This is a genomic window from Agrobacterium tumefaciens (assembly GCF_013337285.1).
Lineage (GTDB): Bacteria > Pseudomonadota > Alphaproteobacteria > Rhizobiales > Rhizobiaceae > Agrobacterium > Agrobacterium burrii.
On record NZ_SUPW01000003.1, the window covers coordinates 343,455 to 401,125 of the forward strand.

Here is a 57,671-nt window from a genome sequence, read left to right on the forward strand (position 1 = left end):
CATGATCGAGCCGCCGCGCGGCGAGGCGGAATTCGAAAATGTCGATTTTGTCTATCCGCTAGCGGCGGGACGCCCAACCCTCTCCGGCCTTTCCTTCAAGGTTGGCGCTGGCGAAACGGTCGCCATTGTCGGCCCGTCAGGCGCGGGCAAGAGCACGGTGTTTTCGCTGTTGATGCGGTTTTACGATCCGCAACAGGGCCGCATCACGGTCGATGGCGCTGATATTCGCGATGTCAGCCTCACCGATCTGCGCGCACACCTGTCCATCGTTCCGCAGGATGTGGCGATCTTTGCCTCCTCCATTCACGATAATATCGCCTTCGGCCGGCCGGAGGCGACCCGCGAAGAGGTCCGCACCGCCGCAATCGCTGCTCAGGCAGACAGCTTCATCGAGCGTCTCACCGATGGTTACGATACGCAGGTGGGCGAGCGCGGTGTAACGCTGTCCGGCGGACAGCGCCAGCGCATCGCCATTGCCCGCGCCATTCTGCGCGACGCACCGATCCTGCTTCTCGACGAAGCGACCTCGGCACTGGATGCGGAAAGCGAAACGCTGGTGCAAAAGGCGCTCGACGAGCTGATGAACACCCGCACCACCATCGTCATCGCCCACCGCCTCGCCACGGTTCTGAAGGCAGACCGTATTCTGGTGATGGATGACGGCCGCATCATCGAAGAAGGCACGCACCAGAGCCTCATTCGCCAGAACGGCCTCTACGCAAGGCTCGCCCGGCTGCAATTTCAGACCGGACCGGACGAGCTGCGCGCCCAGGCGTGAGTCATTTAGCCAGCACGCTGCGCCCCGCAACGCGGCCTGAAAACAGGCAGCCACCAAGAAATGTGCCTTCAAGCGCGTTATAGCCATGCATGCCGCCGCCGCCAAAACCGGCCACTTCGCCAGCGGCATAAAGGCCCGGCACCGGCTCACCGGCAGCATCCAGCACCCGCGCCTCAAGGTCGGTATGCAGGCCGCCGAGCGTCTTGCGTGTCAGCACATGCAGGCGCACCGCGATCAACGGCCCCATTGCCGGATCGAGCAAGCGGTGTGGTTTTGCCGTCCGCATCAGCTTGTCGCCGAGATAACGGCGCGCGCCATGGATCGCGGTTACCTGCGCATCTTTGCTGAAACCATTGACGATTTCCCGGTCACGCGCTTCAATCTGCCGGCGGATGTGATCGATATCCAGCCGCTCGTCGCCGCTGATGGCGTTCATCGCCGCCACAAGCTCCTCCAGCGTGTCGCGGACAGCGAAATCCTCACCGTGTTCCATGAAGGCCCGTACCGGCCCGGGTGGTTCCTTGCCCAGCCTTTTGAGCAGCAGCCGCACATTCTTGCCCGTCAGATCCGGATTTTGCTCGGAGCCGGAAAGAGCGAATTCCTTCTTGATGATCGCCTTGGTCAGAATGAACCAGCTATGACCGCTGCCACGCTCGCCCAGCATTTTAAGCGTGCCGAGCGTATCGAAGCCCGGCATGGCGGGGGCGGCAAGACGGTTTCCATCCGCATCGCACCAGAAGGAAGAGGGGCCGGGCAGGATGCGGATACCATGGCCCGGCCAGATCGGATCGTGGTTCTTCACGCCTTCCGTGTAATGCCACATGTGATCAGGGTTGATGACAGCTCCGCCCGCTGCCTCGGTAATGGCGATCATGCGGCCGTCTACATGTGCGGGCACGCCGCAGACCATATCTGCCGGAGGTTTGCCCAGCCTCTCCACCGGCCAGTTGCGGCGCACCAGCTCCTGATTGCCGCCAATGCCACCGGAACTGACGATGGTCGCCGCGGCTGAAATTGTGAAATCACCCTCAACCTCACGGCTGCTCTGTTGCCCACGCGCCACCGGGTCCGTTGCAAGGACCGCACCGGAAACGCCAGTCACCCGACCATCGGTGATATCCAGATGATCAACGCGATGGCGGAAGCGAAAGGTGAGCCGACCGCTTGCCGCCATGGCGTTTGCCTTTTCGATGAAAGGCGCCAGCACGCCGGGGCCGGTTCCCCAAGTGACATGAAACCGCGGAACGGAATTGCCGTGCCCATCAGCCAGCGCTCCGCCGCGTTCGGCCCAGCCGACCACGGGAAACCAGCGCATGCCGAGGCGATGCAGCCATTCACGTTTCTCTCCGGCAGCAAAATTCAGATAGGCTTCCGCCCAGCGGCGCGGCCAATAGTCCTCGGGACGGTCGAAACCAGCTGAACCGAACCAGTCCTGCCTTGCAAGATCGAGATTGTCGCGCACCCGCATCCGGCGCTGCTCAGGACTATCGACAAAAAACAGTCCACCCAGCGACCAGAAGGCTTGCCCGCCAAGGTTCTGCTCGCCCTCCTGATCCACGACACAGACGGTCAGTCCTCGTTCGGCCGCTTCGGTCGCCGCCACCAGTCCGGCAAGCCCCGCACCAACAACGATCACATCATATCGCTCCATCAACCCCTCCCAGATATGACGGAATTACCTTTACGCGAACGTGAATTCACTTCCACCGGAAGGCAACCACCATGATGCGGCGGCGACGTCAGCGTTCGGTCAGCTTGAGTTCAATACGGCGGTTCTGCTGGCGTGCTTCCGGCGTATCGCCCTCGGCAATCGGCTGAAACTCGCCAAACCCGGCAGCAACCAGCCGGTTTGCCGGCACGCCCCTGGAGATCAGGAATTTCACCACCGAGGTCGCGCGGGCCGAGGATAGTTCCCAGTTGTCGCGGAAACGGCCGGAACCGGAAAGCTGAACATTGTCCGTATGGCCATCCACACGCAGGACCCAGTTGATTTCCGCCGGGATTTCCTTGGCGAGATCGATCAGCGCGGCCGCCAGTTTCTCCATTTCCGCCTGCCCGGCCGGATTGAGGTCATTGCCGCCGGAAGGAAACAGCACTTCGGACTGGAAAACGAAACGGTCACCAACGATGCGGATGTTTTCGCGATCCGAGAGGATTTCGCGCAGCCGACCGAAGAAATCCGAACGATAACGGTTCAGTTCCTGCACCCGCTGCGCCAGCGCGACATTGAGGCGACGGCCGAGATCGGCGATCTTGACCTGAGAGGAAGTGTCCTTGGCTTCCGACGCCTGCAGGGCGGCCTCCACCGAGGCGATCTGCGCCCGCAGCGCCGCAATCTGCTGGTTGAGCAATTCGATTTGCGCGGACGCCCGCGAATTCGCCTGCTTCTGGTCATCCAGTTCGCCGGTCAGGCTGCCGATCCGGGCATTGGCGTTGGCGTTGTTGCCCGATCCCGCATCGAGAAGCGCCTGCAGCCGAGACCGTTCGTTTTCCGATGATGCGAGCGTCGATTGCAGGCTTGCCAGCGCATCCTCAATATCCTGCTTGTTGCCCTTTTCCATGGCCAGAAGTTCGGTCAATTCGGCAATCTGGCTGTTGAGGCGCGTCAGCACTTCGTCCTTGCCGGTAATTTCCCGCGACAGGACGAATTGCGCCAGCACGAAGACCGTCAACAGAAACATGATGGCCATGAGCAGCGTCGACAGCGCATCGACGAAACCCGGCCAATAATCCACACCCCTGTCGCGGCGGCGATTGCGCGCAAGCGCCATGGCTACTCGCTCCCGTTATCGTGCCGGGTGCGTCCGGAGGGTTTTGTCTCGCTGTCGATCCGCGTCGACAGCCGGTCGAGCGTGCGGCGGAGTGATTTCGATTCTTCCTGTTGCGCCTCGATCCAGTCGCGCAGCATCTGTTGTTCGCTGCGCATATTCTTGACGAGACCCTGAATGCCTTCGGCAAGACTGGTCATGGCCGCAAGCGAGCGTTCGGTGCTGACCATGGTGCCGGGCTCCGCCTTGAATTCCCTCGGCCCATCGACCGTCGTATCCGTGACGGAAGACAGCCAGTTTTCAAGCTGCGTGTAAAAGCGGTTCTGAGCGCGGCCGGCCTGAAGATCGAGAAAGCCGAGGATCAGCGAGCCTGAAAGACCAAGAAGCGACGAGGAAAACGCCGTTCCCATGCCCGCCAGCGGCGCAGTGAGGCCGGCCTTGAGCGAACCAAGAATATCGTTGCTGTCGCCGGCGCTCGGGTCGAGCGACTGGATGACATTGCTGATGGCGCCGATGGTGCCGATCAGGCCCCAGAAGGTGCCTAGCAGACCGAGAAACACCAGAAGGCCGACGAGATAACGCGATGTGTCACGTGACTCGTCGAGACGTGTCCCTATGGAATCGAGGATGGTCCGCTGCGTGACGCCGGAAAGCCGGACTTCGCCGCCCTTGCCGATCAGCGTGCTCATGGGGGCGAGCAGTTTTGGCGCACGGCCAGCCTTTTCAACGCTGCCGGCGGCGCGGAAGGCATTAAACCAGCGCACTTCTGAACGCAGGCTCATGGTCTGGGTAAACACCAGAATGATGCCGATGGCCAAAACGCCGAGAATGAAACCGTTGAGACCGGGATTGGTCATGAAGGCGGTATGCGCCTGCCGGTAAAGAATAGCCGCCAGAAAACCGACGAGGATCAGGAACAGAACCATCGTCCACAGAAACGGTGTGGGGCTGGACAGCTTGTAGCTGAATTGCCGCGTGGTCACCGGTTTCTCGACGCCGAGATCAAGTAACTCCGAATCCGCCATAACGTTCGCATTCCCTTCGGTCATGTATCTAGCGGAAGCTATTTGAAAATTGCGACGATTTGAAGCGAAAAGCCGGTCTTTCGTCACAGGCATTTTACAAAACCGGGAGGGAACCATGCCCAGAAAAACAAAAACGCCCGGCAAGGGTTTGCCGGGCGCCTGAAACTTGCATTAAACGGCAGGTTTTCTGCCGAAATCGATCAGCGGCCCGGGATCGGGCGATTGGCGACTTCCACCAGCGCCTTGTGGATATATTCGTTTCCGGCAGCGACACTGCCGGTGCCAAAGATGTCCGCACCACCCTTGACGTCGGACGTGAAGCCGCCAGCTTCGCGAATCAGCACCAGACCGGCCGCCACGTCCCACGGAGAAAGTTCCGCTTCCCAGAAACCGTCGAGACGACCTGCGGCAACATAGGCAAGGTCAAGCGCTGCAGCGCCCATGCGGCGGATGCCGGCAGCCTCGCCCATGACGTGGCGAAGCTCGACCAGGAACTTGCCGTGATTGCCGCGGCCAAGATGCGGAACGCCGCAGCCGATGACGCAGTCAGTCAGTGCTTTGCGCGCAGCAACACGAATGCGGCGATCATTGAGGAACGCGCCGCCGCCACGCTCGGCTGTGTAGAGTTCATCGGTGGCCGGATTGAAGATTACGCCGGCGACGACTTCACCATTGCGCTCCAGCGCGATGGAAACGGCGAAATGGGGAATGCCGTGCAGGAAATTGGTCGTGCCATCAAGCGGATCGACGATCCAGCGATGCGCGCCATCCGTGCCCTTTTCCTCGCCGCCTTCTTCGCCCAGAAAATCGTAGGTCGGGCGGGCTTTCATGAGTTCGTCGCGCACGATCTTTTCGGCTTTCAGATCCGCCTGCGAGACGAAATCACTCGGTCCCTTGACCGAAACCTGAAGGTTCTGCACTTCACCGAAGTCACGCGACAAAGACTTACCCGCCTTGATGGCGGCCTGAACCATGACATTGAGAAGGGCTGAACGGGCCATCGAATTTGTTTCCTGGAAAGCTTGCGAACCGCCCGAAAGCGCATCGGGCAGGCACGTCATTATTTTCTTGAATTGAAAGTTTGCGGTTCAAGACCACAAAACGCGCGGAAATTCAAGGCAAAAAGCCCGGCAGTGCCAGCTGGCACCGCAAGACCGGGTCTGCATCACATCGGGCGGAAACGATTTGCGGCATCAATCGCCTTTTTCTGCTGCTCGTCGGTGATGCCGAGATAGAAATCCTCCAACCTTGGATCCTTCAACCCGGCGCGGCGGGAAAGCACATACCATTTGGCCGCTTCCACCGGATCTGGCCGGGTGCCGAGCGCCTGAATGTAAAGATGTGCGACCTTGTTCTGCGCAATGACATTGCCGCGCTGCGCCGCGCCATAAAGCCAGCGGAAGCCTTCATCCAGATTACGTTCACCGCCAAAGCCATTCACCAGCCAGATGCCCAGATCGACCTGCGCGGTATCATAGCCCGCCTTTGCGGCGCGCATCAGCCAGTCCCGCGCCTTGGCCTTCTTCTCAGCCGGCACATCCTTGACCGACCAGTAGATCTGCGACACCGCATATTGCGCGTCGGCAATGCCCTGCTCGGCGGATTTTTCGTAGAATGGCATCGCCATCAGCAGACCCTTGGCACCGGGATTTTCCGAAACCAGTATCTGTCCCCAGTTGAACTGGGCGGACGCATTGCCGGCTTCCGCTGCGCGCCGCATGAAATCGTCGGCCTTCGCCTTGTCGCGGGTGACGAATTTGCCTTCCATCAGGATCAGGGCGAATTTGAACATGGCGACGGGATCGCCACCCTGCGCCGCCTGCTGATACCAGAAGGCCGAGGTCTTTTCATCGCGGGCGATGCCAAGGCCGCGCGACATCATTTCGGCCACCAGCGTCTGGGCCGACGCATCGCCGTTCTGCGCCCGGTTCAGCGCCTTGTCGAGCGCCTGCACATATTCGCCGCGCTGGAAATGGCCATAGGCCTCATCCACCCTGCCCTTGAATTCCTTCTCCGGCGGCAGGGCCGGCAGGTCCGCGCCCATGCGCTGATAAACATTGACGCCCTGCGACGGCTGCAAATCCTTCTGTTCCTCGGATTGCACCCTACCCTGACGGGAAGGCTGGGCCTCATCTTCCAGCTGGCGGGAGAGCGCATTGCTTTCGCTCTGCGGTCCGGACTGGGCAAAGGCGACGCCTGCCGGCGCGCCGAAAACAAGCGCCAGCAGCGAAACGGAAAGGCAGAAAGGAACCGAGCGCATGAACATCGCCTGTATCAACCGCCAAACCGTGGCGCTTTTTCGTCAAGCAAAGCGTTGATTTCAGAAACGGCCTGAGCGGCGCCGGCGGGATTGTCGAAAACGCCGCTGCGCATCGCCACAAATTCCACGCCGGTTTCGGAAACGGCGACCACCGAAGACGGATCCGTGCCGCCCATGACGATGGCCGGGATTTCGATCATCGACGCCCACCACTCGCCGAGCGCCAGATTTTTGGGATGCGCCTCCGGCTTGATGTCGCCTTCGAGTTTGCCAAAGAAGACATAGTCCGGATTGGACTCACCCATCTCCAGCGCCTTGTGGCGGTCATCGGCATTGCCGCCGCCGACGATCAGTTTCGGCGTAAAGTTTTCCACAGCCTCTGCAAGCGCCTCGGCATTACCAATAACATGCAGGCCATCCGCCTTCACCCGGCTGGCGACGCGGCTGTCGCCGGCGACAAGGGCGGCCGCACCGGCCGCCTGAACGATCGGCACGATCAGTTCGGCCCATTTCTGGAAAGACGCGTCATCCAGACCGTATTGCGGAATGATGACGGAAGCCACATCGCCGCCCTTTAGCGCGCCTTCCACTTCTGTCGCCTGCTTTCGCGCATCGTCCGATTGCGGAAGGATCAGAACAAGGCGGCAACGGTCTTCAACTATGGTCATCGGTTCGTCCATTTCAGGCAGAAGACACTTCTGGAGCGATCTGCACTCGTTTTGATATGATAAATCCGATAAACCGGACCGGCGAAAGGATCAACCATCCATCCATGCTGACCGATTTTCATTTTTTTCTCGTCGCCATTCCCGCAGTCGTGCTTGTCGGCCTTTCCAAGGGCGGATTGGGCGGTGCGCTGGCACTGATGGGTGTGCCGCTGATGGCGCTTGCGATCCCGCCCGTACAGGCGGCGGCGATCTTCCTGCCGATCCTGATCGTCATGGATCTCGTGGCTCTTTGGGCGTGGCGGCACCATAATCATCGTCAAACGCTCCTCATCATGCTGCCGGGCGCAATCGCCGGCATCACTCTCGGTTGGGCCACCTCGAGCTTCATATCAGCGGACGCCATGCGCCTTGTCGTCGCCTCGGTGACCATCCTCTTCGTCTTGCGTTATTTTTACGAGAGCTTCAAAAGCCGAAGGGGACAGGCAATCCCGGCCAAACCGCAACGACCGGCGGCGGCAACGCTCTGGTCCAGCCTGTCGGGTTATGCGAGTTTCGTGGCCCATGCGGGCGGCCCGCCCTTCCAGATTTACGTCCTGCCGCTGAAGCTCGACCCCAAAACCTATACCGGCATGAGCGTGCGTTTCTTCGCCATCATGAATGCGATCAAGCTCATCCCCTATTTCGCGCTGGGGGCGCTGGACGCCACCAACCTCAAGACATCGGCGAGCCTGCTACCTGTGGCGATGCTGGCGACACTCGCCGGCGCCAAAGTGGTGAAATATATGAAGCCGGCCGTGTTTTATCCGCTCATGTATGCCATGGCGCTTGTCGCCGCATCAAAGCTGCTATGGGACGGGCTGCCGCTTTAGTCTTCGGCAGCCAATAAAAAGCCCCGGCTGCACCACAGGTGCTGCCGGGGCCGAAAGAGATCAAACCGTCAGTCCTTCATTTCATCGACGGCTGCGGTTCGGCATTATTCAATTTAATGCCTGGTGGAGGCTCTGAGCCTCTGCAATTCATCCTTCAGGCGCAGTTTTCGACGTTTGAGGTCGGCAATCTCCGTATCGTCCGAAGACGGGGAAGAAAGAATACTTTCGAGCTGCTCCTCCAGAGCGCCGTGTTTCTTTTCGAGCGATGCAATATGAGCCTGAATGGTCATGCGGCACGTCCTTCCTTTTTTAAACCTACCTCCAGCTCTCCATCGCTGGAGTTTCAGGTTTGCGACGACAATGTGACATGGATTAACTGTATTGTCGAAGGCGAAATGAAGGCAATAAGTGGGCAATTTGGTCGCAAGGGATAACTTCCCGTTACCGCGATTTGATGATAGAGGCTCGTGAACGATGACATACGCGCCGGAGGCTATCCGGCTGGCATAAAATGGGGATGACAAGATGCCCGATCAGGACCAGGCGGACATCAGGCTCACGCTGGCGCGGCTGCGCCAGGAGCATGAGGACTACGACGCGGCGATCAACGCGATGATCCAGACCAGCTGCGATGCGCTGCGGATACAGCGCATGAAAAAGAAGAAGCTGGCCGTCAAGGACAAGATGACCCAGATCGAAGATCAGGTCATTCCCGATATCATCGCCTGAGCGGAGAAGCCAAGTGACAACAGAAACACCCCCCGTCGCCATCATCATGGGCAGCCAGTCAGACTGGGAGACCATGAAGAACGCCGCCGACACGCTGGACGCACTGGATGTGGAATATGAAGCCCGCATCATTTCCGCCCACCGCACGCCGGACAGGCTTTATGATTTCGCCAATGGAGCCAAAGACGAAGGTTTCAAGGTCATCATAGCAGGTGCCGGCGGTGCCGCCCATCTACCGGGCATGACGGCCGCGATGACACCTCTGCCCGTCTTCGGCGTTCCGGTACAGTCCAAGACCATGTCCGGACAGGACAGCCTCTACTCCATAGTGCAGATGCCGGCCGGTATTCCCGTCGGCACGCTTGCCATCGGCAAGGCCGGCGCCATCAATGCCGCACTTCTGGCGGCTGCGGTTCTGGCGCTTGGTGACGACGATCTGGCCGACCGGCTGGATGCATGGCGCGCGCGCCAGTCGGCAGCCGTCGCCGAATATCCCATGGACAGCGCCCAGTGATGGCGAAGATGAATGATCTGACCATCGGCATCATCGGTGGCGGGCAGCTTGGCCGCATGCTGGCGATGGCGGCGGCGCGCCTCAACCACCGTACCATCGTGCTGGAGCCGCAGGCTGATTGTCCGGCCGCGCAGGTCTGCAACGATCAGATCGTTGCAGATTATGACGATGAACGCGCCCTTGCGGAACTTGCCCGTCGCTGCGATGTCGTAACTTATGAATTCGAGAATGTACCTGTCGCGGCAGCCGAAACGCTCGCCGCCTCCGTTCCCGTCTATCCGCCACCGCAGGCGCTCAACGCCTCGCAGGACCGGCTGACCGAAAAACGCTTCCTCAATGGTTGCGGCATTCCGACGGCCGATTTTCGCGCCGTGGATAGCCAGGAAGAACTGGAGGCCGCCCTGGTAGCTTTCGGCGGCAAGGGCGTGCTGAAAACCCGCCGCATGGGCTATGACGGCAAAGGCCAGCGCCTTTTCCGCGGCGACGAGGACAGCACGGGTGCTTTCGAGGCGCTCGGCGGTGTACCCCTGATCCTCGAAAGTTTCGTCGCCTTCGAGCGGGAAATATCGATCATCGCCGCCCGCTTCAGGGACGGCACCGTCGTCTGCTACGATCCGGCTGAAAATATTCATTTGAACGGCATTCTGCATACATCAACCGTGCCGGCAGCGCTCGCCGAAGCGGTTGCGGCAGTTGCCGTCCGGTCTGCGGAGAAGCTTCTGGCGGCGCTCGATTATGTCGGCGTCATCGGCATCGAATTCTTCGTGCTCCCCGATGGCTCTCTGGTTGCCAATGAAATGGCCCCACGCGTGCACAATACCGGGCACTGGACGGAAGCCGCCTGCGTGATCTCGCAATTCGAACAGCATATACGCGCCGTGTCCGGCCTCGCTCCCGGCAACACGGAGCGCCATTCGGATTGCGTCATGACCAATCTCATCGGTGACGACATCGATGATGTTCCGGCATGGCTGTCGAAAAAAGACTGTCTCGTGCACCTCTACGGCAAGACGGAAGCACGGCCCGGCCGCAAGATGGGCCATGTGACCGAGCTTTTGCACACGGGAAAAGCCTCAGTCTTTTAGGGCAAAGACACCGGCAAGTGTTGACAGGCAGGGCTCAAACGGGTATCTGCCTGCCAACCGAAAAGAGCGCGCCCCGTTGCGCGCTTTTGATTGTTTGAATAAGCACGGTAAATGCCGTGCAAAACTGCGGACCAGTAAAATGAAAATCAAGAATTCGCTTAAAGCGCTTAAGGCCCGTCATCGCGATAACCGCCTGGTTCGCCGCAAGGGCCGCGTCTACATCATCAACAAGCAGAACCCGCGCTTCAAGGCTCGTCAGGGCTGATTGACTGCGACTGCGGTTCGCGATCAATGTCGCGGATCACTTTGTTGACAGAGCAAAACTTTGCATTTGATATTGGGCGCAGGCGGGTTAATCTTTAGCCCATGCGCCCAAATCGTTTTTGCATGTCCATCATAGTCGCTCAGGGTCTCCTGTTATCAGGAATGGCTTCCGTTGCTCATGCGGCGGATGGGCAAACCCCTGCGGTGGCGGAAGTTGCGCCTTCACCGGCCGGAACCATCGACACGCTTTTTGCGTCGCTAAAAAAAGAGCGAAATGCGGTCAAGGCGCGCAGCATCGCCAACCAGATTGCGTCCGAATGGAACGATTCCGGCAGCGCGACAATCAATCTCCTGATGCAATGGGCAGGCGAAGCCTCCGACGAAAAGCGCAACGCCGCCGCTTATGATTTTCTCGACCAGATCATTCTACTCGATCCGGACTATGTGCAGGCGCCCTATCGCCGTGCCATGGTACACTTTGCCGATGGCGACACCCGCAAGGCGATGGCGGATATCAATCTGACGCTGGAAAAGGAGCCGCGCTATTTTCCAGCGCTGGCAAGCCTCGCCAATATCCTCGAAGCCTCCGGTCGCGAGGAACTCGCGCTAAAGGCATGGGAGCGCTATCTGGCGGTCTATCCGGCAGACAAGGATGCCCGCAAACAGGCTATCGATCTTTCGGAGAAGCTGGCTGGCACACGCGGGTGAATCTGCGGGACCAAACAAAAATCGCCGCAAAAGCGGCGATTTTTTATTGAGCGATCGGTAACCGATCATTCCATACCAAGCGCCGCCATATAGGTCTGCAGGATGGTTTCTTCCTCGATACGCTCGTTGGCGTCCTTCTTGCGAAGGCGGATGATGGTGCGGATCGCCTTGGTATCGTAGCCACGACCCTTCGCCTCGCCCATGACATCCTTGATATCACCCTGAATGGCGGCTTTTTCTTCTTCGAGACGCTCGACGCGCTCGATGAACTGACGCAGTTCGGCGGCGGCGACGGTTTCGGTGGTGCTGGTTTCGTCCATCATATCATCCTTCGTAGTGGCGGCTCTTTTTGCGTGAGCCCTGTTCATTGTATCCGGGCTAAAACTTTCGCCGGTCGCCGCCAGCCGGACGGCAGAAATTCAGGCCTGTGAACTGCCCATTGCCGGGCCTCACGTCAAGTCGTTTCCGTCGATCGGGGGTTATTCCTTCGGTCTGTTCTGCTCAAAGGCGACTTTCTGGGCGTCGCTCGCCTCCGCTTGATATTTTTCCTTCCAGTCGTCATAGGGCATGCCATAGACAATTTCGCGGGATTGCTCCTTGCTGAGCGCGACGCCCGCTTCCTCTGCCGCTTCGCGGTACCAGTTGGAAAGGCAATTGCGACAGAAGCCCGCCAGATTCATCATATCGATGTTCTGCACATCGTGGCGCTCGCGAAGATGCTGCACCAGACGGCGAAAGGCGGCAGCCTCGAACTCGATCTGGTGTTTGTCGTTCTCTTTCGTCATGGGGCAACTCCAGGCTCAATAGGGGCCGGTGCGAGAGGCGAACAGCTGATATTCATGCAAAACCGGATCGTCGTTCATTGCGGCGAAAATGGGAGCGAGACGGTTCGACCAGGCCGCAATCCCCTCCTTATCCGCGATCAGATCCTGCCGAACCTCCAGAAGCGCATGCGGTATGCCCTTCATCATGCAGTGGCGGAACATGGTATCGCCCTTCAACGCCCCGTCATAGGGTTCGTTATCGCCGACGAGAATGTCGCCGGTCGCGCGCAGATGCGCCAGAAGCGGATCGACTGCGCGATTATCCGTGTCCCACAGAACCGCCGCATGCCAGGGCCGCGGCGTTTCCTTCCAGAACGGGGTGTAAGAATGCAGCGACAAGACGAGGGGGGCTTCTTCCGATGCTTCCGCAACGCCTTTCAGCACACGGTCCACGGCATTGTGATAAGGCCTATGAAAAACCTCGATGCGCCTTTGCCATTCCTCATCCGAAATCGGGTGATTGCCGGGAATGATCGCCCCGTCCGAAATCTTCATGATGAGAGTGGGATCATCCTCGCCGCGATTCGGATCGATCAGCAGCCGCGAAAACCGTCCGAGCACCGCCGGCACGCCAAGACGGGCGGCGAGCGACCGTGTCAACGCTTCTATGCCGATATCAAATGCGATATGGCGATGAAAAGCGGTTTGCGGAAGGCCAAGTTTGCCGTAGTGTGCCGGCAGAAGGTTCATCGCGTGGTCTGCCAGAAGGACCATGCCTTTGTCATATTCGCCTTCTATGATTTCATAAGGTATGAAGTCGTTCATCGATGATTTTCTGGGGCAGGATTGAGGAGAAAAGCTTGATGGCATGGCTTGAGGCCGGGCGCAAGTTTCGGCGCAGGAACAGCCATCTACCTTACCGCACTCACGATCCCACGAACAATATAATCGATTAAACTCGCGTTGACTTTCTTGGGCGGCCACGCCAAGAAGTGTGTTCATTATAACCATGGAATCCGGATGGAAGCCGTGACTCAGTCATCTCTCGCTCGTCCTCGCCACTTTCGGCATCTTGCCCGTCTTTTTTCCGCAGCGGCATTGTTTATGACCCCGTTTGTGTTCGTGGAAACCGCACATGCGGATTTTCGCGTCTGCAACAGCACGCAAAATCTCGTGGGGGTCGCAATCGGCTATCGTGGACAGGAGGGCTGGGTCAGTGAAGGCTGGTGGCAGGTCCCCTCCTCCACCTGCGCAACGCTGATCGAGGGTGAGCTGCAGTCGCGTTATTATTATCTTTATGCCGAAGACGCCGCCCATGGCGGCCGCTGGACCGGTGACGTCAACATGTGCGTGGCGGAAAACGAGTTCAAGATCGGCGGCGTAGACGATTGTTATGCCCGCAGCTTCCAGAGAATGGGTTTCAAGGAATATGACACGGGCAGACAGGGCAGCTGGATGGTCCAGCTTTCCGATACGCCAGGCACACAGGGAAATCAAAACTGATGAAGCGTAACCGCAAAGTCAAAATTCTTGCAACTCTCGGCCCCGCCTCCTCGGATGAGGCGATGATCGAAAAGCTGCATCTGGCTGGCGCCGATCTTTTCCGGATCAACATGAGTCACGCAAGCCACGACGTGATGCGCACGCTGATTGAGCGTATCCGCTCGGTCGAGAGCCGCAACGGCCGTCCCATCGGCATTCTGGCCGACCTGCAGGGTCCCAAGCTGCGCGTCGGAAAGTTTGCCGAAACCAAGGTCGATCTGGTTCCGGGCCAGACCTTCACGCTGGACAATAACGACACACCCGGCGACAACACCCGCGTTTTCCTGCCGCATCCTGAAATCCTCGAAGCGGTCAAGCCCGGCCATCGCCTGCTGATCGATGACGGCAAGCTGCATCTGCGCGCTGAAAAGAGCGACGGCAAAAGCATCGTCACCACGGTTGTTTCCGGCACCAAGATTTCAGACCGCAAGGGCATAAGCCTGCCCGACACCCTGCTCGGCGTCGGCGTTTTGACCGACAAGGACCGTGTCGACCTTGATGCCGTTCTCGCCACCAACGAAGTGGACTGGGTCGCCCTTTCCTTCGTCCAGCGTCCGGAAGACCTGGCCGAAGTGCGCAAGATCGCGCGCGGCCGCGTTGGCCTGATGTCCAAGATCGAAAAGCCGCAGGCCGTCGAGCGTATCGAGGAAATCATCGAGCTTTCCGACGCCTTGATGGTCGCGCGCGGCGATCTGGGTGTCGAAATGCCGCTGGAAGCGGTTCCGGGCATCCAGAAGCAGCTGACGCGCGCCTGCCGTCGCGCCGGCAAGCCGGTCGTGGTCGCCACGCAGATGCTGGAATCGATGATCACCGCGCCCGTCCCGACGCGCGCTGAAGTGTCCGACGTCGCCACCGCCGTGTTCGAAGGCGCTGATGCCATCATGCTTTCGGCTGAATCGGCCTCCGGCGATTATCCGATCGAAGCCGTCTCCACCATGGCGTCCATCGCCAGCACCGTGGAACAGGATCCCTATTATTCCAACATCATCTACGCGCAGCGCCCGCAGCCGGAAGCCACAGGCGCCGACGCCATTTCGCTCGCCGCCCGCCAGATCGCCGAAACGCTGCAACTGTCGGCGATCGTCACCTATACCTCGTCCGGCACGACGGGTCTGCGTGCGGCACGCGAACGGCCGCAGGTTCCGATCATTGCGCTTTCGCCAATCATCCAGACCGCACGCCGCCTGTCGGTTGTCTGGGGTCTGCACTGCGTCGTGACGGGCGATGCCAGCGATCTCGACGACATGGTGAACCGCGCTTGTCGCATCGTCGTTTCCGAAGGTTTCGGCAAGCCGGGCGACCGCATCATCATCTCTGCCGGCGTGCCGCTCGGAACCCCCGGCGCGACCAACATGGTGCGCATCGCCTATATCGGCTCGGACGGCCAAAGCGGCGTCTGATAGAGGAATATCCAAGGTATAAAAAAACCCGCCGGCAACGGCGGGTTTTTTGTTGGCCTTGTGGCCGATTACAAAAGCAGGGGCTCAGTGCATCTTCACCGGTGTGCTGAAGCGGCTGGACTCGATTGCCGCCGCGCCCGGCTTGAAGCTTGCCGAGGTGGCCGAAGCCGACATGTCGTGGCTGAGCATGCGGTTGGCGACAACACGCGGCGCCTTTACCGAGCGTCCGGTCGTACCCTTGTTCTGGTTGAGCGCCCAGTCAGAGATCGAATCCTGCGTCAGGCGACCACCACCGACCATGGCCTGATGGGAAACGGCCGCATCCTGCCTGCTCGGACGCGAGCCTTTGGTTGGCAAACCAGCAGTAAGGCCACCATTGACGGCGGGCTTCAGATCAAAGGCGTCACCGAAACCTTCCTGTGGAGCGGCCTTTGCGGTTTCAGCAGGCGCGACCGTAACCTTGTGGTTGACGGCGGCCGGGAATTGCGCGGCCGTCGGCATGGCAGCGGACTGAACCTGTGAACGGGCGGCCTGGCCGCTCTGTTCAAGCGCCGCAACCACCGTCGGCGAAAGCGTATCCTGCTGCGCCTCGGCGAGATCGTCTTCGCCTTCCTGATCAGCATTGGCGGCAGCGAGAAGAGCTTCAGCCACGGCCGGGCGATTGGCGGGAACCGGAATGGAGGCAAGCTCACCGGTCGCCGCAGGGGTCGCACCATCGGCGGAAGCCGTCAGAACTGATCCTTCCGCATCGCCTCTCATGCCACGCGGCCCGAGAAGTGTGGGTACTGGCACGGAGACTTCAGCCAGATCGGCAAATTGCTGGCGTTCGGCCGGAGCAGATGCCGGGGTCGGCGTCGTTGCAGCCTGCAAGGCGTCCTGTGCGGCATTACGGGCTGGAGAATAAAGTGCCGTCGCCAAGCCGGTATTAGCCGGCGGCTGGTTGCCGAAAGCTGGACGAGCCGTCGGCAGCGGCGCATCGTTCACGCCCGGAAGAGCTTGGGCGGAAGCCACCGCAATCGTCGGTTCTGGCTCAGGCGCTGCTTGCTGCTGCGGAGCAGCCGGCCGTGCGACCGCCGGGCGTTCTGCGGGCTCCGGCGCTGCGATGCTATCGGGATCTTCATCCTCATCACCACCACCGCCAAACAGCGCCTGCAACAGCGTCTTGCGCTTGCCACCGCCACCAGAGGAAGCGGGACCGGAACCGGCGCTGGACGCAACCTGAACGGAGGAGGAGCTGACGCGCTTCTTGTAATCCGCCAGCGCCTGCTCATAACCGGGAAGCGGCTTGCCATCGGACGGAACGTGCAGCGTATTGCCTTTCGGGAAAATACGCACGAGTTCCTGGCGGCTCATGCGTGGCCAGGCGCGAACGCCGCCGACATCCATGTGCACGAAGGGAGAACCGGAACTCGGATAAAAGCCGACGCCGCCGATCTGCATCTGCATGCCTACTTCACGCAGGGTGGCAAGCTTCACACCGGGAATGTAAAAATCCATGGCCTTGCCGAGCATGTGCTGGCTTTTTTCCGCGACACCCTTGGTGCGCGAACGCAAGAGGCCGTTGGTCTCCGGCGAACGGAAGGCCGAGACGACATTGATATAATCGGTCGCGCCGCTGCGGCGATAAACTTCCCAGACAAGATCGAAAAGGCGCGGGTCCATGCGCGTGGGCTGGTTGCGACGCCAGTCACGCAGGAAGCGGTTCAGCTCCTGCAGGCCCTTCTGGTCGTATTTTCCATTGCGCTTAAAGGTGATGACCGCCTTCTCGCGTGTATGGATATAATACAGTTTGAGGCTGCGCGTTTCGGCGGCGGCTTCCGTCGCCGAAACACCTACGAAAGGCATGGCGGCGAGCATCAGGCAGGCAAAGGTGACAGCGCGTGCCGACAGCTTCGTGCATATATCCTTGATCAAGCCGCGCGCAATCTTTGTCGAAAGCGCGTTATTCCGATGCAGATATGGCAATTCGATCCCCGCCTGGAAGACAATTTCTGTCACATTGCCTCAAATGAACGTCAAATACGGTGACACGATGGCAAAATTGCCACACAGATGCAACCTTCCTCTATATAGTGAATCAGCCACTAACAAGAGGTTTATAGACGGTAAGCGGATATCCTTGCTCAGAAGTTAACGAATTTCACGATCTGCCGGGCAATGCGCCATTTGCGACTTCATGCGGCATCTCGAAGCGGATCGTCGGGATCAATGCCGTAATCCTTCAGTTTTCGATAAAGCGTCGAACGGCCAATGCCGAGTTTCCTGGCGACCTGGCTCATCTGCCCGCGATAGAAACGCAGCGCGAAGCGGATAAGCTCCTCTTCGATCTCGGCCAGCTTTCGAATATTGCCCGCCTCATCCATGCTCGAGATCAGATTTCCGCCCCGGTAGATGGTGGTGGAAACATCCGATGCTTCTTCCACAACAGCGTGGCTTTCGGCGAGCGGCGGCGGCGAATAGGCAGCCAGCTTCAGCGACGATCCGGACGGCGAGCGGATGGAATCGCCCGCATCGTCCATCGCTGCGAATTCCGGCAGCTGCAACGCGATCTGCGGAAAATCGGTATCCGCCAGGTCCTCGCCCTGCGACAGCACAACGGCGCGGAAGACCGCGTTTTCAAGCTGACGAATATTGCCCGGCCAGTCATAGGCCGTCAGAAGCGCAAGCGCGCTGGCATCAAGGCCGACGGGATTGGGCAATTTCTGTTCGGCCGAAAAACGCTCGGCAAAAACCCGCGCCAGATGCGGGATGTCTTCTTTACGGCGACGCAGCGCCGGGATGGTGATCGGGAAAACGTTGAGGCGGTAATAAAGGTCTTCGCGGAAACGGCCTTCCTTCACCTCTTCGATCAGGTTCTTGTTGGTGGCGGAAATCAGCCGGACATTGACCTTCTGCACCCGTGCGGAGCCGACGGTTTCGATTTCGCCCTGCTGAACCGCGCGCAACAGCTTGACCTGCACGTCCAGCGGCAGGTCGCCGATTTCATCGAGGAACAGCGTGCCGCCATCCGCTTCCATGAATTTACCGATGTGTTTTTCCGTAGCACCGGTAAAAGCGCCCTTCTCGTGGCCGAAGAGGATGCTTTCCACCAGATTATGCGGGATGGCGCCGCAATTGACGGTGATGAACGGCTTGTTCGCCCTGTCGCCGGCCGACTGGATAGCGCGAGCAACCATTTCCTTGCCGACACCGGATTCGCCTTCCAGCACCACGGGAATGCTGGACTGGGCGGCGCGCTGCGCCAGCTCTATGACCCTCAGCATTGCCGGGCTGGCGGAAACGATATCGGTAAAATTCACTGCATTGCTCCGTCCACGCCTGCCCGTGCGGGCCTTTGCCTCTCTCCTGTCCAGCTTGAGGGCATTGGAGATGGCCGCGCCGATCCTTTCCGGCGAAACCGGCTTGACGACGAAATCGAAAGCGCCGGCGCGCATGGCCTGCACGACGGTATCGATGCCGCCCTGCCCCGTCTGAACGATGACGGGAACATCGGTGCCGAGTTCACCAACGGCTTTCAGAAAAGAAAGACCGTCCATTTCCGGCATCATGAGGTCGAGGACGATAACATTGATCTCGCCGCTATATTGCTTGAGCAGCTCCAGCCCCGCCCTGCCGTTTTCGGCAAGCAAGGCCAGATGCCCATAACGTTCCACCGCATTTTTGAGCAGGCGGCGCTGGACGGGATCATCGTCTATCACGAGAACATGCGCGGTCATTTTTGGCTCCGGTTTCCGGTTTATGGACCTGCGTCATGCGGTCCCTTGTGGCGCACTCTGGCACGGGAGACTTGAACATCCAGTTTTGAGATTTGCTTGCATTTTATCCATTGCTGCGGGAAACAAAGGCTCCATATGCTTCGCAAGCATAATCAGAAGGACGCGTTCGATGACCCTCAATCGCCTCACCCCGCCGCCCGTATTCTCCCTTGCCGAAACCTCCGGTCCCGTGCTTGGCGACCTGCCCGGCTGGAAGCTCGCGGATCTCTACCCATCGGGTGATTCACCGGAATATAAGGGCGACATCGAAAAGGCGGCGGCAATGGCGACCGCTTTTGAAGGCAAGTGGAAGGGCAAGCTTGAGGCAGCTGCAAAGGTCACCGGCGACAAGGGCGTTGGCGCAGCGCTGAAGGAATATGAGGCGCTGGACGATCTTATCGGCCGCATCGGCTCCTTTGCCGGGCTGACCTATTTTTCTGACACCTCGAACCCGGCGAACGGCAAATTATACGGAGATGCACAGGCGAAGTTGACGGATATTTCCGCACATCTCCTGTTCTTCACGCTTGAACTCAACCGCATCGACGATGCGACGATGGACGCATGCATGGTGAACGACGCCGCAGCGGGACACTACCGGCCTTGGCTGGTGGATTTGCGCAAGGACAAGCCGCATCAGCTTGACGACCAGCTGGAGCAGCTGTTCCTCGAAAAATCGATGACAAGTGCCTCAGCCTTCAACCGCCTGTTCGACGAAACGATGGCCGATCTGCGTTTCGACATTGACGGCGCGAGCCTTCCGCTGGAAGTGACGCTCAACATGCTGCAGGAGCCGGAGCCAGAAACCCGGAAAAAGGCGGCGGAAGCATTGAGCGCCACCTTCAAGGATAATCTGCGGGTCTTCACCCTCATCACCAACACGCTTGCCAAGGACAAGGACATTTCCGACCGCTGGCGCAAGTTCGAGGACATTGCCGATAGCCGCCATCTGGCCAACCGCGTCGAGCGTGAAGTGGTCGATGCATTGGCCGCCGCCGTAAAGAAGGCTTACCCGCGCCTTTCGCATCGCTATTACGCCATGAAGGCAAAGTGGCTCGGCATGGAGCAGATGAATTACTGGGACCGCAACGCGCCGCTTCCCGATACATCGAACACGATCATTCCATGGGATGAGGCGAAGGACACGGTGCTTTCCGCCTATGGCAATTTCGCCCCGGAAATGGCCGATATCGCCCGCCGTTTCTTCGACGAAGAATGGATCGACGCCCCGGCCCGGCCAGGCAAGGCGCCGGGCGCATTCGCGCATCCGACCGTGCCTTCGGCCCACCCTTACGTGCTCGTCAACTATCTCGGCAAACCGCGCGACGTGATGACGCTTGCCCATGAGCTTGGCCATGGCGTGCATCAGGTACTGGCCGGTCAGCAGGGCGCCTTGATGTGCGCAACACCGCTGACGCTTGCCGAAACCGCCTCCGTTTTCGGTGAAATGCTGACCTTCCGCAAATTGCTCGACGACACGAAAGACATCCGCGAACGCAAGGCCATGCTCGCCCGCAAGGTCGAGGACATGATCAACACGGTCGTGCGCCAGATCGCTTTCTACGAATTCGAGCGCAAGCTGCACACCGCCCGCAAGGACGGTGAACTGACTTCCGACCAGATCGGCGAATTGTGGCTGTCCATTCAGGCCGAAAGCCTCGGACCGGCGATCCGCATTTCCGAGGGCTACGAGACATGGTGGACCTATATCCCCCATTTCATCCATTCGCCCTTCTACGTCTATGCCTATGCCTTCGGCGATTGCCTGGTGAACTCGCTTTATGCGGTTTACCAGAAGGCCGAGACGGGCTTTCAGGAGAAATATTTCGAGCTTCTGAAAGCCGGCGGCACCAAACACCATTCGGAGCTTCTAAAACCCTTCGGCCTTGATGCCACCGATCCCTCCTTCTGGGACAAGGGGCTTTCGATGATCGAAGGGCTGATCGACGAGCTGGAAGCGCTGGACAATAAACAGGCTTAACCTCGCCAGCCGGCAAGGCTATCCTATTTCGGATAAGCTTTGCCGGTTGATAGTGCCGGCGCAGAAACCGACCATGATGACAGGCGACGAGCACAGGCAATGAAACGCAAACCCGCCGATCTGACCTTGAGGGAAACCCTGCGCTGGGAGCCGCAATCGGGCTTTCAGCGCATCGACCAGCATATGCGCCGGCTGCTGCGTTCGGCCGATGCGCTCGGTTTTCGTGCGCCGGCCAATGCGGTTGAGGCGCTGGAAAAGACGGTGGGCGGCGAAAACCCGCTCTGCGTCAGGCTGGTGATGAACTACAAGGGCGAACTCGATATCGAGACGGCCAATTTTAGTCCCATAGAAACAAATGCGATCTGGCGCGTTCGTATCGCGACAAAAACCACGCTCGATTCCACGGATACCTTCTATCGTCACAAGTCGTCACGTCGCGAACCTTATGATGCCGCTCGCGCCGAGTTTTCAGCGGAGGAGGCGGATGAAGTTCTCCTGCTCAATGAACGCGGCGAGTTGTGCGAGGGATCATCGACCAGCATTTTCGTCGAAATGCCGGATGGGCAGTTGCTCACACCACCGCTCGACAGCGGTATCCTGCCGGGCGTGCTGCGTGCCGACCTGATCCGTGAACGCAAGGCGCGCGGGCAGGCGCTGAAACCGGATGATATCGCCGGGCGGCGGCTGTTCGTCGGTAATTCGCTGCATGGGCTTATTGCGGCTGAGTTGATTTAAACAGTCACCGCCAGAAGCCGGTCGCGGCCTTTTTCCTTGGCTGCATAAAGAGCCTGATCGGCGCGCATGAAAACATCATCGGCGCTTTCCGCCATCCGATAGGCCGTCATGCCGGCCGAGCAGCTGTAAGAGAAATCCGGAAATTCGGCCAGAGGCCTTGAAAGCCGCACCCTTTGCAGCAGGCGCTCGACGATCTCCCGGCCTTCGGCAACCGTGCTGCGCGGCAGGACGAGCATGAATTCCTCACCGCCGATCCTGCCGAAACAATCCACCCGGCGAATGACGGAATGGGCGATGCCGACAAAATCGCGCAGCACCGCATCTCCACATTTATGGCCGAAACGATCATTGATCTGCTTGAAAAAATCGATATCCAGCGTGCAAAGACAAAACGGTGCTTCAAGCCCCTTGCCGACCCGTTCCACCTGCAAAGCCAGCTTGGCGAAAACGAAACGGCGGTTCGCCGTTCCCGTCAGTTCATCCGTCTGCGAGGCGCGCACGGCCAGATCCCGGTCCTGTCGCAGCGTTCGGTAACCCTGACGCAATTCGGTGACATCGCTTGCGACGCACAGCATCCAGCCATCCTGCTGCACCGTCTCCGTCATCCAGAACCAGCGGCCGTCATACATGTCCATCTCAAAGGCGCGATATGGCAGCTTGCCGCGCCGGGACTGCGCCGACAGAAGCCAGCCCTCGAAATCCCTGTGTCGAACGACGACACCGGTTTGCAGGCGATGGTTCAGCCGCATGATATCCGCCCAGGTCGGAAATTCTTCCGGGGTAATTTGAAAGCTCTCCAGAAACGACGGGTTGGCATGCCGCAGCCGGTCTTCGGAATCGTAAAGGGCAATCAGAACGGGGGTGGCACTTTGAAGCGCTGCGACACGCTCGATGAAACTGTTCAACAGGCAATTCTCCTGTGATGGCAAAAACTCTCGTCGTCATCCGGCCAAAGCCCCCAGCACATGACCTTACGCACGAAAAGAAGAATTCGATTATAAACGCAGTCTCTAAAATGCGAAGGGGCAGAATGCGTCCGTCTGCCTGCTTTCACCCTGACCGTCATATGTCCGTCATCCACCTGCCCTTTATTGTGGCACGCTTTTATGATCTAGCTTACTTATTGGCTGAAAAAGGAAAATTGACGAATGACGGACGCAAACCATCCGATTTACGGCGATATTGACGGCCCCATCATCATGATCGGCTTCGGCTCCATTGGGCGCGGTACTCTTCCGTTGATCGAACGTCATTTCAATTTTGACAAGACCCGGCTCGTCGTTATCGATCCGCGCGAGGATATCGCCGCATTTCTGGCCGAGAGGAACATTCAGCATATCCGCACGCATCTGACCAAGGAGAATTACAAGGAGGTTCTGAAGCCGCTGCTCAAGGGCGTTCAGGGTCAGGGCTTCTGCGTCAATCTTTCGGTCGATGCCGCCTCCGTCGATCTGATGCGGCTTTGTCGCAAACACGGCATGCTCTACATCGACACCGTAGTTGAGCCATGGCCGGGCTTTTATTTCGATGCCGATGCCGACAATGCCTCCAGAACCAATTATTCACTTCGCGAAACCATGCTGAAAGAAAAGGCGCGCAGGCCGGGCGGCACGACGGCCGTTTCCACCTGCGGGGCAAATCCCGGCATGGTGTCCTGGTTCGTGAAACAGGCGTTGATCAATCTCGCCAAGGATACCGGTCTCGAGATCGAAGAACCGCAACCGCATGACCGGGAGGCATGGGCAAAGCTCATGAAACAGCTCGGCGTCAAGGGCGTGCATGTGGCCGAGCGCGATACGCAGCGGGCGAAAGATCCCAAGCCCTTCGGCGCTTTCTGGAATACCTGGTCGGTCGAAGGTTTCATCGCCGAGGGGTTCCAGCCCGCCGAACTCGGCTGGGGCACCCATGAAAACTGGATGCCGAAAAACGCAAAAAAACAGAAGAAAGGCAGCAAGGCGGCGATCTATCTCGATCAACCCGGGGCCAATACGCGGGTGCGGACATGGTGTCCGGGACAGGGACCGCAATATGGCTTTCTGGTCACCCACAATGAGGCGATCTCGATTTCCGACTATTTCACCGTCCGCAATGACGATGGCGAGGTGACCTATCGGCCGACCTGCCATTACGCCTATCACCCCTGCAACGACGCCATTCTTTCCCTGCATGAACTTTTCGGCAATGGCGGCATCCCCCAGCCGGTACAACATGTGCTGGGCGAAGATGAGCTGGTCGACGGCGCCGACGAGCTGGGCGTTCTGCTTTATGGTCACAACAAAAACGCCTATTGGTACGGCTCGCGGCTGAGCCTGCAGGAGGCGCGTTCACTTGCCCCCAGCCAGAATGCGACCGGGCTGCAGGTCAGTTCCGCAGTGCTGGCCGGAATGGTCTGGGCCATTGAAAATCCGCAAGCCGGCATCGTCGAAGCGGATGAAGTAGATTACCGCCGATGCCTGGAGGTGCAGCGCCCCTATCTAGGCCCGGTCGAAGGACACTACACGGACTGGACGCCGCTCGACGGCCGCCCCGGCCTGTTTCCCGACAATATCGACACATCTGATCCATGGCAGTTCCGCAATATTCTGGTGCGGTGAGGAAAGCGGCGTCTCATATTTGTCACGTCACCGCTTTCATGTGGGATGTGAGGAACCGGCAAGAGCAAACAACGTTGCCTTGAAATAAGGAACGCTTCACGGCATGGTCGAAACACGGAAAGTTTCATCGAATCGCAGGAGAACAGGCTCATGAACTTCAAGACAAGCGCTGCTTTGCTTTCAGCCGCCATCGCGGTGTCTTCATGCGTCGCGCCAGGTCCCTCGCAGCAGACCTCGATGGCGCCTTCGCTTTCCCGCGGCCCAGCCGTGGATGGCCGGTGGATCGATCGCAACGGCATCATATCGACGTTTCAGAACGGCGCCTTCTCCACCCGTTCGACCGACACCAACACGCTTCTGGCCTCGGGCACCTATGTGACGATTTCGCCGACGCTCTACGAAATCAACATGACATCGCTGGTGCGCAACACACAGTCGCGCGTCAACTGCGCCCTCGTCTCGCCGTCACAATTGAACTGCACGACAGACAGCAACAGCCAGTTTTCGCTGAACCGCCAGGGCTGATATCGTCGACTTTTCAATGGGATGATCTTCTGAAACGCACGCTTCCAGCGTGCGTTTTTGTTTGTCGCACACCTGTCATAATTTCGCTTGCGGCAATTGCCGCTAAATGGAAACATCCGGTTTTGAAAGACTGACATACTTTCAGCTTAAAAAATGATGGAAGCACGGTCGGATGATGATCGGCCGGCCCGGGCTTCCGCCTTGAACAGGAGAGAGGGACCATGAAGAAAATTTTGGGACTTGGCATGCTGAGCGTTTCGGCGATCACGCTTTCGGCTGGAGCGGCACTGGCCGACTACGAACTCAACATTCTCCACATCAACGATTTTCACTCCCGTATCGAATCGATCAACAAATCCGATTCGACCTGCTCGGCGGCAGAAGAAGGCAAAAACGAGTGCTTCGGCGGTGCCGCACGCCTTCTGACCGCAATCAACCAGACCCGTGATGCGCTGAAGGCTGAAGGCAAGAATGTTCTCCTGCTCAATGCCGGCGATAATTTCCAGGGGTCGCTTTTCTACACTACCTACAAGGGCACCGTTGAAGCCGAAATGCTGAACGCCATGAAGTTCGACGCCATGACCGTCGGCAATCATGAATTCGACGATAGCGAAGACGGGCTTGCCGGCTTCCTCGACAAGGTCCAGTTTCCGGTTGTGACTGCCAATGTGGTAGCCACCGCCGCCTCGAAAATCGGCGATCGCGTCAAGCCGTCCATCGTGCTTGAGGTCGGCGGCCAGAAAATCGGCATCGTTGGCGCCGTCGCCAATGACACGGCCGAACTGGCCACCCCCGGCCCCAATATCACCATTGCCGAAGATGTCGTAAAAATCAGCGAACAGGTGCAGAAGCTGAAGCAGGAGGGTGTCGACAAGATCATCGCCCTTACCCATGTCGGATATCCGCGTGACCTCGAATTCATCGCGAAGATCCCGGATGTGGACGTTGTGGTCGGCGGCCACTCGCACACGCTGCTTTCAAACACCGACCAGAAGGCCGAAGGCCCTTATCCGACCCTCGTCGACAATCCCGGTGGTTACAAAGTTCCGGTCGTTCAGGCCGGACAATACAGCAAGTATCTCGGCGACCTGAAAGTCGTCTTCGACGACAGCGGCGTGGTCAAGGAAAGCAAGGGCGATCCCATCCTGATCGATTCCTCCTTCAAGCCCGACGAAGCGACACTCAAGCGCATCGATGAGCTGAAGGCTCCGATCGAGGCGCTAAAAACCAAGGTCGTTGGTTCCTCGGAAGGCCCGATCGAGGGAGACCGCAAGGTTTGCCGCGTGAAGGAATGCTCTATGGGCAATCTGGTGGCGGATGCTACACTTGCGCGCGTCAAGGATCAGGGCGTCACCATCGCTTTCGCCAATAGTGGCGGGCTGCGCTCCTCCATCGATGCCGGCGATGTTTCCATGGGCGAAGTTCTAACGGTCCTGCCGTTCCAGAACACCGTTGCCACCTTCCAGCTGAAGGGCGAGGATATTCGCGCCGCCCTCGAAAACGGCGTCAGCCAGATCGACGACGGCGCGGGCCGTTTCATGCAGGTTTCCGGCATGAAATATTCCTTCGACCGGTCGAAGCCGGCTGGCAGCCGTGTCGTTTCGGTTGACGTCAAGGAAGGGGAGGCCTTCGTGCCGCTCGACCCGGCCAAGACCTATATCGTCGCGGCCAATAACTACGTGCGCACCGGTGGTGACGGCTTCAAGGTCTTTGCGGAAAAAGCGATCAACGCCTATGATTTCGGCCCCAACCTTGAAGAGGCTGTCGCCGCGTTTATCACCGCCAACAGCCCCTATAAGCCCTATACGGACGGCCGCATCAATGAAGTGACGCCGGCGGGTTACGTTGCGCCGGCAAAACCTGCAGCACCTGCACCCGCCGCAACCGCACCGGCGCCGGCGGCAAGCACACCTGCCCCTGCGGCCACACCGGCCCCGGCACCTGCGGCCACTGCACCGGCATCCGCAGCACCCGCAGCAGCGGCTGCTGCCGTCAAGTATGTCGTCGAAAAGGGCGACTCGCTCTGGAAGATCGCGGCGGAAAAATATGGCGACGGCGCGCTTTGGACAAGAATTGCCAAGGCGAACACTCTGAAACGGCCGAACCATATCGAGATCGGCGAGGAACTCGAACTTCCGGCTCAATAAGCCGCAAGCCGAGAGACAGGGCAATTTGCCGCAGACCGGAAGCCGGCCCTCAGTCAAGGGGGCCGGCTTCTTATTTTTCCATAAAAAACAGGCAATTACAGGCCGTTAGTTGTCAAAAAGTATCCTGCCTGCCGCTCAACCCCGGAAATCACGTCTGCCGGTGGTTCAATCCTGAGAAAATTCGTCTAGAACACGTGAACAAATTGACGTCACGGGCGTATAGCTCGTGCATTTCCGGCAAACCCCGTCACGGTTCTCGCCGGTGTGTATAAAATAAAAGATGGAGCCTTTCCGCCCCTATCTCAAACGGAAAAGTTCTCACGCAACCAGTCCGAGTTTCAGGTGTCATTCATGGCGACAGAACTATCCGCACTCCCCGTAGACCATCCACGCATCGCGTTCGGCAAGGTTGGCGTCCTGCTCGTCAATCTCGGCACGCCAGATGGTACGGACTACTGGCCGATGCGCCGTTATCTGGCGGAATTTTTGAGCGACAAGCGCGTGATCGAATGGTCGCGCCTTTACTGGTATCCGATCCTTTACGGCATCGTTCTCAACAAGCGCCCCCAGAAGGTCGGCAAGGCCTATGAGGCGATCTGGAATCGCGAGCGCAACGAAAGCTACCTGCGCACCTTCACCCGCAGCCAGGGCGAACTGATGGCGCAGGCGTTGAAGGATCTGCCCAATGTCGTCGTGGATTGGGCGATGCGGTACGGCCAGCCTTCCATCGCCTCGAAAATCGACGCGCTGAAGGAACAGGGTTGTGAAAAAATCCTGCTTTTCCCGCTTTACCCGCAATATGCCGCATCGACCACGGCAACGGTGAACGACAAGGCATTCGAACATCTGATGAAGCTGCGCTGGCAGCCCGCCATTCGCACCGTACCGCCCTATCACGACGATCCGGCCTATATCGAGGCGCTTGCCGCCTCCGTCAAAAACCATCTGGCAACGCTGGATTGGGAGCCGGAGATGCTGATCACCTCCTTCCATGGCATTCCGCAATCATACTTCAAAAAGGGCGATCCCTATTATTGTCATTGCCAGAAAACCGCACGCCTGCTGCGGGAGGCTCTTGGCCGGACCGACAAGAATTTCATGATCACCTTCCAGTCACGTTTCGGGCCGGAAGAGTGGTTGCAGCCCTATACCGACAAGACCGTGGAGAAACTGGCATCCGAGGGCATGAAGCGCATCGCCGTCATGAACCCCGGCTTCGTATCGGATTGTCTTGAGACGCTGGAGGAAATTGCCGGTGAAGCTGGAGAAATTTTCCTGCATAATGGCGGTGAGAAATTCACCCATATTCCCTGCCTGAACGACAGCACCGAGGGCATGACCGTTCTCGAAAAGGTTGTAAGACAGGAGTTGCAAGGCTGGGTGTAATTTTGCCATAACGATGATGGGGTAAAACCCTGATAGTTCGGATTTTGGAGGAAAAGTGATGATTGCATTGGGCGGTTTCGACATCGTCGTCATAGCGGCGGTTGTTCTGGTTATTCTGGTGCTGTTTGCCGGCATCAAGACCGTGCCGCAGGGGCATCGTTACACGGTTGAACGGTTCGGGCGTTACACCCGCACACTCGAACCCGGCCTGAACCTCATCGTGCCGTTCTTCGAAAGCATCGGTTCGAAAATGAACGTGATGGAGCAGGTGCTGCATATTCCGACGCAGGAAGTCATCACCCGAGACAACGCCAGCGTCTCCGCCGATGCCGTCACCTTCTATCAGGTGCTCAATGCCGCACAGGCCGCTTATCAGATTTCCAATCTACAAATGGCGATCGAAAACCTGACCATGACCAACATCCGCTCGGTGATGGGCTCGATGGACCTCGATGAGTTGCTGTCGAACCGCGATGCTATTAACGACCGCCTATTGCGCGTGGTGGACGAGGCGGTGGGACCATGGGGCATCAAGGTCACCCGCATCGAGATCAAGGACATCGCGCCGCCGAAGGATCTGGTTGACTCCATGGCGCGACAGATGAAGGCCGAGCGCGAAAAACGCGCGCAGGTGCTGGAGGCTGAAGGCTCCCGTAACGCCCAGATTCTGCGGGCGGAAGGTGCAAAACAATCCGCCATTCTGGAAGCGGAAGGCCAGCGCGAGGCGGCATTCCGGGATGCCGAAGCCCGTGAACGTCTGGCGGAAGCCGAAGCCAATGCGACCCGAATGGTGTCGGAAGCTATCGCCGCCGGTAATGTCCATGCCATCAACTATTTCGTCGCCCAGAAATATACCGAGGCTCTGGCCGAGATCGGTACGGCCAAGAATTCCAAAATCGTTCTGATGCCGATGGAGGCCTCGGCGCTGATCGGCTCTCTCGGAGGTATTGGCACGATTGCGAGAGAAGTTTTCGGTGACAGGGGCGACACACCAACTGCCCCCCCTGCCTCCACATCTCCCCGCTCGGTGCCGCCGACGCGGTCCTCCCCCTTCGGTTCTTCATCGGAGAAATAACGATGCTGCAACGGCTTGCCACTGAGTTGGGACCATGGAGCTGGTGGATCGTCGGCTTTGTGCTGCTGGCCGCCGAGCTCATCGCTCCGGGCGTTTTCCTGATCTGGATTGGCCTTGCCGCGCTGGTCATCGGCGCGCTCTCGTTGCTTTTATGGGATGCGGCATATTGGGCCTGGCAATTGCAACTGGTGCTGTTTGCCGCACTCTCCATCGTCTTTGCCCTGCTTGGCCGCAAATATTTCGGCAGGAACCGAGAGACCACCGATGAACCGTTCCTCAATCAGCGCGAGGCAAGCCTTGTCGGCCGCACCGCGACGCTGCAGGAACCGATTGTCGAAGGACGTGGCCGGATAAGACTGGACGACACATGGTGGCCGGTAAATGGTGAAGACCTTCCGGCCGGAACCCGCGTGAGGATCGCGTCAGCACGCGGCCGCACGCTGACGATCGAACCAATAGACCGATAAGAGAGACAAGTGGGCCTCAGGCCACGCCGATTCTCAATAGATCGTGGAAATGCACCAGGCCGATCGGCCGGTTGTCATCATCCACCACGATCAGCGCGCCAATGTGGAATTTTTCCAGTGTCGCCAGCGCGCTGGTCGCCAGCACCGATTTTTTGACCGTTTTCGGATTGCGGGTCATGATATCGTCGGCCGTCAGTTCTGCGAGGTTGCGAGACAGATTGCGGGCCAGATCACCCTCGGTGACGATGCCGCACAGACGGCCATGCTCGTCCAGAATACCGACACAGCCGAAATGCTTGCGGGAAAGAACGCCGACCGCTTCCGGCATCGCCGTTCCCTTGGCCACCAGCGGCACGCGGTCGCCGGTATGCATGATATCGCTGACCAGCGTGAGGCTAGCGCCCAGTTTGCCACCGGGGTGAAACACCCGGAAATCACCGGCAGTAAAATTGCGCGCTTCCAGAAGTGCTACGGCAAGGGCGTCACCCAGCGCCAGTTGCATCAAGGTGGAGGTGGTGGGCGCAAGGCCAAGCGGACAGGCTTCCTGTTCATTGGGAACCAGCAGCACGATATCGGAGGCCTTGGCCAGCGATGAAGCCTCGGAACAGGTGAGTGCAATCAGCGGAATGGAGAAACGGCGCGAATAGTTGATGATGCTGCGCAGCTCTGCACTTTCACCACCTTTGGAAATCGCCAGCACCACATCGTCGCCGCCGATCATCCCCAGATCGCCGTGATTGGCCTCGGCGGCATGCACAAAAAACGCCGGTGTGCCAGTAGAGGCGAATGTGGCCGCGAGCTTTGCGCCGATATGACCGCTTTTGCCGACCCCGGTGATGATGAGACGGCCATTCGACTGGCCGATGGTCTCGATCGCCTTGCAGAAAGGCTCGGCAAGACCGTTCGTGAGAGCGTCCTCAAGGGCGGCAAGGCCAGCCCGCTCCATCGAAATCGTCCGCACGGCGGATGAGATGGCATTGTCTTCGACCAGTTTGACGGCGCGCGTAATCATGGCCGACTGTTACTCTTTCACCCGGAATAAGTCCACTCTTCAGCCGGCCAGTGCTGTTTTTTAGTGCCGCAGGTCCGGCGGAGAGATTTCCTCGATCGTTCCCAGCCGCTTGAAAGGGATGTTTTCCTCGTCGACCAGATATCGGCCGACTGTCCTTACCCATGAGACCGAACCGTCATCCCGGCGCACGGCATATTCCTGATTGTAAAAGCTTGCCGCCTTCAGGGTGATCAGCGCGGTCTCGATCACACGGTTTCGATGATCCAGATGCACTTTTTCGAGCATCTGAAAAATGCTGATGCCCTGCATCGCCTGTCTCAGCGGAATTCCGAAGAGTTCCGCACAGACTTCATCGAGATAGAATCGGTCGTTGGTAATATCCCAGCAATAGAAACCGACCTGCTTGATGTTCAAAACGGGATTCATGAAACGGCGCTGTCACATAAAATAAAAATCAATATAATTTACCAGGCAATAGAAAGACCATTACCCTTAAATCATAGGGCGATTCCGTGCCAAATTGAAACGTTTAAATCTTATCATATTAGAAATATTTTGCATTGCGGCATGTCTCTCCCAGTTCTCTCGCTGGCAGAATTCTGAATACAAGCAGTGAGTGAGAGGCTCGCCGATTTTCACGCGCTTGCCAAAACGCTCAAATCCCAGCGATCTTTATCAACTGTTAACCATAAAAAACCTATTGTTAAAGCGATGTTAAAACTTGCGTCGCCTGTCTGGTCCCTGGTTTGTCCACGTCATTTCGTCGGCCTCTCATCCATTTGGCCCGGGGAAGTGTTCTGGCAAATTTTCGATCCGGCATCGGCCAATTTCGCCGGGTGAAGAGGAATGAATGTGACGGGCGCCGCCACACGTCTGCAGACGTCGCGGAAAGCAGCAACCCTGTTGCTTGCCTGCACGCTTCTTTGCTCCACCACGGCAAACCTTTTCGCCCAGACTGCCGTCACAGCCACACCCTTATTGCCCGGCGCTGCTCCGGCCGGGGACGGAACAACTTCGGCCACCGCGGCGACGGGCGTTGGAGCAGAGACCGATGCGGGGCAGGCTGCACCTGCGGCCACGCCTGCGCCACAACAGCTCTGGCGCCCCTCGAACAATCCCGGCGACCCGATTTACGAACAGCAGGACGACGCCGGCCAACCCTATGCCGAGGCTGAAAACCCCTATGAGCCGACGGTGGATGGCGGTGAAAATCCGCAGATAGCGACTGAGCCTGGCCAGACCCCCGGCATCCGGCTCGGCACGTTCCTGCTGCGTCCTTCGATCAACCAGACCATCAACACGGAAAAACAGACGAACACCGGCGGTCCCTCCAGACGCAACTATCTGACAACAGGCATACGCGGCACGCTTACCAGCGACTGGTCCCGCCACGCGCTGACCGTGACGGGCGACGGCGCCTGGGAGAGAAATTTTGGTGGCGACAAGGATGGCGAAGAGCCCCGGGCGCGGATAGAGGCTGATCTGCGCCTCGATCTCGGCGAAGAGACGAAGGCCAATCTCAAGGCCGGTTACGAGTTCAGCCGCGAAGACACGACAGACCCCAATGCTCTGACCGGCGCTGCCGTGCAGGGCGGTGAACACCGTTTCACGACCAGCGCTTCGATAGAGCGGGACTTCGGCAAGCTGCGTGGGCTTGCGGCGCTCGATCTCTCCCGCACGGTCTATACGGATGCGAAAGGTCTCGATGGCAGGCCGATCAGCCTCAGCGACCGCGACCAGAACAGCGCGAACCTGCGCGGGCGCATTGGTTACGAATTGTCGCCGGCGCTGATCCCGTTCCTGGAACTGAACGCGGGAAAGACCAAATATGACAGTCGGCTGGACAATTCCGGTTACGCCCGCTCCTCCAATTCTTATGGCGCGAAGATCGGAACCGAGGTCGATCTCGGCGAAAAGACTCGTGGCGAGGCCGCCATCGGTTATCTGCGCAAACAATATGATGACGACCGTCTCGCCGCCATCGGCGCTTTGACGCTGGACGGCGAACTCAACTGGTCGCCGCAGCGCGGCACCAATGTCAATCTCGGTCTGCGCACGACGATTGAGGATTTTGCCGGCGGTCCGCAGGGCGGCTGGATTTCCTATCGGCTGGATGCCGGGCTTACCCATGAATTGCGCAACAATCTGGTCGCGCGTTTGACGGGGCAGATCGTGCACCGCACATTCCCCTCCTCCGACATCGAGAATGCCGTGGAATATACAGCAGGTGCCGGCCTGACGTGGGGGCTGAACCGCTATCTCGACCTGACCGCGGACGTCAGCTACCAGTGGACACCGGTTTATGACAGCAGCGAATTGCGCGTCGGCGCGGGCCTTGTCCTGAAACGATAATTATCAAACAAAAATCCCGGCGCAAAGGCCGGGATTTCAGGATGTTCTGGTCGATTACTTCAGCCCGTCGATCAGGGCCTTGATCGGCTCTTCGATCGCCGGACGAATATCGGCGCGTTCAAGAGCGAAGGCGACGTTGGCCAGAATGAAACCATCCTTGGCGCCGCAATCGAAGGTCTGGCCACGGAAATGATAGCCGGCGAATTCTTGCGACTGGGCAAGCGTCAGCATGCCGTCCGTCAGCTGGATTTCATTGCCGGCACCACGCTCCTGATTTTCGAGGATATCGAAAATCTCCGGCTGCAGGATGTAACGGCCGTTGATGTAGAAATTCGACGGCGCCGTACCCTTGGCAGGCTTTTCGACCATTTCCGTGATCTTGAAGCCCTCGCCCACGGCATCGCCCACGCCGACAATGCCGTATTTGTGGGTCTGGTCGGGAGCGCATTCCTGCACCGCGATCACGTTGCCGGCAGTCTGGTCATAAAGTTCGACCATACCTTTCAGGCAGCTTTTCTGCGAATGCATGATCATGTCGGGCAACAGCACGGCGAAAGGCTCGTCGCCGACGATGTCACGGGCGCACCAGACCGCGTGGCCAAGACCGAGCGGCACCTGCTGGCGCGTGAAACTTGCCGTGCCGGCTTTGGGCAGAAGGCCGGCCAGCAATGTCAGCTCGGCATTCTTGTTGCGCTCACGCAGCATCTGTTCGAGTTCAAATTGAATATCAAAATAGTCTTCGATCACCGCCTTGCCGCGGCCGGTGACAAATACAAAATGCTCGATGCCCGCTTCTGCCGCCTCATCGACGACATATTGAATGACTGGCTTGTCAACGACAGTGAGCATTTCTTTCGGAACCGCCTTGGTTGCGGGCAGGAAACGGGTACCGAGACCTGCGACCGGAAATACGGCCTTCCGAATTTTTTTCTGTTCTACCACATATCCCTCCTGAGAGATAAAACTTGATCACAATCCCCGCACGCTGTTGTTATTTCAAAAATAACAACGTTTTGTAAAGGGTGACGCTACCATCTATTAATGGTAAAGAATTTGTTGACGTTCTTTTGTTATCCATGACGACGCCCGATGCGTTTTCGCAATCGAAATGACATTCGAGAGAACGAAAGACTGATGATGACAAAGATGATCCTTTCAGATGTCCGCAAATTCGGCTGCATGATGGTTGCAGGCCTGGTGATTTCGCTAGCACCGGTCTCGGCTCATGCCGATGCCGGGTTCAGACAGTGGATCAACCAGTTCTACGCAACAGCCGCGAAAGAAGGCATCAGCAAGGCGACCTATCAGAAAGCCTTCGCCGGCGTTAGCGAACCGGACCCGGATGCGCTGCGCAAGGCAACCTTTCAGCCGGAATTCACCACCCAGGTATGGGATTATCTCGATTCCCGCGTTAACCCGTATACGGTGCGGATCGGCCGCGAGATGAAGATGAAGCACGCGACGACCCTGAACTGGATCGAGCGCAACTTCAACGTCGACAAACACATCATTCTCGCCATCTGGTCGATGGAATCGAATTACGGCGCGGTTCTTGAAAAGCCGGAGCGGCTGCACAATATTCCGCAGGCTCTTGCGACGCTGGCCTATTCCGATCCCAAGCGCGGTAAATTCGCGCGCACGCAGTTGATCGCCGCGCTGAAAATTCTTCAGTCGGGCGATGTGACGCCGAAGCAGTTGACGGGTTCATGGGCCGGCGCGATGGGTCACACCCAGTTCATTCCGACGAGCTACCTGGCTTATGCAGTGGATGCCGATGGCAATGGCAAGCGCGATATCTGGCACTCGGTTCCCGACGCGCTGGCAACGGCCGCCAATCTTCTTGCCAAAAACGGCTGGGAGCCCGGCCGGACCTGGGGTTACGAAACCGCCGTTCCGCGTGGCGGCGCGCGTTACGAAGGCCAGACGAAAACGATTTCGGAATGGACAAAGCTCGGCTTTGCCCGCCCGAACGGCAAAAATTTCACCCGCGGTTCCGATCGCGCCATGCTGAAACTGCAGGGTGGCGCGAACGGACCCGGTTTCCTGATGATGAAAAACTTCTTCACCATCAAGAAATACAACGCATCGGACAGCTATGCGCTGGCCGTCGGCCTGCTTGCGGATGAAATCGCCGGTTATGGCGGCATGCAGCAGAAATGGCCGCGTCCGGACGGTACGCTGGATATTCGTGAAAAATTCGAACTCCAGACCCGCATGAAAGAACTAGGCTACTACGATGGCGAGGTCGATGGCAATTTCGGCTCCGGTTCGAAAGCCGCCATTAGCGCCATCCAGTCGCGCATGGGCATGGAAAATGACGGCCAGCCGTCGCAGAGGTTGCTGAGAGCCCTGCGCAATTGATAATATGCCGGCGAATTCGGCGGGGGGGGGGTCACCACCGCCGAAGCATCCGGAAAGGTCGATGTTATGAACAGGAAACCAGCGGTGAATAGCGGAAAGACCGGATGGCGCATCTGCGCCGTCATTCTTGCTGCCGCCCTTTGCGTGCCACTCGTTCCATCCCAGACCTTTGCCCAGGAACAGCGGCGCACCCTGTTCGAAATGCTGTTCGGCAGACCGGTTGGCCGCGATGGCGGATCCGGGCGTGATTATCAGCCCCGCAACCGGCGGGATTTCCCCTCCGCCCCACGCGAAAGATCAATTACACGTCCGCAACCCGCCCGAAAAGCACCTTCGGTGGTTCAGATGCGAACCGCAAAACCGGAGCCGGCCGCCAAGCTTGAAAATGCAAGGCGCGTTCTGGTCATCGGCGATTTTCTGGCCGGCGGCATGGGGGAAGAGCTGGTCAATGCCTTCGCTAGTTCACCGGCGATCGCCGTCGATGTGCGGGCAAACGGTTCTTCCGGTCTTGTCCGAACCGATTATTACGACTGGTTTTCCAATCTACCGCAATTCATAAGCGAGACCAATCCGGCCACCATCGTCATCATGATGGGCTCGAACGATCGCCAGCAAATGCAGATCGGCGATATCAGGGAAAAATTCGGCACCGATGTCTGGTTCAAGGAATATGAACGACGGATCGATGAGCTTCTGACCCTTGCTGGCCGCCCGAAAGTGCCGCTGCTCTGGGTCGGTTTGCCCGCGTTCCAGTCACCATCGCTCACGGCCGATCTCGTCGGTTTCAACCGGCTTTATCGCAGCCACGTCGAAAAATATGGCGGCGAATTCGTCGACGTGTGGGACGGTTTCGTCGATGAAGGCGGAAAATTCGTTATCACCGGTTACGACATGAACGGCCAGCAGGCCCGCCTTCGCGAGGCCGATGGTGTCGGCATGACGCAGGCCGGCAAACGCAAGCTCGCCTTTTACGTCGAAAAATTCGTACGCAGGCACCTCGACAGTGCCGGTCCCGATCTCGTGAAACTGGACGGCAGCAATCTGCCTGCACTCACCTCGCTGCCGGCGCTCGGCATTGATGCGGGGCAGGTCCGCACGCAGCCGATCAGCCTCACCGATCCCAATCTCGATGGCGGCGACAAGCTGCTGGGCGATACCCCTTTGACAGCCGGGCCGACACGCGCATCGGTGGTGGAGTCCCCACGTGAACGGCTGACCAAGCGTGGCGAAATGGCCGATGCGCCGGCGGGCCGCATCGATGACTATCGCGTCGTCCCGGATACCGTACAAGCCCGGCAATAGGCGCTTCTGCACCGGCATACGCGGACGGGCGTAATGTTTAGGCAATGCGAAAATGGCAAGATAACTGAAGTTCTGCACGGATGCGGCCTGTAACCGCATTTTTGTATGGCGATATTTCTTCGTTACCAGTCATGCACGGCCCACGGGAGCCGCGCCAGGATTTTGCCGAGACCAATTCATGCGCCTGCTGCTTGTTGAAGACGAACGCGAAATGGCAGCAGCCCTGTCCGCCGCGCTCCACCGGTTTGATATCATCGTGGATAATGTCGGCACGCTCGATCTTGCCCGACATGCCATCATGGATGGTGTCCATGACCTTGTCGTGCTTGACCGGCAATTGCCCGATGGCGACGGCATCCAGCTTATAGAGGATCTGCGCCTCTTGCCCGTTACCCCGCCGGTGATCGTATTGACGGCGCAAGGCACACTTGCAGATCGGGTTAAGGGCCTGAACCTCGGTGCCGATGATTATCTTGCAAAGCCCTTCGCCGTCGAAGAGCTTCTCGCCCGCATCCGCGCCCTGATGCGACGACCCGCCAGCGCAGTGACGATGACGGCGAAGCTGGGCAAGCTGGAATTTTGCTTCGAGACCCGTGAAGTACGCATTGCGGGCGAATTTCTTGCCCTGACCAGACGGGAACTGCTCATCCTCGAGGCCCTGTTGCGGCGACAGGGCCGAACGGTGCTGCGTTCGCTGCTGGAGGAAGCCGTCTATAATTTCGACGATGAAATCCAGTCCAACGCCCTCGATTCCCATATTTCCCGTTTGCGCCGCAAATTGCTGGCCACCGATGCCGGCGTCGAGGTCCATGGTATTCGCGGCGTCGGCTATCTTCTGAGGGCGACATCATGAAGCCGGCCAAAAGGAAATCGCTCAAGCGCCGCCTGACGATTCAATTGCTGCTGTTCCAGATCGGCAGCCTTTTCATCGTCAGCGCCGGCTTCGTCGCCTATCTGTCGACCGGCGGTGGAGGCAGCGCATTGCTCAGCCCGCAGGCAGCCCAGATTACCGCCAATGCGCTGGTGCGGGACAAGAACGGCCGGTTGGCCCTGAAAGAGACGAGTGAGTTTGTCGAGTTACGCAGCAACACACCCGATTTCTGGTTCGTCGCCGTCAGTGAAACAGGGGAGATTGTGCAGGGCGGGCAGGTGCCCGAAGCATTCAGCAACATGGATCAGCAACTCAGCGATATCAAGCTCTCCGATATACGCGAGGCGGCGCTGTCCTATTCCTATCTCGCTGTCGTGCGTATCGCCGTCGTCCGCCGCGTTTCCGGGCCGTTGGGCGAATTCGCCATGATCGGCAAAGGTGGGCCATTCAGCATGACATTCCCCGTGCTGCTGTTCTCCAACATATTGATCATGCCGATCCTCTTCATCATGTCCCTCGTGACGATCGTGACCATTCCCTGGATCATCCGCAGGGAATTTCTCGCCCTTTCCTCCATTGCGCGGGCAGCGGAGACCATCGACATCGACAAACGCGGATATCGATTGCCGGATGGCGATATTCCACGAGAGGTGCAGCCACTGGTGCACGCCGTCAACGGCGCGCTGAAACGGCTGGACGATGGTTACGAGCGGCACAAGCGCTTCATTCTCGACGCCGCCCATGAATTGCGCACCCCCGTCGCCATTCTCCAGACTCGCGTCGAAACGCTGCTGGATGGCCCATCTCGAAACAGGATATTGGCCGATGCCAGCCGCATCGCCGTGCTGGCCGAACAATTGCTCGATCTGCAGCGTCTCGGCGGACAGAAAGCGCCGCTTATTCCGCTTGATCTCGTCAGCCTGTGCAGATCGGTTGTGGCGGATATGGCGCCGCTTGCCATCTCGCAAGGCTATGAGCTTTCCTTCGAACCGGAAGAAGAACCGATCCTCGCTTTGGCCGATGACGCCTCACTGCAACGCGCGCTTATGAATATCGTGCAAAATGCCATCGAACATGGCGGCAATCGCGGAACGATCACCATTAAGGTCGCCGCCAACCGCGTTATCGACATATGCGACGAAGGCAGTGGGATTCCCGAAGAGGACAGGGAACTGGTGTTCGATGCGTTCCATCGCCTGAGGCCGCAAGATCGTGGCACCGGGCTCGGTCTCAACCTCGTTCAGGAAATCATCCGCTACCATGGCGGGGAGATCAACATCAGTGATTCATCTACCGGGGGGGCCTGCTTCCGTATCAGCCTGCCCTATTGCTGACACATGCCATTTTTTGCGAAAAAACTGCTTTTCGGGAAACTCGTAATGCCGGTGCAATTCACAGGCGCGATATTTTGCCTGTCCCCATGAATGCGACGCCCCCAATCGCATTTTTGGTCGTCCAGTCAAACGAAAGGCCTGTTGTGTCTCTCACAACAGGCCTTTTGTTTTGCTTCGTGCGGCTTGCGCCGCATCAATCCGCTCAGCGTGGCAACAGGGTTGCGCCCATCAAAGCTTCGTCGATCGCACGCGCTGCCTGACGGCCTTCGCGGATCGCCCAGACCACCAGCGACTGGCCGCGGCGAACGTCGCCCGCCGCCCACAGCTTGTCGACCGAGGTGCGGTAGTCCGTCTCGTTGGCGATCACATTGGTGGAACCGCGGCGATCGGTGTTGAGCGCCAGCTTGCCGTCCATTTCCTTCAGCACGCTGTCGGTAAAGGGACCGGAGAAGCCGATGGCGATGAAAGCGAGATCAGCCTTGATGATGAATTCCGTACCGGCAATCGGCTTGCGCCGATCATCAACCTGACAGCATTTCACACCGGTCAAGACGCCGTCTTCACCTACGAATTCGAGTGTGGCGACCTGGAACTCGCGAATAGCGCCTTCCGCCTGAGAGGAAGAGGTACGCATCTTGGTTGCCCAGAAAGGCCAGACAGCAAGCTTGTCTTCCTTTTCGGGCGGCATCGGGCGGATGTCGAGTTGCGTGACTTTCACGGCACCCTGACGGAAGGCCGTGCCGACACAGTCCGACGCGGTATCACCACCGCCGACGACCACGATATGCTTGCCGCCTGCGAGGATCGGATCGGCCGGCCAGCCGATGCTATCGATGTTTTCACGGCCAACGCGACGGTTCTGCTGTACGAGATAAGGCATGGCATCATGCACACCCTGCAGGTCCGCGCCGCCTATGCCGGCCGGGCGCGGGGTTTCCGAACCACCGCAATAAAGAACAGCATCGTGGTCGGCCAGAAGCGCTTCGACCGTTACATCGACGCCGACATTAACGCCGCAATGGAAGGTGACGCCTTCGCCCTTGATCTGTTCGACACGGCGATCGATGAAGTTCTTCTCCATCTTGAAATCCGGAATGCCGTAACGCAGCAGGCCGCCAGCCTTCGATTCACGCTCATAGACGTGAACCTCGTGGCCGGCGCGGCCAAGCTGCTGCGCGGCCGCCATGCCAGATGGGCCGGAGCCGATGATGGCGACTTTTTTGCCGGTGTGGATCGTCGCCGGCTTCGGCACGATGAAGCCCAGTTCATAGGCCTTGTCGGCAATTGCCTGCTCGACGGTCTTGATGGCGACCGGCGCGTCCTCGAGGTTCAGCGTGCACGCCTCCTCGCAAGGGGCGGGACAGACGCGGCCGGTGAACTCCGGGAAGTTGTTGGTCGAGTGCAGGTTGCGGATCGCCTCTTCCCAATTGTTGTTATAGACCAGATCGTTCCAGTCGGGGATCTGGTTGTGCACGGGACAGCCGGTCGGGCCGTGACAATAGGGAATGCCGCAATCCATGCAGCGTGCCGACTGCTTCTGCACTTCGGCATCCGACATCGGAATGGTGAATTCGCGGAAATGGCGGATACGATCCGATGCGGGCTGATACTTGCCCACCTGCCGGTCGATTTCCAGAAAACCTGTTACCTTGCCCACGTTTATGTCCTCACATCAAAGCGGAGCGCCTGTCGGGCCCCAGTACCAGTAAGCGAAACCGAAAGCCGCCCCCAGCACGATGAATTCAAATCCGGTCTCGCCGCTTGTCCAATAGATCGCCGTGGGAACGGCGACCGCTGTTATCAGCGAGACCAGTTGGTGTAGTGTCCTCACGCGGCTGATTATTCCGCCGCAACGCCCATTTTCATCCGCTCCATATCCTCCAGCGCACGACGGTATTCCACCGGCATGACCTTGCGGAATTTCGGACGGAACTCGCTCCAGCGGTCGAGTATGTCCTTGGCGCGCGCCGAGTTCGTGTAGTGGAAGTGGTTGGAGATCAGCTGGTAAAGGCGCTCCTCGTCGTGACGTGTCATGTCCTCGGAAACGTCCACACGTCCCTTGTGCATGAGGTCGCCGCCGTGATGGTGCAGCTTTTCCAGCATGTCGTCTTCTTCCGGAACCGGCTCCAGCTCGACCATCGCCATGTTGCAGCGGGTGGCGAAATCACCCTTCTCGTCAAGCACATAGGCCACGCCGCCGGACATGCCAGCTGCGAAGTTGCGGCCGGTTTCACCGAGAACCACCACGATGCCGCCGGTCATATATTCGCAACCGTGGTCGCCCACGCCCTCGACAACCGCGACAGCACCGGAGTTACGCACCCCGAAGCGCTCGCCCGCGACACCGCGGAAATAGCACTCGCCAGTGATCGCACCGTAGAGAACGGTATTGCCGACGATAATCGAGTTTTCCGCAATGATGCGGGCGTTTTCCGGCGGGCGCACGATGATACGGCCACCCGACAGACCCTTGCCGACATAGTCGTTACCGTCACCCACCAGATCGAAGGTGATGCCGCGCGCCAGGAACGCACCGAAGGACTGACCGGCCGTTCCCTTGAGGGTGACGTGGATCGTATCGTCCTTCAGGCCCTTATGGCCCCAACGCTTGGCGAGCGCGCCTGACAGCATGGCGCCGGCGGAACGGTCGACGTTCTTGATCGGCACCTCGAAAACCACGGGCTCGCGGTTTTCAAGCGACGGCAGCGACTTCTCGATCAGCTTACGGTCGAGAATATCGTCGATCGGGTGCTTCTGGCGCTCGGTCCAGAACGTTGCTTCCTTGGGTGCTTCGACCTTGTGGAAGATGCGGCTGAAATCCAGCCCCTTGGCCTTCCAGTGGGCCAGCATCTCATCCTTTTCGAGCAGTTCGGAAGCGCCGATGATCTCGTCCAACCGGGTAACGCCCAGCGAGGCAAGAATTTCGCGCACTTCTTCGGCAACGAAGAAGAAATAGTTGATGACGTGTTCCGGCGTACCCTTGAAGCGCTTGCGCAGAACCGGATCCTGCGTCGCCACACCCACAGGGCAGGTGTTGAGGTGGCACTTGCGCATCATGATGCAGCCCGCCGCAATCAGCGGCGCAGTCGCAAAGCCGAATTCATCCGCGCCCAGAAGCGCGCCGATGATGACGTCTCGGCCGGTCTTCAAACCGCCATCCACCTGCAGTGCAACGCGTGAACGAAGGCCGTTCAGCACCAGCGTCTGCTGGGTTTCGGCAAGGCCGATTTCCCAGGGGCTGCCCGCATGTTTCAGCGAGGTGAGCGGCGAAGCGCCCGTGCCGCCATCGAAGCCGGAAACGGTGATATGGTCGGCGCGCGCCTTGGCGACACCCGCCGCAACCGTTCCGACGCCGACTTCAGACACCAGCTTCACCGAAACATCGGCTTCCGGATTGACGTTCTTCAGATCGTAGATCAACTGCGCCAGATCTTCGATGGAATAAATATCATGATGCGGCGGCGGCGAGATGAGGCCGACGCCCGGCGTGGAGTGACGGGTCTTGGCAACCGTCGCATCCACCTTGTGGCCGGGCAGCTGGCCGCCTTCGCCGGGCTTTGCACCCTGCGCCACCTTGATCTGCAACATGTCGGCATTGACGAGATATTCCGTCGTCACGCCGAAGCGACCGGACGCGATCTGCTTGATGGCCGAGCGTTCCGGGTTCGGCTTGCCATTCAACAGCGGCAGGTATCGGTCGGATTCTTCGCCGCCCTCGCCAGTGTTGGACTTGCCGCCGATCTGGTTCATGGCGATGGCGAGCGTCGTATGCGCCTCACGGCTGATCGAGCCGAAGGACATGGCGCCGGTCGAGAAGCGCTTGACGATATCGGCTGCCGATTCCACCTCATCGATGGAGACCGGCTTGCGGCCGAGCTTTTCCGCAGACTTGATGTTGAACAGGCCGCGAATGGTGTTCATCCGCAGCGCCGTCTCGTTCACCATGCCGGCAAATTCACGGTAACGATCCTGGCTGTTGCCGCGCACCGCATGTTGCAGCGAGGCGACGGCATCCGGTGTCCAGGCGTGGCTTTCACCACGCATGCGATAGGCATATTCGCCGCCGATATCGAGCGTATTGGCAAGAATCGGGTCCTTGCCGAAGGCCGCAGTGTGGCGCGTTACGGTTTCCTCGGCGATTTCGGTGAGGCCGACGCCTTCGATGGAGGTGGCGGTGCCAAAGAAATATTGCTCGACGAATTGCGAAGACAGGCCGATGGCGTCGAAAATCTGCGCGCCACAATAGGACTGGTAGGTGGAAATGCCCATCTTGGACATGACCTTGAGGATGCCCTTGCCGACAGCCTTGATGTAGCGATACACGACTTCGTCGTCGGACACTTCCTTCGGGAAAGCGCCATGCTTGTGCATATCGAGCAGCGTGTCGAAGGCGAGATAGGGGTTGATCGCCTCTGCGCCATAACCGGCGAGCAGACAGAAGTGGTGGATTTCGCGCGGTTCGCCGGTTTCCACGACGAGACCGACCGAGGTGCGCAGGCCTTTGCGGATCAGGTGGTGATGCACAGCCGCTGTCGCGAGAAGAGCCGGGATCGCGATGCGATCCGGGCCGAGCTGGCGGTCGGACAGAACGATGATGTTGTAGCCGCCGCGAACGGCGGATTCCGCCCGCTCGCACAGGCGCTCCAGCATGTCAGGCATGCCTTCCGCGCCACGCTCCACATCATAGGTGAAGTCGAGCGTCTTGGTGTCGAACCGGTCTTCCGTGTGGCCGATGGAGCGGATCTTTTCCAGATCGCCATTGGTCAGGATCGGCTGGCGCACTTCGAGGCGCTTGGCGCGGGCCGCCCCCTCGTGATCGAGAAGGTTCGGGCGCGGGCCGATGAAGGACACGAGGCTCATGACAAGCTCTTCGCGGATCGGGTCGATCGGCGGGTTGGTGACCTGCGCGAAATTCTGCTTGAAATAGGTGTAAAGCAGCTTCGACTTGTCCGACATGGCCGAAATCGGCGTATCGGTGCCCATCGAGCCGATGGCTTCCTGACCGGTCGTCGCCATCGGCGACATCAGAAGCTTGGTATCTTCACTGGTGTAGCCAAATGCCTGCTGGCGGTCGAGCAGCGACACGTCGCGGCGCAGAGCACGCGGCTCAACGGGCTTCAGATCCTCAAGAATAAGCTGGGTGCGATCGAGCCAGGTGCGGTAAGGGTGCTTGGCTGCAAGCTCGTGCTTCACATCCTCGTCGGAAATGATCGCGCCCTTTTCCATGTCGATCAGCAGCATCTTGCCCGGCTGCAAACGCCACTTCTTGATGATACGTTCTTCCGGCACCGGCAGGGTGCCGGCTTCCGACGCCATGATGACACGGTCATCGTCGGTGACGAGATAACGTGCGGGGCGCAGGCCGTTACGGTCGAGCGTTGCGCCGATCTGCTTGCCATCGGTGAAGGCAACGGCGGCAGGGCCGTCCCACGGCTCCATCAGCGCTGCATGATATTCGTAGAATGCCTTGCGCTCAGCCGACATCGACAGGTTGCCCGACCAGGCTTCCGGGATCAGCATCATCACGGCATGGGCCATGGAATAACCGCCGCGCACGAGGAATTCGAGCGCGTTGTCGAAACAGGCAGTGTCCGACTGGCCTTCATAGGAAATCGGCCAGAGCTTGGAAATATCGTCGCCGAACAGCGCGGACGACACCGACGCCTGCCGCGCCGCCATCCAGTTGACGTTGCCGCGCAGCGTGTTGATCTCACCATTGTGGGCGACCATGCGGTACGGGTGCGCCAGCTTCCAAGACGGGAAGGTGTTGGTGGAGAAACGCTGGTGCACCAGCGCAACGGCGGATTCGAAACGCGGGTCAGCCAGATCCTTGTAATAGGCACCCACCTGATAGGCGAGGAACATGCCCTTGTAGACGATGGTGGAGGAGGAGAGCGACACGGGATAAAAATCCTGCGTCTCCTTGCCACCGCCCTCATCATAGATGCGGTTGGACAGCACCTTGCGGATCAGGAACAGCTTGCGCTCGAAATCGGCATTGGTCGCGGCATCGCGCCCCGCGCCGATGAAGACCTGAACATGGTGCGGTTCGGTTCCGGCAATATCCGGCGCCTTTGAAAGCGAGTCATTATCAACAGGCACGTCGCGGAAGCCGAGGAACTGTTGCTCCTCCTCACCGATCACATCGACGATGACTTTCTTGTAGTGCTCGATGCGGGACGGATCACGCGGCATGAAGATATGGCCGACTGCATATTCACCGGCCTTCGGCAGCGTCACGCCTTGGCCCGCCATTTCTTCACGGAAGAAACGGTCGGGAATCTGTACGAGAATGCCAGCACCATCGCCCATCAGTGGGTCCGCGCCGACAGCACCACGATGCGTCAGGTTTTCGAGGATGAACAGACCATCCTTGACGATCTGGTGCGACTTCTGGCCCTTCATATGCGCAACGAAGCCGACGCCGCAGGCATCGTGCTCGTTGCGCGGATCGTAAAGACCCTGCTTTTCCGGCAAGCCGCCCGCGAAACGCCCTTTCGCAGAAACGGGTGCGGCCGCAGCCGCGGTGGGACAGTCTGTGGTAAGGGTTGCGGCGGCGATCTCTGCCTGCGGCTTGTGCGTCATTTGTGTCCCTCCTGCAAAATTACTTGCATGGTTTCATGCGAAGATCCGGCTCGACCACGAATTCTCGCTTCCCGCAAAAATCGCATTCAACCCGGCTCGATCAAATTTAGGACAGCAAAGCTGTCTCAATTCATGAGGATTTTGGCAGAAACGGGCGAATTTGGCAAGGGTTCGAATCCAATTAGTCGAACCGCCATTTGCCGCGAAGTTTCGATACTGACCTATTGCGCGAAACTTTATTGTCATAAAACAGGCCGAGCTATTGCTTTCATTACCGGATTTGCCAATCGCGATGTTAGGTCCTAGAAGTTTTGCAATCACGCCTCATGCAGCCCCAAAACAGAACCTCAGCTATCGGAAAGCCTTAAGAGATGTTTTTTGCTTCAGACAATTGGGCTGGCGCCCATCCGGCCGTCAACGAACGGCTTTCGCGGGAATCCACCCGGTTTGCCGCAGCTTACGGCACCAGCGAACTCGATCTCTCCATTGAAAAACGCTTCAACGAGATATTCGAGCGCGAGGTCGCGGTGTTTTTCGTCGCGACCGGCACGGCGGCCAATTCGCTTTCACTGGCCAGCATCGCCCGCCCGGGCGGCCTGACATTCTGTCATTCGGAAGCGCATGTGATCGAGGACGAATGCGGCGCACCTGATTTCTTCAGCGGCATGCGCATGGTCGCCGTCGAAGGGCCAGATGGCAAGATGTTGCCGGAAAACCTGATCGAACGCATTGCGCGTTATCCGCAGGATGCCGTTCACCATGGCCGCGCCGCCGCCATCACCATGACGCAGGCAACCGAGGCCGGCACCGTCTATACGCTCGATGAAATCGACGCCATCGCCAAAATCGCAAAAGACAACGGCCTGCCGCTGCATATGGACGGCGCGCGTTTTGCCAATGCGCTTGCCGCACTCGGCACCACGCCTGCCGAAATGACCTGGAAACGTGGCGTCGACGTCCTGTCTTTCGGCGGCACCAAAAACGGTTGCTGGTGCGCGGAAGCGATCGTGTTTTTCGATCCCGCACTCGCAAAGGATTTCGCCTTCCTGCGCAAGCGCACCGCCCAGCTTTTTTCGAAGTCACGCTTCATTGCCGCGCAATTCGAAGCCTATCTGCAGGACGATCTCTGGCTGGGCCTCGCCGGCCACGCCAATGCCATGGCAAATCGGCTGCGCGCCGGCTTTGGCTCGCTCAACAGCGCCCGCCTCGCCTGGCCGACACAGGCCAACGAAGTTTTCGCCATTCTACCGAAAGCCGCCGCCGAAGCCGCAACAGCCAAGGGTGCTAAATTCTATGATTGGCTGGAGCCGCGCGACATGCCGGAAAAGGTCGGCAAGGACGAAGTGCTGATCCGCATGGTCACCAGCTTTGCGACCACCGAGGCCGACGTGGACGAATTCCTGTCGATCTGCGCCTCTGTCTGACACAACATTTGAGGGCGTCCCACAACGGCGCCCTCAAACCTCCTGAAGCCGGTAACCGACACCGGTTTCCGTCAGGATATAACGTGGCTGGTCCGGGATTTTTTCGATCTTCTGTCGAAGCTGGCGCACGTAAACCCGCAAATATTGCACGTCGGTCAGTTCGTCCCACGCATGTTCCAGCAGGAAACGATGCGTCAGCACCTTGCCCGCATGCTGCACCAGAACCCGCAGAATATCATATTCCTTGGGCGAGAGTTTCACCTCCCGGTCCTCCACCCTGACGATGCGCCGGACGAGATCGACCGACAGGTCGCCGGTCTGAAACACCGGCCTCTCCCCCTGGCTCTGCAAACGATGGCGCAGCGCGACGCGGATGCGGGCGACAAGTTCGTTCATGCCGAAGGGCTTGGTGATATAGTCGTCAGCCCCGAGTTCCAGCGCCTTGACGATACCCGCCTCATCCGTGCGACTTGAAAGGACGATGACGGGCAGCGCCAGCCCGTCACCGCGCCATTTCGCCAGAAGATCATGCCCGGACATATCCGGCAGGCCGAGATCGAGCACCACGAGATCTGGCTTGTCCTCATTCACCAGTTCCATCGCAACGCGGGCATTCATCGCTTCGCTGACCGCGTAGTCTTGAGACGACAGCCCCACCCGCAAAAGCTTACGGATCGGCGGTTCATCATCGACGATGAGAATGCGGACGGCGGAATTGGTCACTCCCGATCTCCTTTGGGGGTATGGCGAAGCACTTTAATGATTCTCCCCTGAAATCGCGCCCTAATCATGATCTAGCACAGGCGCTTCAGCGGGAACCGGCAGGCTTATCGTGAATTGCGCGCCTGAACGACCCAACCGGTTTTCCGCGCGGATCGACCCGCCCATGGCCTCGATGAACCCCTTGCATATGGACAGTCCAAGGCCTGTTCCGGCCTGCACATGGTCCGCTTTGCGCACCCGGTAGAAACTGTCGAACACCCGCTCCGTGTCATCGGGGGGAATACCCGGACCTTCATCGGCAACGGACAGGAAGACATGCCTGCCCTGCCGCCGCCCGCGAATCTCGATTGTTGTTTGTTCGGGCGCGTATTTGGCTGCGTTGTCGATGAGATTGAACAGAACCTGTTCGAAAAGCACGGGATCGACCTTCAGCATCGGCAGATCGGAGGGAATATCGAGAACGATCTCGTGCCTGACGACGATTTTCGCCGCACGCGAAAGTGCCGTGCCGACCATATCGCCAAGGAAATGCAGCCCGTAATTCGGCTCCATCGCGCCTGAGCCGATCCGCGTCATGTCGAGCAGATTGGAGATGAAACGGTTCAGCCGTTCGGACTCCTCAACGATCGTCGAAAGCAGCTCGGCACGCGCATCCGGCGGGATGTCCTCGGCAAAATCTTTAAGCGTTCCGGCAGACCCCAGAATAGCGGCGAGCGGCGTCTTCAGATCATGGGAAATGGAGGTCAGAAGCGCCGTGCGCAGCCGGTCGGTTTCCGCCGCAAGCCTCGCCCGGTCCACATCCGACACCAGCTGGATGCGCTCGATGGCGAGTGCGGCCTGATCGGAAAGCGCGTCGAACATCCGTTGCTGCTCGGGCGTCAGCAACGGACCGAGCCGGTCGTCGTCCAGCCCCACCACGCCGACTGCGCCGCTGCCGGTGCGCAGCGGCAGATAAAGCCGTTTGGCGCCGGGCAGCGTGTCGGCACCCCGGCCGGCGGCCTTGTTGTGCTCCCACGCCCATTGGGCGGCGGCAATATCCGCATCCATCAACGTATCGTCAGGAGGATAACCCGCCTTGACCGCAATCGTATTGTTTTCCGGCAGCAGCAGGACGACCCGGACATTCAGCATGGACGCCATCTGGAAAGCGGTTGCCCACAAAACGTCGTCCAGCGTGCCGGTGCCTGCCAGTTTTTTGGAAAACAGATACAGGTCCTCGGTGGTTCGCGCCCTCGCCCGTGCCGAAGCGGCCTGCCGTTGCACGGCGACCGTCAGGTTGGACGCCACCAGCGCCACGCCGAAATAAAACAACAGGGCGACGACGCTGTCCGGTGCACTCACCGTCAGCGTATAGCGCGGTTCCAGAAAGAAGAAGTTGAACGCAACAGCACCGAGCACCGAGGCATAAAGCGCCGGTCCAAGGCCGCCGCGCACGGCGGCTGCCAGAACCGCCATCAGGAAGACGAGCGCCAGATTTTGCACGTCGAGCGTCTGGTCGAGCACGACGCCGACCACGATCGCCAGTCCGACAAACAGGGTGCTGTTGAAATAGGCCCGCAGCGACCGGCGCGATGGCGGCGACGCAAGCTTCGTGTTCTGCGCCGGCTTTTCCTCGCTCTTGTCGCCGGAAATGACATGCACGCTGATATCGCCGGCATGGTCGATCAGATCATGCGTCAGCGAGCGTTGCAGGATTCTCTGCCACCAGGACTTTCTGGGCCGGCCGATGATGATATGGGTGAAATTATTGGCGTTCGCGTAGGAAATGATCTCCCGCGTCAGGTCGAGCGCCGGCAAGGTCACCGTCTCGCCGCCGAGCTGCTGGGCGAGCCGCATGGTGCCGGCCAGCCGGTCCTTCTCCGCCTCCGACAATTGCTGTGAACGCGGCGTATCAAGATGCAGCGCCGTCCATGGCGCGCGCAGGCGGTCCGCCTGCCTTCGGGCATAACGCACCAGACCTGAGCCGTTGCCGCCATGGTCGAGACAGACCAGAACCCGGTCTCCCGCCGCCCAGGGGCCGGAAATGGCGTGTGACTGCATGTGGTTGAGCAATTGCTCATCCACCCGCTGCGCCGTGCGCCTTAGCGCCAGTTCACGCAAGGCCGTCAGGTTGCCGCGCGAAAAATAATTCTCGATGGCACGCCGCGCGGTGCGGGGCATATAGACCTTGCCGTCTTCCAGACGCTTTATCAGATCGTCGGGAGTGATATCGATGATTTCGACATCGTCGGCGCGGTCGATGATGCTGTCCGGCACCGTTTCGCGCACGCGGATGCGGGTGATCTGCGCCACCACATCATTCAGGCTTTCGACATGCTGGATGTTCAGCGTCGTATAGACATCGATGCCCTGCGCGAGGATTTCCTGAACATCCATATAGCGCTTGGGATGGCGGCTGCCGGCAGCATTGGTGTGGGCCAGCTCATCGACCAGAACCAGAGCGGGGCGGCGGGCGATTATCGTATCGAGATCCATCTCCTCCAGTATCTGACCGCGATAATCGATGCGCTTGCGGGGGATCACGTCCAGCCCTTCGACCAGCGCCTCGGTTTCGCGGCGGCCATGGGTTTCCACAACGCCGATGATCGTGTCGATACCATCCGCAAGCTTCGCCCGGCCGGACATCAGCATTTCATAGGTCTTGCCGACGCCGGGGGCTGCGCCGAGAAAAATCTTCAGCCGGCCCCGCGCCTCGCGCCGGGCATTTTCCAGCAGCGCATCGGGCGACGGTCGGCTCGGCATATTGCTGATATCGTCAGGCATTTAACCCACCAATGGTCGAGGCTATGGCTTCCGAAGAAGCCATAGCCATTTCAGTTCATGAGCCGGCTGCGTCAAGAGCCATGTTGAGCGCCAGCACATTTACAACCGGCTCGCCCATAAAGCCCAGTTCCGGTCCCTCGACATGACGCTCGACGATGGCGTGCAACGAGGCTTCATCCATACCCCTTGCCTTGGCGACGCGCGACACCTGGAAGTAGGCCGCTTCTGGCGAAACATGCGGGTCAAGACCGCTGCCGGATGCCGTCACCAGATCGGCAGGAACCTCGGCTGTCGGATTTTCGGCTTTTGCAGCCACGTAATCCTGTTTCACCCGGTCGATGAGTTTGGCGCTGGTCGGTCCAAGGTTGGAGCCCGAAGACGAGGCGGCGTCGTAGCCGGTACCAGCGGCGGAAGGCCTGCCGTGGAAATATTTCTCGCCGGTAAAGGCCTGCCCGATCAATTGCGACCCCACCACCGTGCCGTTCTTCTCGACAAGGCGGCCATTGGCCTGAAAGGGAAAGATCGCCTGCGCCAGACCCGTCATTGCGAGCGGATAGGCAAGGCCGGTGATGGCGGTGGTGGCAAGAATGAGCACCAGTGCGGGACGAAGCTGTCTAAACATTGTCTTTACTCCTCAGACCAGACCAAGCGCCGTGAGGGCTAGGTCGATGGCCTTGATGCCGATGAAGGGAACGATGATGCCGCCGAGACCATAAATGACCAAGTTGCGCGACAGCAGCGCGCCGGCGCCGATCGGGCGGTATTTCACGCCCTTCAACGACAGCGGGATAAGCGCGATGATGATCAGCGCATTGAAGATGATGGCCGACAGGATCGCGCTCTGCGGCGTCGAAAGCCCCATGACATTGAGAACGCCAAGCTGCGGATAGAGCACCAGGAACATCGCCGGGATGATGGCGAAATATTTGGCGATATCGTTGGCGATGGAGAATGTCGTCAGCGCGCCGCGCGTCATCAGCAACTGCTTGCCGATTTCGACGATCTCGATGAGCTTGGTCGGATCGCTATCGAGATCGACCATATTGCCCGCCTCACGCGCCGCCACCGTGCCGGTGTTCATGGCGACGCCGACATCGGCCTGCGCCAGCGCCGGCGCGTCGTTGGTACCGTCTCCGCACATGGCGACGAGCTTGCCCTTGGCCTGTTCTTCGCGGATAAGTTCCAGCTTGTTTTCAGGCGTTGCCTGGGCAAGGAAATCATCGACACCGGCTTCCGCGGCAATGGCGGCAGCGGTCATTGGATTGTCGCCGGTGATCATCACAGTGCGGATGCCCATGCGGCGAAGCTCCGCGAAACGCTCGCGAATGCCACCCTTGACGATATCCTTCAACTGCACGACGCCGAGCAGCTTTCCATCCCGCACGACGGCCAGCGGCGTGCCGCCGGTTTTGGCGATTTCTTCCGCAATGGTGCGGATATCGCGCGTGGCATCCGTTTCGTTTTTGACGGCAAGCACCGCATTTCCGTGTTGCGTAACGCCGCCATCGACATAGGAAAGAACCGCATCGACGGCACCCTTGCGAATGGAAGAGCCCTCGAAATCGACGCCGCTCATGCGGGTCTGGGCGGTGAAGGGCACGAAGGTGGCGTGCAGCTTCTGCATGTCACGGGCGCGGATGCCGTATTTTTCCTTGGCGAGAACGACGATGGAGCGGCCCTCCGGCGTTTCGTCGGCAAGTGAGGCAAGTTGTGCGGCATCGGCCAGATCCTGCTCGGAAACACCGGTGACCGGACGGAATTCGGTCGCCTGCCGGTTGCCCAGCGTGATGGTGCCGGTCTTGTCGAGCAGCAGTGTATCGACGTCACCGGCAGCCTCGACGGCGCGGCCGGACATGGCGAGCACATTGAAACGCACCAGCCTGTCCATGCCGGCGATGCCGATGGCGGACAGAAGAGCGCCGATGGTGGTGGGGATGAGCGTGACGAACAGCGCCACCAGCACGATGATCGGGATGGAGCCGCCGGCATAGGCCGCGAAGCTTGGAATGGTCGCGGTGGCGAGAACGAAGATCAGCGTCATGCCGGCGAGCAGAATGTTGAGTGCGATCTCGTTCGGCGTCTTCTGGCGTTCAGCGCCCTCGACCAGCGAAATCATCCGGTCGAGAAAGGTCGAGCCGGCAGCAGCGGTGATGCGAACCCTTATCCAGTCCGATAGAACCTGCGTGCCGCCGGTAACGGCCGAACGGTCGCCGCCGGATTCGCGGATAACAGGGGCGGATTCGCCTGTTATCGCTGCCTCGTTGACGGAAGCCACACCTTCGACGACTTCGCCGTCGGAGGGGATGATATCGCCGGCTTCGACGAGCACGACATCGTTGACCTTCAGACTGGTGCCCGCCACCATCTTATACTGGCTGCGGTCATCGCCGGTCAGCAGTTTCGCCTGGGTTTCGGTGCGGGTCCGGCGCAGCGAATCCGCCTGCGCCTTGCCGCGCCCTTCGGCAACGGCTTCGGCGAAGTTGGCAAACAACACAGTGAACCAGAGCCAGAGGTTGATCTGGAAGGAAAAGCCGAGATTTTCGCTGCCGATGATGAGATCACGGATGAACAGCACCGTTGTCAGCACCGATACTGTCGCCACGACGAACATGACCGGGTTGCGCGCCAGCGTGCGCGGATTGAGCTTTTTGAAAGCGCCGGCAATGGCCGGGATGAGGATGCGAGAATCGAGGATGCTCGCTTGTTTGGACTGGCTCATGAAGAGGCTCCAGCGTTTGAAACAGGGCGACCGATACCGGTCGATCAGCCGTTAAGAACTTCGAGAGCGACGACGGCGGCGAACAGAGCCGCCATCATCGCAAGTATGAGATTGGAGGCGCACCAGCCGCCGGGACCGGCGCTCCTTTTGACGGGAGCACCAGTGCGGACAGGAAGGTTACGTCGGTGTCGGGGTGTGTCATTGGTCATGGCGCCACCTCAAAAGACCTGGCCCGCAGCCATCACCAGATGTTCCGCAACCGGACCCAGCGCCAAGGCTGGCAGGAAGGTCAGGCCGCCAACGATCAGGATCGTGCCGACGAGCAGGCCAACGAACAGCGGCCCATCCGTGGGGAAGGTGCCGGCCGAGGCCGGAACGGTCTTTTTGGTCACCAGCGAGCCGGCAATGGCGAGTGCCGGAATGATCACCAGAAAACGCCCCATCAGCATGCCGAAACCAAGGGTGATGTTGTACCAGGTGGTATTGCCAGTCAGGCCGCCGAAGGCCGAGCCGTTATTGGCGGCTGCGGATGTATAGGCATAGAGGATTTCGGAGAAACCGTGCGGCCCGGCCGTGCCGATCGACGCCACCGCCGATGGCAGGACCGTCGCCGTGGCGGTGAAAGCCAGCATGGCGAGTGGCAGGCAGAGAATGGCCAGAACCGCCATCTTCATTTCCTTGGCCTCGATCTTCTTGCCGAGATATTCCGGTGTGCGCCCAACCATCAGACCCGCCACGAAGATGGCGATGATGATGAACAGCAATATGCCGTAAAAACCCGCGCCGACGCCGCCGACGATCACTTCGCCCAATTGCATGTTGATGAGCGGGATGAGACCGCCAAGCGCCGTGAAACTGCCATGCATGGCATTGACTGCACCGCAGGATGCGGCTGTCGTGATGACCGCAAACAGCGACGAAAGCGCCACGCCGAAGCGAACCTCCTTGCCTTCCATGTTGCCGCCGGCAAGGCCAAAGCTGTGCATCAGCGGATTTCCGGCCGCTTCCGCCCAATAGGTGACCGCAACGCCGGCGATGAACAGCACGCCCATGGCGGCAAGGATCGCCCAGCCCTGGCGCTGGTTGCCCACCATGCGCCCGAAGACATTGGTGAAGGCCGCGCCGATCGTAAAGATCGACACCATCTGGATCATGTTGGAAAAGGCATCAGGGTTTTCAAACGGATGCGCGGAATTGGCGTTGAAAAAGCCGCCGCCATTGGTGCCAAGCATCTTGATCGCCAGCTGTGATGCCACCGGGCCGACCGCAATCGTCTGCTGCGCACCCTCGAGCGTTTGTGCCATGACATAGGCGCCGAGTGTCTGCGGCACGCCGAGCCACACATAAACAAGGGTCAGCACGATGCAGAGGGGCAAAAGCACGTAGAGCGTCGCGCGGATCATATCCACCCAGAAATTGCCGATGGCCTTGCCCGAAGCGCGCGAAAAGGCGCGGATGAGACCGATGGCGATTGCCATGCCCGTCGCGGCAGAAACGAAGTTCTGCACAGTAAGGCCGGTCATCTGGGTCAGATAGGACATGGTGCTTTCGCCACCATAGTTCTGCCAGTTGGTGTTGGTGACGAAGCTGATTGCCGTGTTGAAGGACAGCTCCGGCCCGACGGCCGGCATTTCCTGCGGATTATAGGGCAGCACGGCCTGAAAACGCATCAGCGTATAAAGCAGAGCAAAACCGAGGAGATTGAAGAGCAGCATGGAAAACGCATAGGTCGTCCAGTGCTGCTCCTCGCGCTCGCTTGTTCCGGCAAGGGCATAGAGGCCGCGCTCGACGGGTGCGAGAACCGGCGAAAGCAGGGTGCGTTCGCCACTAAAGACACGCGCCATATAGAAGCCGAGCGGCTTCACCAGCGCGACGACGATCCCGCAGAAAAGCAGAATCTGAAACCATCCAATGAGGGTCATGGTATTTTAACTTTCAATAGCCGCCGCTTCCCGATCAGAAGCGTTCGGGGCGAATGAGAGCATAGGTGAGATAGGCGGCGATAAAGACGGTGACGGCACCGCTCAGGACATAGTCGAATATCATCGCAGCCTCCGTCTAAAGCCGGCCGCAGGCGCGCGTATAGGCAAAGCAGAGGGCGAAGAACACCGTCGCTGCGCCGATCAGAACAAGGTCCATCATGATGGGACTCCTTTTTTCCACAAGGAGCCGGACAGGAAGAAAAGCGCCGTCATGTGGGACGTCGCTTTTCATTCTTTCTGGCTCAGGAAGGGAACACCATCCCTTCCCGAGCAGAAGAATGCACCCGAACCGCATAAAGGTTCGAGACGGCCTCAGAGGGAATAAAATAGGAATCCTATAGGAATTTCGATGCCCGCCAACACGGGCACCGCTGCCGTCTCTTAGTGCGAGAGCGGCTCGCCGAAAGCGGAAACAATGGTTCCCACCGGGCTGTTGCCGGCCAGCAGCGCCGCCAGCAGAATGCGGGCCTGTCCCGGGCGAAGCGTGGAAGAATGCACGGCACCGGCCGCGACAAGGTCATGTCCGCCACCGCCGCCGCCATAACTTGCGACGAGACGGCCTTCCGGCACACGACTGGAAACGACGACAGGGACGCCGCGTTCCGCGCAGCGTTTTACCGCCTCGGCAATATCAGGATTGGCGTTACCCGAACCGAGCGCGGCGAGCACGATACCTCTAGCGCCCGCCTGCAGGCTCGCGTCGATATGGGCGGCGTCACAGCCGGGATGGATGGCGACGATATCAACCCTGATATCGGTGACGGGAGCAGCAAGGTTCGGCGCTGCGGCCTGAACCAGTGGTCGCGCCGAGCGGAAGGCGTCCGCCGCATCCGCACTCAGCTTGTAAAGCCCCCAGGCAGGCAGACAGCGACCGCCAAAGGAGAGAAGTACGCCCTTTGCGGCATTCTGCGGATCGAGCGCGGTTTTTATGGCCTGCGCCAGATTGGCGGGGCCGTCTGCATCCGGGTGGTCTGCCGTAAACTGCGCACCGGTGAAAACCACCGGCTTGGTGAGAACGTGCTGCAGATTGACGACCAGCGACGATTCTTCCATCGCGTCGGTACCATGGAGAACAACGACGCCCGCCACCGCGGGGTCATTGAGTTCCACGCCTACCGCATCGCTGATGCGCTGCATGTCTGCCAATGTCAGGCTGGAGGAATCCTTCGCCATCAGATCGATCGGCTTCAGCCGGGCGCTGATCTGCGGCACCAGCGCCAGCAGGTCTTCGCCGGAAAGGCTGGGCGTACTGGCGCCATCGGCACCACGCCGGCTGGCGATTGTGCCACCGGTGGCGATGACCGCCACCAGTGGAGTTTCACCCTGCCCGCTCAATGCGACGGCCCCGCGCCGGCCGCACGTTCAGCCGCCAGACGGTGGATACGATCGCGCAGCAGATACCAGCCGATGACCAGCGCCGGGATGATGACCAGCAGCGAAGCGATGGTCCAGGAGCCGACGGGATAATCGAACGCCATCAGCACCAGCACGCCGAACAGGAAAATCAGCGTGAGAATGCCGGTATAAGGCGCGCCGAACATGCGGAAATCCGGACGCGCGATTTCGCCGCGCTGCGAAAGCTGCCAGAGCTTCAACTGGCAGAGTACGATGACGGCCCATGCGCAGATGATGCCAAGCGCCGAGAGGTTAAGGGCGATTTCAAAGGCCGAAGCGGGAACGACTGCGTTCAAGGCGACGCCGAGAACGGTAACGACGGCGGTAACCGCAATGCCGCCATAGGGCACGCCGGCCTTGTTCATCTTCGCAAGTGCGGCCGGAGCCGAGCCGGAAACCGCCATGGAATGCAGAATGCGCCCGGTGGAATAAAGACCGGCGTTGAGCGAGGAGAGCACGGCAGTCAGAACCACGAGGTTCATGATCACGTCAGCGCCCTCTACGCCGATGGAGCCGAAGAAGGTGACGAACGGGCTCTCGCCCGCCTTGTAGGCGGTATAGGGCAGGAGCAGCGTGAACAGCAGCACCGAACCGACATAAAACACGACGAGGCGCAGAACGACGGCGCGGATGGCGCGGGGCATGACCTTGCGCGGGTCTTCGGTTTCTCCCGCCGCCGTACCGATCAGCTCGATCGAGGCATAAGCGAAGACGACGCCCTGAATGATGACGAAGGCCGGAAGAATGCCGTTGGGGAAAAAGCCGCCATTATCGGTAATGAGGCTGAAACCGGTGACATGGCCCTCGAT

At 59.3% G+C, this 57,671-nt stretch carries 50 protein-coding genes (2 of these 50 cut by a window edge); 23 read left to right on the forward strand and 27 right to left on the reverse strand.

Features of this window, described 5'->3' with window-relative positions:
* On the forward strand, positions 1 to 778 hold the 3' end of the coding sequence (locus FCH38_RS11735) for an ABC transporter transmembrane domain-containing protein (RefSeq protein WP_174373866.1). It extends 1,022 nt beyond the left edge of the window; the window shows 778 of its 1,800 coding nt (coding positions 1,023-1,800); its start codon lies off the left edge, out of view; its stop codon occupies positions 776 to 778.
* A 1-nt stretch (position 779) separates the two neighbouring features.
* On the opposite strand, the gene FCH38_RS11740 is transcribed toward FCH38_RS11735, so the two are convergent.
* The 6 genes from FCH38_RS11740 to FCH38_RS11765 form a co-directional block, all read right to left on the reverse strand.
* Entirely contained in the window at positions 780 to 2,429 is a 1,650-nt protein-coding gene (locus FCH38_RS11740; protein ID WP_174373867.1) for an FAD-binding dehydrogenase, read from the reverse strand.
* 88 nt (positions 2,430 to 2,517) lie between these two features.
* Complete coding sequence (locus tag FCH38_RS11745) at positions 2,518 to 3,549, reverse strand: peptidoglycan -binding protein (protein WP_149899519.1); 1,032 nt, start codon at positions 3,547 to 3,549, stop codon at positions 2,518 to 2,520.
* 2 nt (positions 3,550 to 3,551) lie between these two features.
* The gene (locus tag FCH38_RS11750) at positions 3,552 to 4,571 is read right to left on the reverse strand and encodes a flagellar motor protein MotA (protein WP_174373868.1); all 1,020 of its coding nucleotides are present in this window, start codon (positions 4,569 to 4,571) and stop codon (positions 3,552 to 3,554) included.
* A 200-nt stretch (positions 4,572 to 4,771) separates the two neighbouring features.
* Positions 4,772 to 5,572 carry an inositol monophosphatase family protein gene (locus FCH38_RS11755; protein ID WP_149899521.1) on the reverse strand — a complete coding sequence of 267 codons (801 nt, stop codon included), beginning with the start codon at positions 5,570 to 5,572 and terminating at the stop codon, positions 4,772 to 4,774.
* A 164-nt stretch (positions 5,573 to 5,736) separates the two neighbouring features.
* Positions 5,737 to 6,837, reverse strand: a complete 1,101-nt coding sequence (locus FCH38_RS11760) for a tetratricopeptide repeat protein (RefSeq protein WP_174373869.1) — start codon at positions 6,835 to 6,837, stop codon at positions 5,737 to 5,739.
* A gap of 8 nt (positions 6,838 to 6,845) precedes the next feature.
* Positions 6,846 to 7,499 (reverse strand): thiamine phosphate synthase, encoded by a 654-nt coding sequence (locus FCH38_RS11765; RefSeq protein WP_174373870.1) that lies wholly within the window; start codon positions 7,497 to 7,499, stop codon positions 6,846 to 6,848.
* A gap of 104 nt (positions 7,500 to 7,603) precedes the next feature.
* On the opposite strand from FCH38_RS11765, the gene FCH38_RS11770 reads away from it, so the two are divergent.
* Positions 7,604 to 8,368 (forward strand): sulfite exporter TauE/SafE family protein, encoded by a 765-nt coding sequence (locus tag FCH38_RS11770; protein ID WP_174373871.1) that lies wholly within the window; start codon positions 7,604 to 7,606, stop codon positions 8,366 to 8,368.
* 113 nt (positions 8,369 to 8,481) lie between these two features.
* Here the strand turns inward: FCH38_RS11770 and FCH38_RS11775 are convergent, their stop codons facing one another.
* Positions 8,482 to 8,658 (reverse strand): YdcH family protein, encoded by a 177-nt coding sequence (locus FCH38_RS11775; protein ID WP_149899525.1) that lies wholly within the window; start codon positions 8,656 to 8,658, stop codon positions 8,482 to 8,484.
* Between the two features lie 235 nt (positions 8,659 to 8,893).
* Between FCH38_RS11775 and FCH38_RS11780 the strand changes: the two genes are divergently transcribed.
* The 5 genes from FCH38_RS11780 to FCH38_RS11800 all read left to right on the forward strand — a co-directional run bounded on the left by FCH38_RS11780 (position 8,894) and on the right by FCH38_RS11800 (position 11,668).
* On the forward strand, positions 8,894 to 9,097 hold the full coding sequence (locus FCH38_RS11780; protein ID WP_006314698.1) for a YdcH family protein: 204 nt from the start codon (positions 8,894 to 8,896) through the stop codon (positions 9,095 to 9,097).
* A 46-nt stretch (positions 9,098 to 9,143) separates the two neighbouring features.
* The gene (purE, locus tag FCH38_RS11785) at positions 9,144 to 9,611 is read left to right on the forward strand and encodes a 5-(carboxyamino)imidazole ribonucleotide mutase (RefSeq protein WP_046800035.1); all 468 of its coding nucleotides are present in this window, start codon (positions 9,144 to 9,146) and stop codon (positions 9,609 to 9,611) included.
* Positions 9,611 to 10,696 (forward strand): 5-(carboxyamino)imidazole ribonucleotide synthase, encoded by a 1,086-nt coding sequence (locus FCH38_RS11790; RefSeq protein ID WP_174373872.1) that lies wholly within the window; start codon positions 9,611 to 9,613, stop codon positions 10,694 to 10,696. The genes purE and FCH38_RS11790 overlap by 1 nt, the downstream gene beginning before the upstream one ends.
* Before the next feature lie 139 nt (positions 10,697 to 10,835).
* Positions 10,836 to 10,961 (forward strand): type B 50S ribosomal protein L36, encoded by a 126-nt coding sequence (ykgO, locus tag FCH38_RS11795; protein WP_003497670.1) that lies wholly within the window; start codon positions 10,836 to 10,838, stop codon positions 10,959 to 10,961.
* A gap of 101 nt (positions 10,962 to 11,062) precedes the next feature.
* Entirely contained in the window at positions 11,063 to 11,668 is a 606-nt protein-coding gene (locus FCH38_RS11800; RefSeq protein ID WP_174373873.1) for a tetratricopeptide repeat protein, read from the forward strand.
* A gap of 65 nt (positions 11,669 to 11,733) precedes the next feature.
* On the opposite strand, the gene FCH38_RS11805 is transcribed toward FCH38_RS11800, so the two are convergent.
* The 3 genes from FCH38_RS11805 to FCH38_RS11815 form a co-directional block, all read right to left on the reverse strand.
* Positions 11,734 to 11,991 carry a DUF2312 domain-containing protein gene (locus FCH38_RS11805; RefSeq protein WP_006314683.1) on the reverse strand — a complete coding sequence of 86 codons (258 nt, stop codon included), beginning with the start codon at positions 11,989 to 11,991 and terminating at the stop codon, positions 11,734 to 11,736.
* A gap of 156 nt (positions 11,992 to 12,147) precedes the next feature.
* Entirely contained in the window at positions 12,148 to 12,453 is a 306-nt protein-coding gene (locus FCH38_RS11810; RefSeq protein WP_149899528.1) for a DUF1244 domain-containing protein, read from the reverse strand.
* Between the two features lie 15 nt (positions 12,454 to 12,468).
* Entirely contained in the window at positions 12,469 to 13,257 is a 789-nt protein-coding gene (locus FCH38_RS11815) for an N-formylglutamate amidohydrolase (RefSeq protein WP_174373874.1), read from the reverse strand.
* Positions 13,258 to 13,536: 279 nt separating this feature from the next.
* Between FCH38_RS11815 and FCH38_RS11820 the strand changes: the two genes are divergently transcribed.
* Positions 13,537 to 13,935, forward strand: coding sequence for a DUF1036 domain-containing protein (locus FCH38_RS11820; RefSeq protein WP_236776599.1), 399 nt, complete (start codon positions 13,537 to 13,539; stop codon positions 13,933 to 13,935).
* On the forward strand, positions 13,935 to 15,374 hold the full coding sequence (gene pyk, locus FCH38_RS11825) for a pyruvate kinase (RefSeq protein ID WP_149899531.1): 1,440 nt from the start codon (positions 13,935 to 13,937) through the stop codon (positions 15,372 to 15,374). The genes FCH38_RS11820 and pyk overlap by 1 nt, the downstream gene beginning before the upstream one ends.
* Before the next feature lie 84 nt (positions 15,375 to 15,458).
* Here the strand turns inward: pyk and FCH38_RS11830 are convergent, their stop codons facing one another.
* A complete protein-coding gene (locus tag FCH38_RS11830) occupies positions 15,459 to 17,372 on the reverse strand; it encodes a DUF882 domain-containing protein (protein WP_174373876.1) in 1,914 nt (637 codons plus the stop codon).
* Positions 17,373 to 17,548: 176 nt separating this feature from the next.
* Complete coding sequence (locus FCH38_RS11835) at positions 17,549 to 19,090, reverse strand: sigma-54-dependent transcriptional regulator (RefSeq protein WP_149899532.1); 1,542 nt, start codon at positions 19,088 to 19,090, stop codon at positions 17,549 to 17,551.
* A 169-nt stretch (positions 19,091 to 19,259) separates the two neighbouring features.
* Between FCH38_RS11835 and FCH38_RS11840 the strand changes: the two genes are divergently transcribed.
* On the forward strand, positions 19,260 to 21,110 hold the full coding sequence (locus tag FCH38_RS11840) for a M3 family oligoendopeptidase (RefSeq protein WP_174373877.1): 1,851 nt from the start codon (positions 19,260 to 19,262) through the stop codon (positions 21,108 to 21,110).
* 99 nt (positions 21,111 to 21,209) lie between these two features.
* Positions 21,210 to 21,845, forward strand: a complete 636-nt coding sequence (locus FCH38_RS11845; protein WP_174373878.1) for an aminotransferase class IV family protein — start codon at positions 21,210 to 21,212, stop codon at positions 21,843 to 21,845.
* Here the strand turns inward: FCH38_RS11845 and FCH38_RS11850 are convergent.
* Positions 21,842 to 22,750, reverse strand: coding sequence for a diguanylate cyclase domain-containing protein (locus FCH38_RS11850; protein ID WP_174373879.1), 909 nt, complete (start codon positions 22,748 to 22,750; stop codon positions 21,842 to 21,844). The two genes, FCH38_RS11845 and FCH38_RS11850, sit on opposite strands and share 4 nt — an antisense overlap.
* A 243-nt stretch (positions 22,751 to 22,993) precedes the next feature.
* Between FCH38_RS11850 and FCH38_RS11855 the strand changes: the two genes are divergently transcribed.
* The 6 genes from FCH38_RS11855 to FCH38_RS11880 all read left to right on the forward strand — a co-directional run bounded on the left by FCH38_RS11855 (position 22,994) and on the right by FCH38_RS11880 (position 30,039).
* On the forward strand, positions 22,994 to 24,439 hold the full coding sequence (locus tag FCH38_RS11855; RefSeq protein WP_149899536.1) for a homospermidine synthase: 1,446 nt from the start codon (positions 22,994 to 22,996) through the stop codon (positions 24,437 to 24,439).
* A gap of 150 nt (positions 24,440 to 24,589) precedes the next feature.
* Positions 24,590 to 24,964: an outer membrane lipoprotein Omp10 gene (omp10, locus tag FCH38_RS11860; protein ID WP_153514403.1), complete on the forward strand. Its 375-nt coding sequence runs from the start codon at positions 24,590 to 24,592 to the stop codon at positions 24,962 to 24,964.
* 221 nt (positions 24,965 to 25,185) lie between these two features.
* On the forward strand, positions 25,186 to 27,111 hold the full coding sequence (locus FCH38_RS11865) for a 5'-nucleotidase C-terminal domain-containing protein (RefSeq protein WP_174373880.1): 1,926 nt from the start codon (positions 25,186 to 25,188) through the stop codon (positions 27,109 to 27,111).
* A 351-nt stretch (positions 27,112 to 27,462) separates the two neighbouring features.
* Positions 27,463 to 28,497, forward strand: coding sequence for a ferrochelatase (gene hemH / locus FCH38_RS11870; protein ID WP_174373881.1), 1,035 nt, complete (start codon positions 27,463 to 27,465; stop codon positions 28,495 to 28,497).
* 58 nt (positions 28,498 to 28,555) lie between these two features.
* Positions 28,556 to 29,572 (forward strand): SPFH domain-containing protein, encoded by a 1,017-nt coding sequence (locus tag FCH38_RS11875; protein ID WP_174374020.1) that lies wholly within the window; start codon positions 28,556 to 28,558, stop codon positions 29,570 to 29,572.
* Positions 29,573 to 29,574: 2 nt separating this feature from the next.
* Entirely contained in the window at positions 29,575 to 30,039 is a 465-nt protein-coding gene (locus tag FCH38_RS11880; RefSeq protein WP_174373882.1) for an NfeD family protein, read from the forward strand.
* Between the two features lie 16 nt (positions 30,040 to 30,055).
* On the opposite strand, the gene FCH38_RS11885 is transcribed toward FCH38_RS11880, so the two are convergent.
* Together FCH38_RS11885 and FCH38_RS11890 are read right to left on the reverse strand one after the other, a co-directional pair.
* Positions 30,056 to 31,051: a KpsF/GutQ family sugar-phosphate isomerase gene (locus FCH38_RS11885; RefSeq protein ID WP_174373883.1), complete on the reverse strand. Its 996-nt coding sequence runs from the start codon at positions 31,049 to 31,051 to the stop codon at positions 30,056 to 30,058.
* Positions 31,052 to 31,111: 60 nt separating this feature from the next.
* Complete coding sequence (locus FCH38_RS11890) at positions 31,112 to 31,477, reverse strand: PAS domain-containing protein (protein ID WP_149899542.1); 366 nt, start codon at positions 31,475 to 31,477, stop codon at positions 31,112 to 31,114.
* 420 nt (positions 31,478 to 31,897) lie between these two features.
* Between FCH38_RS11890 and uppP the strand changes: the two genes are divergently transcribed.
* Complete coding sequence (uppP, locus tag FCH38_RS11895) at positions 31,898 to 33,403, forward strand: polysaccharide biosynthesis protein UppP (protein ID WP_174373884.1); 1,506 nt, start codon at positions 31,898 to 31,900, stop codon at positions 33,401 to 33,403.
* A gap of 54 nt (positions 33,404 to 33,457) precedes the next feature.
* Here the strand turns inward: uppP and galU are convergent, their stop codons facing one another.
* Complete coding sequence (galU, locus tag FCH38_RS11900) at positions 33,458 to 34,345, reverse strand: UTP--glucose-1-phosphate uridylyltransferase GalU (RefSeq protein ID WP_149899544.1); 888 nt, start codon at positions 34,343 to 34,345, stop codon at positions 33,458 to 33,460.
* A gap of 195 nt (positions 34,346 to 34,540) precedes the next feature.
* Between galU and FCH38_RS11905 the strand changes: the two genes are divergently transcribed.
* The 4 genes from FCH38_RS11905 (at position 34,541) to FCH38_RS11920 (ending at position 39,271) form a co-directional block, all read left to right on the forward strand.
* Positions 34,541 to 35,764, forward strand: coding sequence for a lytic murein transglycosylase (locus FCH38_RS11905; protein WP_153514809.1), 1,224 nt, complete (start codon positions 34,541 to 34,543; stop codon positions 35,762 to 35,764).
* A gap of 66 nt (positions 35,765 to 35,830) precedes the next feature.
* Positions 35,831 to 37,066: an SGNH family hydrolase gene (locus tag FCH38_RS11910; RefSeq protein ID WP_153514397.1), complete on the forward strand. Its 1,236-nt coding sequence runs from the start codon at positions 35,831 to 35,833 to the stop codon at positions 37,064 to 37,066.
* A gap of 178 nt (positions 37,067 to 37,244) precedes the next feature.
* The gene (locus FCH38_RS11915) at positions 37,245 to 37,919 is read left to right on the forward strand and encodes a response regulator transcription factor (protein WP_149899547.1); all 675 of its coding nucleotides are present in this window, start codon (positions 37,245 to 37,247) and stop codon (positions 37,917 to 37,919) included.
* The gene (locus FCH38_RS11920) at positions 37,916 to 39,271 is read left to right on the forward strand and encodes a sensor histidine kinase (RefSeq protein WP_149899548.1); all 1,356 of its coding nucleotides are present in this window, start codon (positions 37,916 to 37,918) and stop codon (positions 39,269 to 39,271) included. The genes FCH38_RS11915 and FCH38_RS11920 overlap by 4 nt, the downstream gene beginning before the upstream one ends.
* 202 nt (positions 39,272 to 39,473) lie before the next feature.
* Here FCH38_RS11920 and FCH38_RS11925 read toward each other — a convergent pair whose 3' ends face one another.
* From FCH38_RS11925 to gltB, 3 genes are read right to left on the reverse strand one after another with little or no spacing between them, the layout of a single operon-like run.
* Entirely contained in the window at positions 39,474 to 40,928 is a 1,455-nt protein-coding gene (locus FCH38_RS11925; protein WP_174373885.1) for a glutamate synthase small subunit, read from the reverse strand.
* A gap of 15 nt (positions 40,929 to 40,943) precedes the next feature.
* Complete coding sequence (locus tag FCH38_RS11930; protein WP_174373886.1) at positions 40,944 to 41,102, reverse strand: hypothetical protein; 159 nt, start codon at positions 41,100 to 41,102, stop codon at positions 40,944 to 40,946.
* 8 nt (positions 41,103 to 41,110) lie between these two features.
* Entirely contained in the window at positions 41,111 to 45,856 is a 4,746-nt protein-coding gene (gene gltB, locus FCH38_RS11935; protein WP_174373887.1) for a glutamate synthase large subunit, read from the reverse strand.
* Positions 45,857 to 46,227: 371 nt separating this feature from the next.
* Here gltB and FCH38_RS11940 point away from each other — a divergent pair, with 371 nt between their 5' ends.
* On the forward strand, positions 46,228 to 47,280 hold the full coding sequence (locus tag FCH38_RS11940; protein WP_174373888.1) for a low specificity L-threonine aldolase: 1,053 nt from the start codon (positions 46,228 to 46,230) through the stop codon (positions 47,278 to 47,280).
* 33 nt (positions 47,281 to 47,313) lie between these two features.
* Here FCH38_RS11940 and FCH38_RS11945 read toward each other — a convergent pair whose 3' ends face one another.
* From FCH38_RS11945 to FCH38_RS11980, 8 genes are all read right to left on the reverse strand, one after another.
* The gene (locus FCH38_RS11945; RefSeq protein WP_174373889.1) at positions 47,314 to 48,003 is read right to left on the reverse strand and encodes a response regulator; all 690 of its coding nucleotides are present in this window, start codon (positions 48,001 to 48,003) and stop codon (positions 47,314 to 47,316) included.
* A gap of 60 nt (positions 48,004 to 48,063) precedes the next feature.
* Positions 48,064 to 50,766, reverse strand: a complete 2,703-nt coding sequence (locus FCH38_RS11950) for an ATP-binding protein (protein WP_174373890.1) — start codon at positions 50,764 to 50,766, stop codon at positions 48,064 to 48,066.
* A gap of 55 nt (positions 50,767 to 50,821) precedes the next feature.
* A complete protein-coding gene (gene kdpC / locus FCH38_RS11955; RefSeq protein WP_174373891.1) occupies positions 50,822 to 51,388 on the reverse strand; it encodes a potassium-transporting ATPase subunit KdpC in 567 nt (188 codons plus the stop codon).
* A gap of 12 nt (positions 51,389 to 51,400) precedes the next feature.
* Complete coding sequence (gene kdpB / locus FCH38_RS11960; protein ID WP_174373892.1) at positions 51,401 to 53,485, reverse strand: potassium-transporting ATPase subunit KdpB; 2,085 nt, start codon at positions 53,483 to 53,485, stop codon at positions 51,401 to 51,403.
* A gap of 218 nt (positions 53,486 to 53,703) precedes the next feature.
* The gene (gene kdpA / locus FCH38_RS11965; protein ID WP_174373893.1) at positions 53,704 to 55,407 is read right to left on the reverse strand and encodes a potassium-transporting ATPase subunit KdpA; all 1,704 of its coding nucleotides are present in this window, start codon (positions 55,405 to 55,407) and stop codon (positions 53,704 to 53,706) included.
* Between the two features lie 34 nt (positions 55,408 to 55,441).
* Entirely contained in the window at positions 55,442 to 55,531 is a 90-nt protein-coding gene (gene kdpF / locus FCH38_RS11970; protein ID WP_035226808.1) for a K(+)-transporting ATPase subunit F, read from the reverse strand.
* A gap of 317 nt (positions 55,532 to 55,848) precedes the next feature.
* Complete coding sequence (locus FCH38_RS11975) at positions 55,849 to 56,802, reverse strand: asparaginase (protein WP_153514388.1); 954 nt, start codon at positions 56,800 to 56,802, stop codon at positions 55,849 to 55,851.
* Positions 56,799 to 57,671: the 3' portion of an amino acid permease gene (locus FCH38_RS11980; RefSeq protein ID WP_153514387.1), read on the reverse strand. Its footprint extends 588 nt past the window's final position; only the last 873 of its 1,461 coding nucleotides appear in the window; its start codon lies beyond the right edge, outside the window — the gene reads right to left on this strand; the stop codon is at positions 56,799 to 56,801. Before FCH38_RS11980 ends, FCH38_RS11975 begins: the two co-directional genes overlap by 4 nt.

Excerpts from the sequence above, each read along its gene's own strand:
- FCH38_RS11820 (WP_236776599.1), top strand. The coding sequence starts at position 13,537 with ATGACCCCGTTTGTGTTCGTGGAAACCGCACATGCGGATTTTCGCGTC.
- kdpC (WP_174373891.1), bottom strand. The coding sequence starts at position 51,388 with ATGTTTAGACAGCTTCGTCCCGCACTGGTGCTCATTCTTGCCACCACC.
- FCH38_RS11915 (WP_149899547.1), top strand. The coding sequence starts at position 37,245 with ATGCGCCTGCTGCTTGTTGAAGACGAACGCGAAATGGCAGCAGCCCTG.
- FCH38_RS11950 (WP_174373890.1), bottom strand. The coding sequence starts at position 50,766 with ATGCCTGACGATATCAGCAATATGCCGAGCCGACCGTCGCCCGATGCG.
- FCH38_RS11890 (WP_149899542.1), bottom strand. The coding sequence starts at position 31,477 with ATGAATCCCGTTTTGAACATCAAGCAGGTCGGTTTCTATTGCTGGGAT.
- FCH38_RS11865 (WP_174373880.1), top strand. The coding sequence starts at position 25,186 with ATGAAGAAAATTTTGGGACTTGGCATGCTGAGCGTTTCGGCGATCACG.
- FCH38_RS11775 (WP_149899525.1), bottom strand. The coding sequence starts at position 8,658 with ATGACCATTCAGGCTCATATTGCATCGCTCGAAAAGAAACACGGCGCT.
- kdpF (WP_035226808.1), bottom strand. The coding sequence starts at position 55,531 with ATGATATTCGACTATGTCCTGAGCGGTGCCGTCACCGTCTTTATCGCC.
- hemH (WP_174373881.1), top strand. The coding sequence starts at position 27,463 with ATGGCGACAGAACTATCCGCACTCCCCGTAGACCATCCACGCATCGCG.
- omp10 (WP_153514403.1), top strand. The coding sequence starts at position 24,590 with ATGAACTTCAAGACAAGCGCTGCTTTGCTTTCAGCCGCCATCGCGGTG.
- FCH38_RS11845 (WP_174373878.1), top strand. The coding sequence starts at position 21,210 with ATGAAACGCAAACCCGCCGATCTGACCTTGAGGGAAACCCTGCGCTGG.
- FCH38_RS11755 (WP_149899521.1), bottom strand. The coding sequence starts at position 5,572 with ATGGCCCGTTCAGCCCTTCTCAATGTCATGGTTCAGGCCGCCATCAAG.
- FCH38_RS11765 (WP_174373870.1), bottom strand. The coding sequence starts at position 7,499 with ATGACCATAGTTGAAGACCGTTGCCGCCTTGTTCTGATCCTTCCGCAA.
- FCH38_RS11875 (WP_174374020.1), top strand. The coding sequence starts at position 28,556 with ATGATTGCATTGGGCGGTTTCGACATCGTCGTCATAGCGGCGGTTGTT.
- kdpB (WP_174373892.1), bottom strand. The coding sequence starts at position 53,485 with ATGAGCCAGTCCAAACAAGCGAGCATCCTCGATTCTCGCATCCTCATC.
- FCH38_RS11940 (WP_174373888.1), top strand. The coding sequence starts at position 46,228 with ATGTTTTTTGCTTCAGACAATTGGGCTGGCGCCCATCCGGCCGTCAAC.
- FCH38_RS11880 (WP_174373882.1), top strand. The coding sequence starts at position 29,575 with ATGCTGCAACGGCTTGCCACTGAGTTGGGACCATGGAGCTGGTGGATC.
- FCH38_RS11745 (WP_149899519.1), bottom strand. The coding sequence starts at position 3,549 with ATGGCGCTTGCGCGCAATCGCCGCCGCGACAGGGGTGTGGATTATTGG.
- FCH38_RS11790 (WP_174373872.1), top strand. The coding sequence starts at position 9,611 with ATGGCGAAGATGAATGATCTGACCATCGGCATCATCGGTGGCGGGCAG.
- FCH38_RS11905 (WP_153514809.1), top strand. The coding sequence starts at position 34,541 with ATGACAAAGATGATCCTTTCAGATGTCCGCAAATTCGGCTGCATGATG.
- uppP (WP_174373884.1), top strand. The coding sequence starts at position 31,898 with ATGAATGTGACGGGCGCCGCCACACGTCTGCAGACGTCGCGGAAAGCA.
- FCH38_RS11760 (WP_174373869.1), bottom strand. The coding sequence starts at position 6,837 with ATGTTCATGCGCTCGGTTCCTTTCTGCCTTTCCGTTTCGCTGCTGGCG.
- FCH38_RS11770 (WP_174373871.1), top strand. The coding sequence starts at position 7,604 with ATGCTGACCGATTTTCATTTTTTTCTCGTCGCCATTCCCGCAGTCGTG.
- pyk (WP_149899531.1), top strand. The coding sequence starts at position 13,935 with ATGAAGCGTAACCGCAAAGTCAAAATTCTTGCAACTCTCGGCCCCGCC.
- FCH38_RS11920 (WP_149899548.1), top strand. The coding sequence starts at position 37,916 with ATGAAGCCGGCCAAAAGGAAATCGCTCAAGCGCCGCCTGACGATTCAA.
- FCH38_RS11750 (WP_174373868.1), bottom strand. The coding sequence starts at position 4,571 with ATGGCGGATTCGGAGTTACTTGATCTCGGCGTCGAGAAACCGGTGACC.
- FCH38_RS11840 (WP_174373877.1), top strand. The coding sequence starts at position 19,260 with ATGACCCTCAATCGCCTCACCCCGCCGCCCGTATTCTCCCTTGCCGAA.
- FCH38_RS11815 (WP_174373874.1), bottom strand. The coding sequence starts at position 13,257 with ATGAACGACTTCATACCTTATGAAATCATAGAAGGCGAATATGACAAA.
- FCH38_RS11910 (WP_153514397.1), top strand. The coding sequence starts at position 35,831 with ATGAACAGGAAACCAGCGGTGAATAGCGGAAAGACCGGATGGCGCATC.
- FCH38_RS11800 (WP_174373873.1), top strand. The coding sequence starts at position 11,063 with ATGCGCCCAAATCGTTTTTGCATGTCCATCATAGTCGCTCAGGGTCTC.
- FCH38_RS11835 (WP_149899532.1), bottom strand. The coding sequence starts at position 19,090 with ATGACCGCGCATGTTCTCGTGATAGACGATGATCCCGTCCAGCGCCGC.
- purE (WP_046800035.1), top strand. The coding sequence starts at position 9,144 with ATGGGCAGCCAGTCAGACTGGGAGACCATGAAGAACGCCGCCGACACG.
- gltB (WP_174373887.1), bottom strand. The coding sequence starts at position 45,856 with ATGACGCACAAGCCGCAGGCAGAGATCGCCGCCGCAACCCTTACCACA.
- FCH38_RS11855 (WP_149899536.1), top strand. The coding sequence starts at position 22,994 with ATGACGGACGCAAACCATCCGATTTACGGCGATATTGACGGCCCCATC.
- ykgO (WP_003497670.1), top strand. The coding sequence starts at position 10,836 with ATGAAAATCAAGAATTCGCTTAAAGCGCTTAAGGCCCGTCATCGCGAT.
- FCH38_RS11805 (WP_006314683.1), bottom strand. The coding sequence starts at position 11,991 with ATGATGGACGAAACCAGCACCACCGAAACCGTCGCCGCCGCCGAACTG.
- FCH38_RS11740 (WP_174373867.1), bottom strand. The coding sequence starts at position 2,429 with ATGGAGCGATATGATGTGATCGTTGTTGGTGCGGGGCTTGCCGGACTG.
- FCH38_RS11780 (WP_006314698.1), top strand. The coding sequence starts at position 8,894 with ATGCCCGATCAGGACCAGGCGGACATCAGGCTCACGCTGGCGCGGCTG.
- kdpA (WP_174373893.1), bottom strand. The coding sequence starts at position 55,407 with ATGACCCTCATTGGATGGTTTCAGATTCTGCTTTTCTGCGGGATCGTC.
- FCH38_RS11810 (WP_149899528.1), bottom strand. The coding sequence starts at position 12,453 with ATGACGAAAGAGAACGACAAACACCAGATCGAGTTCGAGGCTGCCGCC.
- FCH38_RS11885 (WP_174373883.1), bottom strand. The coding sequence starts at position 31,051 with ATGATTACGCGCGCCGTCAAACTGGTCGAAGACAATGCCATCTCATCC.